The organism is Halorientalis persicus (assembly GCF_900110215.1).
Lineage (GTDB): Archaea > Halobacteriota > Halobacteria > Halobacteriales > Haloarculaceae > Halorientalis > Halorientalis persica.
In genome coordinates, this window is sequence record NZ_FOCX01000010.1 from 55,927 (window position 1) to 109,467 (window position 53,541).

At 67.4% G+C, this 53,541-nt stretch carries 64 protein-coding genes and 1 tRNA gene (2 of these 65 cut by a window edge); 40 read left to right on the forward strand and 25 right to left on the reverse strand.

Annotated features, from left to right (window positions below; all coding sequences use genetic code 11):
- From BMX17_RS11985 to BMX17_RS11995, 3 genes are all read left to right on the forward strand, one after another.
- Positions 1-64 carry the 3' portion of an acyl-CoA dehydrogenase family protein gene (locus BMX17_RS11985; protein WP_092660326.1) on the forward strand. The gene continues 1,091 nt to the left of window position 1, outside the view, so only the last 64 of its 1,155 coding nucleotides appear in the window; its start codon lies beyond the left edge, outside the window; it ends in the stop codon at positions 62-64.
- A 231-nt stretch (positions 65-295) separates the two neighbouring features.
- Complete coding sequence (cysE, locus tag BMX17_RS11990; RefSeq protein WP_092660328.1) at positions 296-898, forward strand: serine O-acetyltransferase; 603 nt, start codon at positions 296-298, stop codon at positions 896-898.
- 36 nt (positions 899-934) lie between these two features.
- Entirely contained in the window at positions 935-1,546 is a 612-nt protein-coding gene (locus BMX17_RS11995) for a DNA-3-methyladenine glycosylase family protein (RefSeq protein ID WP_092660330.1), read from the forward strand.
- On the opposite strand, the gene BMX17_RS12000 is transcribed toward BMX17_RS11995, so the two are convergent.
- Together BMX17_RS12000 and BMX17_RS12005 are read right to left on the reverse strand one after the other, a co-directional pair.
- Positions 1,543-1,959: a universal stress protein gene (locus BMX17_RS12000; RefSeq protein ID WP_092660332.1), complete on the reverse strand. Its 417-nt coding sequence runs from the start codon at positions 1,957-1,959 to the stop codon at positions 1,543-1,545. The two genes, BMX17_RS11995 and BMX17_RS12000, sit on opposite strands and share 4 nt — an antisense overlap.
- A 130-nt stretch (positions 1,960-2,089) precedes the next feature.
- Positions 2,090-3,445: a RimK family alpha-L-glutamate ligase gene (locus tag BMX17_RS12005; RefSeq protein WP_092660334.1), complete on the reverse strand. Its 1,356-nt coding sequence runs from the start codon at positions 3,443-3,445 to the stop codon at positions 2,090-2,092.
- Positions 3,446-3,556: 111 nt separating this feature from the next.
- On the opposite strand from BMX17_RS12005, the gene BMX17_RS12010 reads away from it, so the two are divergent.
- A complete protein-coding gene (locus BMX17_RS12010) occupies positions 3,557-4,567 on the forward strand; it encodes a succinylglutamate desuccinylase/aspartoacylase family protein (protein WP_092660336.1) in 1,011 nt (336 codons plus the stop codon).
- 24 nt (positions 4,568-4,591) lie between these two features.
- On the opposite strand, the gene BMX17_RS12015 is transcribed toward BMX17_RS12010, so the two are convergent.
- Entirely contained in the window at positions 4,592-5,194 is a 603-nt protein-coding gene (locus BMX17_RS12015; protein WP_244515001.1) for a DUF6517 family protein, read from the reverse strand.
- Positions 5,195-5,475: 281 nt separating this feature from the next.
- Here BMX17_RS12015 and sdhC point away from each other — a divergent pair, with 281 nt between their 5' ends.
- The 4 genes from sdhC to BMX17_RS12035 are packed head-to-tail and all read left to right on the forward strand — an operon-like array spanning position 5,476 to position 8,989.
- Entirely contained in the window at positions 5,476-5,868 is a 393-nt protein-coding gene (sdhC, locus tag BMX17_RS12020; RefSeq protein ID WP_092660340.1) for a succinate dehydrogenase, cytochrome b556 subunit, read from the forward strand.
- A gap of 1 nt (position 5,869) precedes the next feature.
- On the forward strand, positions 5,870-6,238 hold the full coding sequence (locus tag BMX17_RS12025) for a succinate dehydrogenase hydrophobic membrane anchor subunit (RefSeq protein WP_092660342.1): 369 nt from the start codon (positions 5,870-5,872) through the stop codon (positions 6,236-6,238).
- Positions 6,235-7,128 carry a succinate dehydrogenase/fumarate reductase iron-sulfur subunit gene (locus BMX17_RS12030; protein WP_092660344.1) on the forward strand — a complete coding sequence of 298 codons (894 nt, stop codon included), beginning with the start codon at positions 6,235-6,237 and terminating at the stop codon, positions 7,126-7,128. Before BMX17_RS12025 ends, BMX17_RS12030 begins: the two co-directional genes overlap by 4 nt.
- Before the next feature lie 31 nt (positions 7,129-7,159).
- On the forward strand, positions 7,160-8,989 hold the full coding sequence (locus BMX17_RS12035; RefSeq protein ID WP_092660346.1) for an FAD-binding protein: 1,830 nt from the start codon (positions 7,160-7,162) through the stop codon (positions 8,987-8,989).
- Between the two features lie 58 nt (positions 8,990-9,047).
- Here BMX17_RS12035 and BMX17_RS12040 read toward each other — a convergent pair whose 3' ends face one another.
- Complete coding sequence (locus BMX17_RS12040) at positions 9,048-9,725, reverse strand: SOS response-associated peptidase (protein ID WP_092660348.1); 678 nt, start codon at positions 9,723-9,725, stop codon at positions 9,048-9,050.
- Positions 9,726-9,800: 75 nt separating this feature from the next.
- Between BMX17_RS12040 and BMX17_RS12045 the strand changes: the two genes are divergently transcribed.
- The 5 genes from BMX17_RS12045 (at position 9,801) to BMX17_RS12060 (ending at position 14,117) form a co-directional block, all read left to right on the forward strand.
- Positions 9,801-11,105, forward strand: coding sequence for a 5'-deoxyadenosine deaminase (locus BMX17_RS12045; RefSeq protein ID WP_092660350.1), 1,305 nt, complete (start codon positions 9,801-9,803; stop codon positions 11,103-11,105).
- A 67-nt stretch (positions 11,106-11,172) separates the two neighbouring features.
- Positions 11,173-11,277 (forward strand) — tRNA-OTHER (locus BMX17_RS26105).
- Between the two features lie 302 nt (positions 11,278-11,579).
- On the forward strand, positions 11,580-12,761 hold the full coding sequence (gene glmU, locus BMX17_RS12050; protein ID WP_092660352.1) for a bifunctional sugar-1-phosphate nucleotidylyltransferase/acetyltransferase: 1,182 nt from the start codon (positions 11,580-11,582) through the stop codon (positions 12,759-12,761).
- 225 nt (positions 12,762-12,986) lie between these two features.
- Positions 12,987-13,838 (forward strand): SDR family oxidoreductase, encoded by an 852-nt coding sequence (locus tag BMX17_RS12055; RefSeq protein WP_092660354.1) that lies wholly within the window; start codon positions 12,987-12,989, stop codon positions 13,836-13,838.
- 90 nt (positions 13,839-13,928) lie between these two features.
- Positions 13,929-14,117 (forward strand): DUF7576 family protein, encoded by a 189-nt coding sequence (locus BMX17_RS12060; RefSeq protein ID WP_092660356.1) that lies wholly within the window; start codon positions 13,929-13,931, stop codon positions 14,115-14,117.
- Positions 14,118-14,222: 105 nt separating this feature from the next.
- On the opposite strand, the gene BMX17_RS12065 is transcribed toward BMX17_RS12060, so the two are convergent.
- The 7 genes from BMX17_RS12065 to BMX17_RS12095 form a co-directional block, all read right to left on the reverse strand.
- Positions 14,223-15,509: a D-arabinono-1,4-lactone oxidase gene (locus BMX17_RS12065; protein ID WP_092660358.1), complete on the reverse strand. Its 1,287-nt coding sequence runs from the start codon at positions 15,507-15,509 to the stop codon at positions 14,223-14,225.
- A gap of 57 nt (positions 15,510-15,566) precedes the next feature.
- A complete protein-coding gene (locus BMX17_RS12070; protein WP_211611329.1) occupies positions 15,567-16,748 on the reverse strand; it encodes an amino acid deaminase/aldolase in 1,182 nt (393 codons plus the stop codon).
- Between the two features lie 114 nt (positions 16,749-16,862).
- A complete protein-coding gene (locus tag BMX17_RS12075) occupies positions 16,863-17,297 on the reverse strand; it encodes a CBS domain-containing protein (RefSeq protein ID WP_092660362.1) in 435 nt (144 codons plus the stop codon).
- 96 nt (positions 17,298-17,393) lie between these two features.
- A complete protein-coding gene (locus BMX17_RS12080; protein ID WP_092660364.1) occupies positions 17,394-17,957 on the reverse strand; it encodes a hypothetical protein in 564 nt (187 codons plus the stop codon).
- Positions 17,958-18,037: 80 nt separating this feature from the next.
- Positions 18,038-18,622: a hypothetical protein gene (locus BMX17_RS12085; RefSeq protein WP_092660365.1), complete on the reverse strand. Its 585-nt coding sequence runs from the start codon at positions 18,620-18,622 to the stop codon at positions 18,038-18,040.
- Between the two features lie 93 nt (positions 18,623-18,715).
- Positions 18,716-19,843 carry a copper-containing nitrite reductase gene (nirK, locus tag BMX17_RS12090; RefSeq protein ID WP_092660367.1) on the reverse strand — a complete coding sequence of 376 codons (1,128 nt, stop codon included), beginning with the start codon at positions 19,841-19,843 and terminating at the stop codon, positions 18,716-18,718.
- Positions 19,844-20,004: 161 nt separating this feature from the next.
- Positions 20,005-20,409, reverse strand: a complete 405-nt coding sequence (locus BMX17_RS12095) for a ubiquitin family protein (protein WP_092660369.1) — start codon at positions 20,407-20,409, stop codon at positions 20,005-20,007.
- Between the two features lie 130 nt (positions 20,410-20,539).
- Here BMX17_RS12095 and BMX17_RS12100 point away from each other — a divergent pair, with 130 nt between their 5' ends.
- The gene (locus BMX17_RS12100; protein WP_092660554.1) at positions 20,540-20,848 is read left to right on the forward strand and encodes a CGCGG family putative rSAM-modified RiPP protein; all 309 of its coding nucleotides are present in this window, start codon (positions 20,540-20,542) and stop codon (positions 20,846-20,848) included.
- Between the two features lie 61 nt (positions 20,849-20,909).
- Positions 20,910-21,992: a TIGR04053 family radical SAM/SPASM domain-containing protein gene (locus BMX17_RS12105; protein WP_092660371.1), complete on the forward strand. Its 1,083-nt coding sequence runs from the start codon at positions 20,910-20,912 to the stop codon at positions 21,990-21,992.
- Between the two features lie 30 nt (positions 21,993-22,022).
- Here the strand turns inward: BMX17_RS12105 and BMX17_RS12110 are convergent, their stop codons facing one another.
- Together BMX17_RS12110 and BMX17_RS12115 are read right to left on the reverse strand one after the other, a co-directional pair.
- Positions 22,023-22,688, reverse strand: coding sequence for a helix-turn-helix domain-containing protein (locus tag BMX17_RS12110; RefSeq protein WP_092660373.1), 666 nt, complete (start codon positions 22,686-22,688; stop codon positions 22,023-22,025).
- A 74-nt stretch (positions 22,689-22,762) separates the two neighbouring features.
- The gene (locus BMX17_RS12115) at positions 22,763-23,419 is read right to left on the reverse strand and encodes a helix-turn-helix domain-containing protein (RefSeq protein WP_092660375.1); all 657 of its coding nucleotides are present in this window, start codon (positions 23,417-23,419) and stop codon (positions 22,763-22,765) included.
- A gap of 116 nt (positions 23,420-23,535) precedes the next feature.
- Here BMX17_RS12115 and BMX17_RS12120 point away from each other — a divergent pair, with 116 nt between their 5' ends.
- Together BMX17_RS12120 and BMX17_RS12125 are read left to right on the forward strand one after the other, a co-directional pair.
- Positions 23,536-23,814 carry a DUF2249 domain-containing protein gene (locus tag BMX17_RS12120; RefSeq protein ID WP_092660377.1) on the forward strand — a complete coding sequence of 93 codons (279 nt, stop codon included), beginning with the start codon at positions 23,536-23,538 and terminating at the stop codon, positions 23,812-23,814.
- A complete protein-coding gene (locus BMX17_RS12125; protein ID WP_092660379.1) occupies positions 23,811-24,152 on the forward strand; it encodes a hypothetical protein in 342 nt (113 codons plus the stop codon). The genes BMX17_RS12120 and BMX17_RS12125 overlap by 4 nt, the downstream gene beginning before the upstream one ends.
- Here BMX17_RS12125 and BMX17_RS12130 read toward each other — a convergent pair.
- From BMX17_RS12130 to BMX17_RS12140, 3 genes are read right to left on the reverse strand one after another with little or no spacing between them, the layout of a single operon-like run.
- Positions 24,149-24,448 carry a cupin domain-containing protein gene (locus BMX17_RS12130; RefSeq protein ID WP_092660381.1) on the reverse strand — a complete coding sequence of 100 codons (300 nt, stop codon included), beginning with the start codon at positions 24,446-24,448 and terminating at the stop codon, positions 24,149-24,151. The two genes, BMX17_RS12125 and BMX17_RS12130, sit on opposite strands and share 4 nt — an antisense overlap.
- On the reverse strand, positions 24,448-24,675 hold the full coding sequence (locus BMX17_RS12135; RefSeq protein WP_092660383.1) for a DUF2249 domain-containing protein: 228 nt from the start codon (positions 24,673-24,675) through the stop codon (positions 24,448-24,450). Before BMX17_RS12135 ends, BMX17_RS12130 begins: the two co-directional genes overlap by 1 nt.
- Positions 24,676-24,727: 52 nt before the next feature.
- Positions 24,728-25,099, reverse strand: coding sequence for a cupin domain-containing protein (locus tag BMX17_RS12140; RefSeq protein ID WP_092660385.1), 372 nt, complete (start codon positions 25,097-25,099; stop codon positions 24,728-24,730).
- An 88-nt stretch (positions 25,100-25,187) separates the two neighbouring features.
- On the opposite strand from BMX17_RS12140, the gene BMX17_RS12145 reads away from it, so the two are divergent.
- Positions 25,188-26,378, forward strand: coding sequence for a hypothetical protein (locus tag BMX17_RS12145; RefSeq protein ID WP_170845403.1), 1,191 nt, complete (start codon positions 25,188-25,190; stop codon positions 26,376-26,378).
- On the opposite strand, the gene BMX17_RS12150 is transcribed toward BMX17_RS12145, so the two are convergent.
- Entirely contained in the window at positions 26,375-26,971 is a 597-nt protein-coding gene (locus BMX17_RS12150; RefSeq protein WP_092660389.1) for a DUF7998 family protein, read from the reverse strand. The genes BMX17_RS12145 and BMX17_RS12150 overlap by 4 nt on opposite strands.
- A gap of 85 nt (positions 26,972-27,056) precedes the next feature.
- Complete coding sequence (locus BMX17_RS12155) at positions 27,057-27,704, reverse strand: helix-turn-helix domain-containing protein (protein WP_092660391.1); 648 nt, start codon at positions 27,702-27,704, stop codon at positions 27,057-27,059.
- Positions 27,705-27,920: 216 nt separating this feature from the next.
- On the opposite strand from BMX17_RS12155, the gene BMX17_RS12160 reads away from it, so the two are divergent.
- The 11 genes from BMX17_RS12160 to BMX17_RS12205 are packed head-to-tail and all read left to right on the forward strand — an operon-like array spanning position 27,921 to position 39,353.
- Positions 27,921-28,538 carry a hypothetical protein gene (locus BMX17_RS12160; protein WP_092660393.1) on the forward strand — a complete coding sequence of 206 codons (618 nt, stop codon included), beginning with the start codon at positions 27,921-27,923 and terminating at the stop codon, positions 28,536-28,538.
- Positions 28,538-29,263, forward strand: coding sequence for a QcrA and Rieske domain-containing protein (locus BMX17_RS12165; protein WP_092660395.1), 726 nt, complete (start codon positions 28,538-28,540; stop codon positions 29,261-29,263). The genes BMX17_RS12160 and BMX17_RS12165 overlap by 1 nt, the downstream gene beginning before the upstream one ends.
- A gap of 1 nt (position 29,264) precedes the next feature.
- Positions 29,265-30,656, forward strand: coding sequence for a cytochrome b (locus BMX17_RS12170; protein WP_092660397.1), 1,392 nt, complete (start codon positions 29,265-29,267; stop codon positions 30,654-30,656).
- Positions 30,649-30,825 (forward strand): DUF8120 family protein, encoded by a 177-nt coding sequence (locus BMX17_RS26110; RefSeq protein ID WP_170845404.1) that lies wholly within the window; start codon positions 30,649-30,651, stop codon positions 30,823-30,825. The genes BMX17_RS12170 and BMX17_RS26110 overlap by 8 nt, the downstream gene beginning before the upstream one ends.
- The gene (locus BMX17_RS12175) at positions 30,822-33,707 is read left to right on the forward strand and encodes a nitrate reductase subunit alpha (protein WP_092660399.1); all 2,886 of its coding nucleotides are present in this window, start codon (positions 30,822-30,824) and stop codon (positions 33,705-33,707) included. Before BMX17_RS26110 ends, BMX17_RS12175 begins: the two co-directional genes overlap by 4 nt.
- Complete coding sequence (narH, locus tag BMX17_RS12180) at positions 33,704-34,780, forward strand: nitrate reductase subunit beta (RefSeq protein WP_280141389.1); 1,077 nt, start codon at positions 33,704-33,706, stop codon at positions 34,778-34,780. Before BMX17_RS12175 ends, narH begins: the two co-directional genes overlap by 4 nt.
- On the forward strand, positions 34,777-35,601 hold the full coding sequence (locus tag BMX17_RS12185) for an ethylbenzene dehydrogenase-related protein (protein ID WP_092660401.1): 825 nt from the start codon (positions 34,777-34,779) through the stop codon (positions 35,599-35,601). Before narH ends, BMX17_RS12185 begins: the two co-directional genes overlap by 4 nt.
- A complete protein-coding gene (locus BMX17_RS12190) occupies positions 35,601-36,302 on the forward strand; it encodes a molecular chaperone TorD family protein (RefSeq protein ID WP_092660403.1) in 702 nt (233 codons plus the stop codon). Before BMX17_RS12185 ends, BMX17_RS12190 begins: the two co-directional genes overlap by 1 nt.
- The gene (locus BMX17_RS12195) at positions 36,299-37,219 is read left to right on the forward strand and encodes a DUF8068 family protein (RefSeq protein ID WP_092660405.1); all 921 of its coding nucleotides are present in this window, start codon (positions 36,299-36,301) and stop codon (positions 37,217-37,219) included. Before BMX17_RS12190 ends, BMX17_RS12195 begins: the two co-directional genes overlap by 4 nt.
- Complete coding sequence (locus tag BMX17_RS12200) at positions 37,216-38,049, forward strand: HEAT repeat domain-containing protein (RefSeq protein WP_092660407.1); 834 nt, start codon at positions 37,216-37,218, stop codon at positions 38,047-38,049. Before BMX17_RS12195 ends, BMX17_RS12200 begins: the two co-directional genes overlap by 4 nt.
- Entirely contained in the window at positions 38,046-39,353 is a 1,308-nt protein-coding gene (locus BMX17_RS12205) for a P-loop NTPase (protein ID WP_092660409.1), read from the forward strand. Before BMX17_RS12200 ends, BMX17_RS12205 begins: the two co-directional genes overlap by 4 nt.
- Positions 39,354-39,372: 19 nt before the next feature.
- On the opposite strand, the gene BMX17_RS12210 is transcribed toward BMX17_RS12205, so the two are convergent.
- Positions 39,373-40,179 carry a DUF7839 domain-containing protein gene (locus tag BMX17_RS12210; RefSeq protein ID WP_092660411.1) on the reverse strand — a complete coding sequence of 269 codons (807 nt, stop codon included), beginning with the start codon at positions 40,177-40,179 and terminating at the stop codon, positions 39,373-39,375.
- A gap of 148 nt (positions 40,180-40,327) precedes the next feature.
- Between BMX17_RS12210 and cbiT the strand changes: the two genes are divergently transcribed.
- Genes cbiT through BMX17_RS12265 form a run of 11 tightly spaced genes read left to right on the forward strand, consistent with a single transcriptional unit; the run spans position 40,328 to position 49,227 of the window.
- Positions 40,328-40,903: a precorrin-6Y C5,15-methyltransferase (decarboxylating) subunit CbiT gene (gene cbiT / locus BMX17_RS12215; protein ID WP_092660413.1), complete on the forward strand. Its 576-nt coding sequence runs from the start codon at positions 40,328-40,330 to the stop codon at positions 40,901-40,903.
- Complete coding sequence (locus BMX17_RS12220) at positions 40,900-41,673, forward strand: cobalt-factor II C(20)-methyltransferase (RefSeq protein ID WP_092660415.1); 774 nt, start codon at positions 40,900-40,902, stop codon at positions 41,671-41,673. Before cbiT ends, BMX17_RS12220 begins: the two co-directional genes overlap by 4 nt.
- Positions 41,666-42,559, forward strand: coding sequence for a cobalt-precorrin-4/precorrin-4 C(11)-methyltransferase (locus BMX17_RS12225; protein ID WP_092660417.1), 894 nt, complete (start codon positions 41,666-41,668; stop codon positions 42,557-42,559). The genes BMX17_RS12220 and BMX17_RS12225 overlap by 8 nt, the downstream gene beginning before the upstream one ends.
- Positions 42,559-43,560, forward strand: a complete 1,002-nt coding sequence (gene cbiG / locus BMX17_RS12230; RefSeq protein WP_092660419.1) for a cobalt-precorrin 5A hydrolase — start codon at positions 42,559-42,561, stop codon at positions 43,558-43,560. The genes BMX17_RS12225 and cbiG overlap by 1 nt, the downstream gene beginning before the upstream one ends.
- Complete coding sequence (locus BMX17_RS12235) at positions 43,557-44,456, forward strand: precorrin-3B C(17)-methyltransferase (RefSeq protein ID WP_092660421.1); 900 nt, start codon at positions 43,557-43,559, stop codon at positions 44,454-44,456. Before cbiG ends, BMX17_RS12235 begins: the two co-directional genes overlap by 4 nt.
- Before the next feature lie 3 nt (positions 44,457-44,459).
- Positions 44,460-45,479: a precorrin-3B C(17)-methyltransferase gene (gene cobJ, locus BMX17_RS12240; protein ID WP_092660423.1), complete on the forward strand. Its 1,020-nt coding sequence runs from the start codon at positions 44,460-44,462 to the stop codon at positions 45,477-45,479.
- Complete coding sequence (locus BMX17_RS12245) at positions 45,479-45,727, forward strand: ferredoxin (protein ID WP_092660425.1); 249 nt, start codon at positions 45,479-45,481, stop codon at positions 45,725-45,727. The genes cobJ and BMX17_RS12245 overlap by 1 nt, the downstream gene beginning before the upstream one ends.
- A complete protein-coding gene (locus BMX17_RS12250; RefSeq protein WP_092660427.1) occupies positions 45,724-46,398 on the forward strand; it encodes a cobalamin biosynthesis protein in 675 nt (224 codons plus the stop codon). Before BMX17_RS12245 ends, BMX17_RS12250 begins: the two co-directional genes overlap by 4 nt.
- On the forward strand, positions 46,395-47,627 hold the full coding sequence (locus BMX17_RS12255; protein ID WP_092660429.1) for a CbiX/SirB N-terminal domain-containing protein: 1,233 nt from the start codon (positions 46,395-46,397) through the stop codon (positions 47,625-47,627). The genes BMX17_RS12250 and BMX17_RS12255 overlap by 4 nt, the downstream gene beginning before the upstream one ends.
- A 9-nt stretch (positions 47,628-47,636) precedes the next feature.
- The gene (locus BMX17_RS12260; protein ID WP_092660431.1) at positions 47,637-48,008 is read left to right on the forward strand and encodes a DUF3209 family protein; all 372 of its coding nucleotides are present in this window, start codon (positions 47,637-47,639) and stop codon (positions 48,006-48,008) included.
- Positions 48,001-49,227, forward strand: coding sequence for an outer membrane protein assembly factor BamB family protein (locus tag BMX17_RS12265; protein WP_092660433.1), 1,227 nt, complete (start codon positions 48,001-48,003; stop codon positions 49,225-49,227). The genes BMX17_RS12260 and BMX17_RS12265 overlap by 8 nt, the downstream gene beginning before the upstream one ends.
- A 16-nt stretch (positions 49,228-49,243) precedes the next feature.
- Here BMX17_RS12265 and BMX17_RS12270 read toward each other — a convergent pair whose 3' ends face one another.
- From BMX17_RS12270 to BMX17_RS12295, 6 genes are all read right to left on the reverse strand, one after another.
- Positions 49,244-49,507 carry a hypothetical protein gene (locus BMX17_RS12270; RefSeq protein WP_092660435.1) on the reverse strand — a complete coding sequence of 88 codons (264 nt, stop codon included), beginning with the start codon at positions 49,505-49,507 and terminating at the stop codon, positions 49,244-49,246.
- Positions 49,500-50,570, reverse strand: coding sequence for a ribonucleotide-diphosphate reductase subunit beta (locus BMX17_RS12275; RefSeq protein WP_092660437.1), 1,071 nt, complete (start codon positions 50,568-50,570; stop codon positions 49,500-49,502). Before BMX17_RS12275 ends, BMX17_RS12270 begins: the two co-directional genes overlap by 8 nt.
- A gap of 134 nt (positions 50,571-50,704) precedes the next feature.
- On the reverse strand, positions 50,705-51,052 hold the full coding sequence (locus BMX17_RS12280; RefSeq protein ID WP_092660439.1) for a (2Fe-2S) ferredoxin domain-containing protein: 348 nt from the start codon (positions 51,050-51,052) through the stop codon (positions 50,705-50,707).
- A complete protein-coding gene (locus BMX17_RS12285; protein WP_092660441.1) occupies positions 51,052-51,834 on the reverse strand; it encodes a CbtA family protein in 783 nt (260 codons plus the stop codon). Before BMX17_RS12285 ends, BMX17_RS12280 begins: the two co-directional genes overlap by 1 nt.
- 2 nt (positions 51,835-51,836) lie before the next feature.
- Entirely contained in the window at positions 51,837-52,022 is a 186-nt protein-coding gene (locus BMX17_RS12290; RefSeq protein WP_092660443.1) for a CbtB domain-containing protein, read from the reverse strand.
- Positions 52,023-52,081: 59 nt separating this feature from the next.
- On the reverse strand, positions 52,082-53,541 hold the 3' portion of the coding sequence (locus BMX17_RS12295) for a VWA domain-containing protein (RefSeq protein WP_092660445.1). It continues 754 nt past the right edge of the window; the window shows 1,460 of its 2,214 coding nt (coding positions 755-2,214); its start codon lies off the right edge, out of view; its stop codon occupies positions 52,082-52,084.

The following is a 53,541-nucleotide window of genomic DNA, read 5'->3' on the forward strand; positions in this document are numbered from 1 at the left end:
CGAGGGCACCACCGAGATCCAGAAGAACATCATCGCCCGCGAACTGCTCGGCAAGGGGATGTAGGCCCCTGGGAGCGGCCCGTAGCCTGAGTCGGTACGGCCTCGCCCGCGTCCGTTCCGGACAGCATTTATACGACGGCGACGACGAGTTAGCTATATCATGCGCGTCCAGCGTTCGCGTGCGACAGCCTCGCTCCCGACCAGCCTCGCCGACCGGCAGGGCTGTTGCCGGTGCTGACTTCCTTCTCGACCCGCTGGACGCACCGACAGTCCCCACCTCACATCACCCAACACAATGTTCGACCGACTCGACAACATCAGGAAACACGTCACGGAAGACGTCCGCACCGCACTGGCGAAAGACCCCGCGGCAAAGAGCGCGCTGGAGGTCGCCCTGCTGTATCCGGGCCTCCACGCCGTCTGGCTCTATCGCATCGCTCACTTCCTCTGGACCGGCGACCACCAGCTGGCCGCCCGCGCGCTCTCGGAGATCGCCCGGTTTCTCACCGGCGTGGAGATCCACCCGGCCGCGACCATCGGCCGCCGGCTGTTCATCGACCACGGCCACGGGGTCGTAATCGGCGAGACCGCCGATATCGGTGACGACGTGCTCATGTACCACGGCGTGACGCTGGGCGGAAACTCCATGCGCCAGTCGAAACGCCACCCGACGGTCGAGGACTGTGCGACGCTGGGCGCGAAGGCCACACTGCTGGGCGACATCGCGATCGGCGAGGGTGCGACCGTCGGTGCCGGCTCCGTCGTCACCGAGTCGATTCCGCCGGGCGCGACGGCGAAAGGCGTCCCCGCGGAGATCACGGCGCGGGCCGGTCCGTCCGAGGAAGCGACGAACCCGACGACGGCCGGGTCCGAGCCCCACTGGCTGGCCGACTGCTGACGGAACGCATTTTGCCGTCCGCCCCGAGATTGAGACGTGACAGGTCCACACGAGGAGCTGGCGACCGACGCGTATCTCGGGCCGGTGATCGAGGCCCACGGTCGGCTGACGATCGAGCCGGCCGCGGACTTCTTCCAGCGGTTCGTCACCTCGATTCTCCGCCAGCAGGTGTCGATGGCCTCGGCCGCCGCCACCCGAGAGCGACTGTTCGACGCCGTCGAGGTGACGCCCGGTGGCATCCGCGAGGCCGACGACGACGTGCTTCAGGACGCCGGCCTCTCCCGACAGAAGACCCGCTACGTCAACAACGTCGCTTGGGCCTTCGAGCAGCGGGGCTGGAGCAAGGCCCACTTCGAGGGGATGGACGACGACGCGGTACGGGCCGAGTTGACCGACGTGACCGGCGTCGGGACGTGGACCGCGAATATGCAACTGCTGTTCTCACTGGCCCGTGCGGACGTGTTCCCCGTCGGCGACCTCGGGGTCCGCAAGGGGATGGACACCCTCTTCGACGCCGATCTGACGCGGGCCGAGATGGTCGAAGAAGCCGAGCGCTGGCGACCCTACCGGAGCTACGCGAGCCTCTACCTGTGGCGCGTCGAGGAGGACATCGCCGAGAGCGTGGCGGAAGTCGTCGGCGAGGACTAGACCGCGAAGACGGGGCGGCTGGCGTCCCGGAGCACGCGCTCGACGACGCTCCCGATGTTCCCCTCCGAGTGGGTCTTGCCCTGAAAGCCCATCACGATGGCGTCGGCATCGATCTCGTCGGCGTAGTCGATGATCTGACGGTGTGGCACGCCGTGACAGTTCCGCGTCTCGGCCTCGACTCCCTCGTTCTCGGCGCGTTCGGTCAGGGTCTTGAGGTAGCCGTGGCCGGTGTCCTCGATTTCGTCGATCACCAGTTCCGTGCTGCTCAGTCCGGGTTCCCCGTACAGGCGTGTGTCGACGACGAAGATCGAGTACAGCGTCGCGTCGAACCGCTCGGCGAGTTCGAGGCCGTGTTCGATGGCCCGGTTTGCCCCGTCGCTCCCGTCGATAGGGACCAGAATCGTGTCGTACATATCGGCCCTGGGGCCGCCATCGGCATAGTTAGAAAGTGGCTGTCCGAGCGGCGGTCGGACTCCGGCACGATCCGCCCCGGACTGGCGCGCTCGTCTCCGAGTCGCTGGTCGGTAGGAACGACTTACCGAGTCACTCTTCGGTGTCTTCCTCTTCTTCGGTGTCGACCTCGGTCGCGGAACGGTCGGCGCGGCGCGTCACGTCGACGTGGTAGTGTTCGAGGATGTCCCGACCGAGCAGGAGGGGGTAATCCATGTGCCCCCGATCTTCGACGCTGGCGGTGACGGTGTGCTGGCTGCCACCGATACCGACCACGAGGTCGACGACGGGTCGCGAGCGACCCTCCTTGACGCTCCCCGACCGGATCTTCACGATGTCCTTGATCGGGCCGGTCCCGATGTCGGCGGCCAGCGACGCGTCGATACTGGTCCGGGTCGCGCCCGTGTCGGATTTCGCGTAGACGGTCTCGGCCCCGCGGGTGCCCCGGACGACGACTTCCTCGGTGTAGCCGATCACGACCGGATCGGTCGAGTCGGTGGTCTCGGGTTCGGGCATACAGTCCGGCCGGGAGTCGTCCAGCGTCGTCGCCAGGTCCGCGGCGGCCTCGTCGTCGACGCTCCCGCCCGCTCGTTCGATGGCGAGTCTGGCGATGTAGGGCGCGGGGCTGATCCCGGTCGCGCCGAACAGCCCCTTGAACCCGGCGGTGGGGTTGACCTCCAGCACGTACCAGCCGTCCGCGCCCTCGATCACGTCGACGCCGGCGTAGTCGAGACCGACAGCCTCGGTGGCCCGCCGTGCGATCTCGCCGACCTCGGCGGGCAACTCGTCGGTCACGTCGGCAGTTTTACCGCCCAGCGCGACGTTGGCCCGCCACTCCTCGCCCTGGGCGGTACGGGACATCGCGGCGATTACCTCGTCGTCGACGACGTAGACCCGGAGGTCGCTGTGGCGGTCGTCCGTTTTGAGAAACTCCTGGAGGAACGCCTGTCGCGGGCCGACCTGTGCGTTGACGGTGTTGCCGGCGTCGACCTTCCAGGCCCCGCCGCCGTGGGTGCCGATGGCGGTCTTGTAGACGGCGGTGTCGCCGAAGCGTTCCCGGTCGGCGTCGAGTCGGTCGTTCGACAGCGCCAGCAGGGCGTCGGGAACCGGGACGCCGGCCTCGGCGAGCGCGGTGGCTGTGGCGAACTTGTAGGTCGCGGTCAGCGTCGGTCCGGGTGGGTTGAGCATCGGCCGCAGGTTGGCGATGGTAGCCGCCAGGCCGAGCCCCTCCGCGGGCTGTTCCTGTTTCGAGAGCAGGAGGCGGTTGACGATCACGTCGGCGTCCGGTTCGAGGACCGCACGGCCCTCGCGAACGTCGATCGCGGTGTTCTCGGCACGGAGCCACTCGGCCTCGTAGCCCAGCGCTGAAACGGCGTTACAAATCGCCTTCGACTCCTTGCTGGTGTGGAGGCTGAGGACGCCGATGGTGGGGTCCGTCGCGTCGGTCATGCTTGAGGGTACACCTGGCCGACCGTATGTGTGCTGATCGGTTGGGCGCGGCGAGTTTCCGGACTCGAACCGTGTGAACGGTTTTTGTACCTGCCCGCCTCACAGGAGGCTATGGCCGAGGGGGTCTTCACGTACAGCGGCGGCCGGGTCGAGCCCGGCGAGACAGACGACATCCGCTACCCGGTCAGCGAGACGTATCTCGGTGACCCGATCCGCATCCCGGTGACGATCATCAACGGCGAGAAGCCGGGCCCGACCGTCTTCCTCAGCGCGGCCGTCCACGGTGACGAGCTCAACGGGATCGAGGTGGTCCGCGAAGTGGCCCAGGAGTGGAGTCACGAGGGCCTCGAAGGCACGCTCGTCTGTCTGCCCGTCCTGAACGTCCCGGGATTCATGGCTCAGGAGCGCTACCTGCCGATCTACGACCGCGATCTCAACCGCTCCTTTCCGGGCGCGGAAGACAGCACCAGCGCCCGCCGGATGGCCGCCCGGATATTCTCGGAGTTCGTCGAACCCTGCGACCTCGGGATCGACTTCCACACCTCCACCCGGGGTCGCACCAATATGCTCCACGTCCGTGCCGACACCGACGACCCGCAGGTCGGCCGTCTCGCCAAGGCATTCGCATCGCACGTCATCATCTCCAGTCAGGGGCCTGGCGGGTCGCTCCGCCGGGAGGCGACCGACGCTGGCGTGCCGACGATCACCGTCGAGATGGGCGAAGCCCACCGCTTCCAGCGTGACCTGATCGACTGCGCGCTCGACGGTGTGGTGAGCGTCCTCGCCGAGTACGGCCTCCGCCCGATCGACGCCGTCCGCTGGCCCGGCTGGCGGACCATCGTCCGCGATCAGGACGAGAAGACGTGGCTTCGCGCCAACGCCGGCGGCGTCGTCGAGATGCACCACACACAGGGCGCGCTGGTCCACGAAGGCGACCGCATCTGCACGATCACGAACCCATTCAAGGCCGAATCCGATACCGTGCGTGCCCCGTTCGACGGCGTCATCGTCGGCGTCCTGGAAAATCCCCTGGTGTACCCGGGGAACCCGCTCTGTCACCTCGTCCGCCTCGACGCCGACACGCTCCGGGCAGTCGAACAGGAACAACCCAACGCGGAGTAGGAGGCGTGGTGGCGTCGAGCGCGATCAGCTTCCGGTCTCGTGTTCGAGTCCGTTCAGTAGCGTCACGACGCGGTCTTCCTCGCTGTCGACCCGCTCGGGATAGATGGCGACGACACCGATGTAGTCGCTCCCGTGTTTGAACTTGCCGGCGTGGATGACCACGTCGACTTCCTGTCCGGCCAGCGTCGCGGTGCCGTCGAACTGTGAGATCGAACGCTCGGAGCCCAGCACCGAGACGTTCCGATTGCCGGTCTGGTTGCCGACGGAGATACCCTCGTAGCCGGTGTTGAATCGGGTGAGAATGTCTTTCTCCGACATCTCCGAGAGCGGATTGAGCGTCTGCCCGGCGATCTCGATCTGCGGGCTAGAGAAGGCGACGAACACCGCGGCACGCTGTTCGCCGACCGGTTCCAGCCCGACCTGTCGTTCGTACTGTGCGAGCCAGTTGGTCACGACGACTTCGCGTGTCTGGCCCGCGGCGGAGAACTCCCGTGACGCGTTCTTGTCGGTGACGTTGGTCTCTTCGTAGCCGGTGTCTTCGAGTGAGGCGTCGGAGACGGTCGCTTTCGAGGCGGTAAAGGAGAGCGCCTCCGTTCCGAGGAGGAAGCCACACCCCGCCAAGGTCATCAGTCCCGCGACGGCCACTGCTGCCAATATTCGCCTGCGCATGGTGTACCAGTCAGTTTATGGAGATGAGCGCCACCAATATACGTTTCGGCCGGGAGAGTCGCCTGTGGTTTGTGGGAGCGTCACGGTCGCATCCGGGGAGAGGTGGACGAACGGGACCGAACACGTCGTCGAACCGGACAGTTGGAACCGAACGTGAGCGGGCCGTCGGGGGCTGAAAAGTGGGATCCGGAAGCGAGGTAGAAACTACTATACACCCCCAGTACCTGCCCACGAACGTTATGAGTCAGTCGTACGACCGGGGCACCATCGAGGACTTCGGCCGGTGGAAGGAGTTCTCGGCCGGCATGTGGGCCTGGATCTTCCACAAGTTCTCCGGCTGGGTGCTGATCGGGTACTTATTCACACACATCGCGGTGTTGAGCACTGCGACCCAGAGTGGGACGATGTACACGCAGACGATCCGTGGGTTGGAATCGCTCGCCGTCGTCCGCGTCCTCGAGGTCGGCCTGCTCGCGGTCGCCGTGTTCCACATCCTCAACGGCGTCCGCTTGCTGTTCGTCGACCTCGGCGTCGGACTGGAGGCACAGGACAAGAGTTTCTACGCATCGCTCGTCGTCTCGGCGGCCATCGTCGTCGCGAGCGTGCCGACCTTCCTCGCGGGGGCGTTCTAACATGGCCGAACACTACTCCTCCTTCGAGTACAAGGGGACGCGGTGGTTCCTCCAGCGGATCACCGCCGTGTTCCTGATCGGCGTCCTCGCGTTCCACTTCATGCTGTTGCACTTCGTCAACCACGCCGCCGAAGTTACATTCCTGGGGACCCAAGCCCGGATGCAACAGGTCGGCTACTTCGGCACGATGATCGCGTTCCTCGTGACCGCGACCTTCCACGGCGTCAACGGCGTCTACAACGCCCTGATCAACCAGGGCCTCACCGGCACGCGAAAGCAGGTCGTCAAGTGGGTTCTGGTCGTCGCGAGCGGCGTGTTGATCGCCCAGGGCGTCCGGACCGCACTCTACATGGCAGGGATCATTGCATGAGCACTGAAGTCAAAGAACAAGAGACCGAGACCGAGGCAGAGACCGAACCGGCGGAGTCGCCCCACCAGACCCGCCGAATGGAACAGAAACGGCAGCGTGCGGCCCAGCGGGACCTCGAAGAGGAAGCACGCGAGGAGATCGACGACGCCGAGGAGACCGTCGAGATCAAGGTCTTCCGTTTCGACCCCGAGGTCGCCGGCAAGGAAGAACCCCGCTTCGACACCTTCCACGTCCCCTTCTTCAAGGGGATGACGGTGCTGGACGCGCTGATCTACGCGCGGGACCACTACGACTCGTCGCTCACCTTCCGGCACTCCTGCCGGCAGGCGATCTGTGGCTCGGACGCGCTGTTCGTCAACGGGACCCAGCGGCTGGGCTGTAAGACCCAGATCGCGGACCTCGAAGATCACCTGAACTCGACCATCCGGATCGAACCGCTGCCACACGCGGAGGTCGTCAAGGATCTGGTCGTGGATATGGAGCACTTCTACGACCAGATGGAGGCGGTCGAACCGTTCTTCGACGCCGACGAACTCCCGGACGGCGACCTCGAAGAACAGCGCCAGGACCGGGAGAACCGCGAGAAGATCAAGATGTCCACGCGCTGTATCTGGTGTGGCGCGTGTATGTCTTCCTGTAACATCGCGGCGGGCGACAACGAGTATCTCGGCCCGGCGGCCATCAACAAGGCCTACCGGTTCGCGATGGACGAACGGGAAGGCGAGAACCGCAAGCAACAGCGGCTCAACATCATCGAACAGGAACACGGCGTCTGGCGCTGTCAGACCCAGTTCTCCTGTACCGAGGTGTGTCCGAAAGACATCCCGCTGACCGATCACATCCAGGAGCTGAAGCGTGAAGCGGTGAAGAACAACTTGAAGTTCTGGTAATCCCTAGCGAACACAACGGCATTTAAAAACTATGTACGAACACGACGTTCTGGTCATCGGCGGCGGCGGAGCCGGATTGCGCGCGGCGATCGCGGCTCACGAGGAAGGTGCCGACGTGGCCATCGTGACGAAGCTCCACCCCGTCCGGAGTCACACGGGCGCGGCGGAGGGCGGCATCAACGCCGCGCTCCGGGACGCCGACTCCTGGGAAGACCACGCCTACGACACGATGAAGGGGTCGGACTTCCTCGGTGACGCGCCGGCCATCGAAACCTTCGCGAAGAACGCCCCCGACGAGGTCATCAACCTCGAACACTGGGGGATGCCGTTCTCCCGCGAGGACGACGGCCGCGTCTCCCAGCGCCCCTTCGGGGGTCTGTCCTTCCCCCGGACGACCTACGCGGGTGCAGAAACCGGCCACCATATGCTCCACACGATGTACGAGCAGGTGGTCAAGCGAGGCATCGAGGTCTACGACGAGTGGTACGTGAGCCGGCTGGCGGTCACGGATCACGACGACCCCGAGGACCGGGTCTGTCACGGCTGTGTCGCCTACGACATCAAGACCGGCGAGATCGCCGGCTTCAAGGCCGACGGCGGTGTGATTCTGGCGACCGGCGGTCTCGGGCAGGCCTTCGACCACACCACCAACGCGGTGGCCAACACCGGCGACGGCCCGGCGATGGCGTATCGGGCCGGCGTCCCGGTCGAGGACATGGAGATGATCCAGTTCCACCCGACCACGCTCCCCTCGACGGGCGTCCTCATCTCGGAGGGTGTCCGTGGCGAGGGTGGTATCCTCTACAACGACGAGGGCGAGCGCCTGATGTTCGAGTACGGCTACGCCAACAACGAGGGCGAACTGGCCTCCCGTGACGTGGTCGCCCGCGCGGAGCTCACGGAGGTCAACGAGGGCCGCGGGATCGACGACGAGTACGTCCACCTCGATATGCGCCACCTCGGTGAAGAGCGCATCCTCGACCGACTGGAGAACATCCTGCACCTGGCCGAGGACTTCGAGGGCGTCGACGGCCTCGAAGAGCCGATGCCGGTCAAGCCCGGCCAGCACTACGCGATGGGCGGCATCGAGGTCGACGAGAACGGCGAGACCTGTATCAACGGCCTCTACGCGGCCGGGGAGTGTGCCTGTGTCAGTATGCACGGCGCGAACCGCCTGGGCGGCAACGCCCTGCCGGAACTGCTCGTCTTCGGCGCCCGCGCCGGCTACCACGCCGGCGGCCGCGACCTTGGCGAAGCCCAGATCGACACGGGCCCATCCGCCATGAGCGAGGAAGAAGACGTCGACACGCCGGTCTCGCCCGGTGCCGTCGGCGTGGGCGACGAGGACGTGGCCGCGGACGGCGCACTCGTCGAACCGTCGGAGGTCATCGACCACCACGTCAGTGCCGAAGAGCAGCGCGTCACGGACCTGCTCGAAAAGGACGACGGCGTCAACCACGCCGAGGTCCGGGCCGACGTCCAGGAGACGATGACCGAGAACGTCAACGTGTTCCGGGAGGAGGGCAACCTCAAGGAGGCCCTCGAGGACATCCGCGTCGCCCGCGAGCGCTACCAGGACGTGTACGTCCGTGACCCCTCGCGCACGTTCAACACCGACCTGATCCACACCATCGAGACCCGCAACGTCATCGACGTGGCCGAGGCTATCACCCTCGGCGCGCTCGCTCGCGAGGAGTTCCGCGGTGCCCACTGGCGGAAGGAGCACCAGGAGCGCAAGGACGACGAGTGGATCAAGCACACGATGCTCGCCTGGAACGACGGCAACCCCAAGCTCTACTACAAGCCCGTCGTCCTCGAAGGCGAGGACAAGACCTACGAGCCGAAAGAACGCTCTTACTAGCCCCCACTTTTTACACGAGAGTGGGCTCTGCGCACTCCCCGTGAAAAACGTGGATGGTTCAGACGAACTCGCCCAGTCCCGACTGTTCGGACTCGGCGGGTTCGACGATCGACGGCGAGTCGTTGCTGGGGTCGTTGACCGCCGTCGAGATGGGATACGCGTCGAGGTCGTCGCCGGGATACGGGCGACACAGTGACTCGCGCTCGTCGGGCCCGGCAGTCAGCCAGGTCGCTTCCTCCTCGCGGGGCAGGATGACGGGCATCCGGTGGTGGATCGGCTCGACCACGTCGTTCGGTTCGGTGGTGAGGACGGTCACGGTGTCCAGCGGTCCGGTATCGGTCTCGCGGCGCTCCCAGAGGCCGGCCATCGCGAAGGCCACGTTGTCCTCCCGGTGGAACCGATAGGGCTGTTTCGGGCCACGCTCGACCGGTTTCCAGTCGTAGAAGCCCGAGGAGAGGACGAGACAGGGCCGCGATTCCCAGGCGTCCCGGAAGGCCGGTTTCTCGGCGGCCGTCTCCGAGCGGGCGTTGATGAACCCCGCGTCGTCGGCGTCGGCCCACTCCGGCAGGAGGCCCCAGCGAGCGCGGTCGATGCGGTCAAGTTTCTCGTTCGTCACGACTTCGACGGGTTCGGAGGGCGCGATGTTGTACCGCGGTCGGTAGTCCTCGGGGACGGCCGCGTCGAAGCGGTCGCGGAGGTCAGCCGCCGGCGCGAACAGGGAGGTGCGGCCACACATGAATCGACCGTGGGCCGGCAAGCGGTTGGATCTGTCGGGAGGTTTTTGCCCTGGACAGGCGAATCTGTACGTAAGATGCTACTGTCGGGGACGGTCGTCGCGGACGCCGAGACGGTCGTGGCGGACGGCGCGGTCGTCGTCGAGGGCGACCGGATCGCGGCCGTAGGGTCGGCCGCCGACCTCCGGGAGCGGTACCCCGACCACGAGCGCCGGGAGTTCGACATCCTCGCGCCGGGACTCGTGGGCGGGCACGTCCACTCCGTCCAGTCGCTCGGCCGCGGGATCGCCGACGACACGTCCTTGCTGGAGTGGCTCACCGACCACGTCCTCCCGATGGAGGCGGCACTGGACGCCGAGGGCATGGAACTCGCGGCCGAGTTGGGCTACCTGGAGGCCATCGAGTCCGGGACGACGACCGTGGTCGACCACCTGTCGGTTCACCACGCCGACCGAGCCTTCGAGGCGGCCGCCGACCTGGGCATCCGCGCCCGGATGGGGAAGGTACTGATGGACCGGGATGCACCGGCTGGGCTGTCCGAGTCCGCCGAGGACGCACTGGACGAGAGCGAGCGACTGATCGAGCGGTACCACGACACCTGCGGCGGGCGCATCCAGTACGCCGTCACGCCGCGGTTCGCGATCAGTTGTACCGAAGCCTGCCTCCGGGGAGCGCGCGAACTGGCCGACGCACACGAGAGGGTCCGGCTCCACACCCACGCCAGCGAGAACCGAAGCGAGACCGAACAGATCGAACGGGAAAGGGGGATGCGAAACGTCGAGTGGCTCCACGAAGTGGGGCTAACCGGCGAAGACGTGGTGCTGGCACACTGCGTCTGGACCGACGAGCGCGAACGCGAAATCCTGGCCGAGACCGGGACCCACGTCACTCACTGCCCGTCGGCGAACATGAAACTCGCCTCCGGGGTCGCGCCGGTCGCGGACTACCTCGACCGCGGGATCACCGTCGCACTGGGCAACGACGGCCCACCCTGTAACAACACGCTTGACCCCTTCACGGAGATGCGTCAGGCCAGCCTGCTGGGGAAGGTGGACGAACTCGACCCCACGACCCTCCCCGCCCGGACGGTGTTCGAGATGGCGACCGAAAACGGCGCGAACGCGGCCGGCTTCGACCGCGTCGGCCGCCTCCGCGAAGGATGGCGGGCCGACGTGATCGGCCTCCGGACCGACCGGATGCGGACGGTTCCGATCCACGACGTGTTCTCGCATCTGGTCTACTCGGCACACGGCGACGACGTGGCGTTCACGATGGTCGACGGAAACGTGCTGTACGACGACGGCGAGCACGTCGGCGTCGACGCGGCGGCGGTCCGGGAGCGGGCCCGCGAGTACGAGATCGATGGCTCGGTCGGCGAGTGAGAACACCCGGCCGATTTCGGGGGCACCGTAGGGTTCATACCGTTCGGAAACCAATTAATCAGCGCCTGGAAGGGTGGCTCAGTGGTAGAGCGCCGATGGTTGGACATGCCAGAAATCCAGCTGTCGGTCACCCCGCAATGGGCTTCGCGTGGTTCAAATCCCGCCCCTTCCGCTTCACCCGAACTTCTCCCGCGAGACGTGTCGACGTCGAGCGGTACGTTCGGGTGGAGCGGAGCACGGGATTTGAACCCTGGAAGTCACAGCCCGCGCAGGGCCGGAGGCCCGAGCAGGAATGTCTTCCTCTGGTTCAAATCCCGCCCCTTCCGTCCACGCGCAGACTCTTCCCGTGAGACGTGTCAACGTCGATCGGTACGTCCGACCCGCACCGGAAGCGAGCGCCTGTACTGTGGAAGACACCCCCTACGCTGACGAACAGCCGGTAGGGCTATGTGGGAGCCAGCGGCAGGCCCGAATATGCAGGCTGTGATCCTCGCCGCGGGAGAGGGGACGCGGATGCGTCCGCTGACGGCGTCGCTGCCGAAACCGATGCTGCCAGTGGCCGACCGGCCGCTGTGCGCTCACACCGCCGACGCGGCAGTGGAGGCCGGCGTCGACGAACTGATCTTCGTCGTCGGCTACGAACGGGCGACCGTCCGCGACCATTTCGGCGAGCGCTACCGGGGCGTGCCGGTGTCCTACGCCGTCCAGGAGGAACAGCTCGGGACGGCCCACGCCGTGAAGGCCGCCGAGGACCACATCGACGGGGCGTTCGCGGTACTGAACGGCGACGACCTCTACGACCCGGCGGCACTCTCGGCGCTGTTCTCGGGCGGGCCGGCCGTCGGTACGTACGCCGTCGAGGACCCGACACCGTACGGCGTCTTCGACGTGCAGGACGGCACCGTCACGGACATCGTCGAGAAACCGACGGATCCGCCCTCGAACCGGGTCAACGTCGGTGCGTACGTCTTCCCCGCCGAGGCACGGAACTGGCTGGACGTGCCGATGAGCGAGCGCGGCGAACACGAGATCACGGACGTGCTGGAGCGGGTGATCGGCGAGTTCGACGTGCGGACGGTCGACGTGGACAGATGGCTCGGCGTCGGCCGCCCCTGGGAACTGCTGGAAGCCAACGAGTGGAAACTCGACGCCCTCGAACCCACAGTCCGGGGTGACGTGAGCCAGGACGCCGACCTCCGTGGCCCTGTCGTCGTCGAGGCGGGCGCGACCGTCGAACCGGGCGTCGTGATCGAGGGACCGGCGCTGATTCGGAGCGGTGCGGATGTAGGGCCCAACGCGTACGTTCGGGGCTCGACCCTGCTCTGTGAAGACGCCCACGTCGGCAACGGGGTCGAGATCAAAAACAGCGTGATAATGCAGGGGACGAACGTCCCCCACCTGTCCTACGTCGGCGACAGCGTCCTCGGGCGAGACGTGAACTTCGGTGCGGGAACCCAGGTGGCGAACCTTCGGCACGACGACGAGCCGGTGAAACTGACGGTCAAAGGCGAGCGGGTCTCGACCGGCCGGCGGAAGTTCGGCGTCGTGGCCGGCGACGGGGCCAAGACGGGCATCAACACGAGTCTGAACCCCGGTGTGACCCTCTCGCCGGGTGCGACGACCGAACCGGGCGAATCGGTCACGCGGGATCGCTGACTCAGGGCACGATCCCCGCCGCCACCGCGACGGCGACGGCGGCGACCGCGAGACTCACGAGCCAGACGACGAGGCGTTTGGTGTTGGCGACGACAGCTGAGGGCATGAATGGGCCTTCGAGTGGCCGGGACTTAATTTCACGCCGTTCGGTCGCGGTCCACCGTTTCCCGTAGGGACTGCCGTTGCAGGAGATATATGAGGTATGCCAGAGTGGGACACTCACGGATGATCGAGACACCAGACCTGAGCGGTCAGACCGCGTTCATCACCGGAACCACCCGTGGCATCGGCAAGGCGCTCGCGCTCGAACTCGCCGAAGCCGGCTGTAACATCGTCTCGACGGGCAAGACCGTCGACGACTCGGATTCCGACCTGGAGGGGACGATCCACAAGACGGCAGAAGAGTGCGCCGAGAAAGGCGTCGACACCCACGCGATCCAGCTGAACGTCCGGGACGAGGACGCAGTCGAAGCCGCCGTCGAGGAGGCCATCGACGAGATGGGCGAGATCAACATCGTCATCAACAACGCCAGCGCGATCCAGATGGCCAACGTCGAGCAGATGCCGGCCAACCGTTACGACCTCATGAACGAGGTCAACGTCCGCGGTACCTATCTGGTCTCCCGCGCGTTCATCGACCACCTGAAAGACACCGAGGAGGACGCCTGGCTCCTGACGAACGCGCCGCCGGTCGAGATCGACCGCTCGCCCGGGAAGGCCGCCTACTCGTGGTCGAAGATGGGGATGTCCTTTATCACCCTCTCGCTGGCTCAGGAACTGGGCGGCTACGACATCGGCTGTAACTCCTTCTGGCCGGTGACCGCCATCGACACCCGGGCGACACGGTACTTCGGCATGGGGACCGAGGACGACTGGCGGACGCCCCAGATCGTCGCCGACACGGTCATGGAGATCCTCTCCCGGGACCCCGCCGAGTTCACCGGCAACGCAGTCTACGACGAGGAACTGCTCTCCCAGGCCGGCGTCACCGACTTCAGCGAGTACAATCTCACCGAGGGCGACCCCGCACCGATGTCGGCCCAGATGTTCGACCCCGAGTACGAGCGCTCGATCTGAGAGCCCACCGGCGACAGTCCGGCGCTGTCGGGCCTCGCCGCTCGGCGGCGATATGTGGGATTAAGTACGTCGGTTGCACAGGTACACTCAATGGTCGATCCGACATCGGATATCGGCGAGGACGTATCGGAGGACGACGCGCCAGTCTGTGAGACGTGTGGGGACGTGGTCGTCAACGAACCGGACCACCGCGTGATCACGTGGATCGAGGACGAAACGGTGCAGTCGGCGCACTTCTGTGACGAGACGTGCCGGATGGACTGGGACGGCGGCCGATAAACTCTATCTCTCGGGGAACGACCGATTTCGGCGGTTTTCTCTCGATACCGGACGATCAGCGGCGTCGATAGCACGACGGCGACTGGATCGACCGGCCGGCCGCCGTCACTGCCCGAACAACCGGTCGAGGTGGTCGTTCAGGAAGAGGCCGTCTGGATCGCACGTCTCGCGGACGCGCCGGAAGGTGTCCCACTCCGGGTACAGCTCCGGGCCGTCCGTGCCGTCGAGAGAGTGGAGTTTCCCCCAGTGTGGACGGCCGTCGAGGCCTCGAAAGATCGACGCGGCGGCGTCGAAGTACCGGTCGTGGGGTTTGCGGTGATACTTGTGGACGGCGACGAAACCCGACTCGCGGCCGTAGGCAGGGCTGAGCGGGATGTCGTCGCCGGCCGTGTATCGAACTTCGACCGGGAACGTGACCGGTTCGTCGTGGCGCTCGATCCAGGCTTCGAGGTCCCGGATCGCTGGCGCGATCTCGTCGGCCGGGATGCTCCACTCGCTTTCGACGAAGCGGACCGTCCGGTCGTGGGCGAACAGTTCGTGACTCGGGCCGACGGACCGGTCCGGCGAGAACGACCACGCGGCCGCTCTGGTCGCGTAGGGTGCCGTCGACGGGAACCGCGTCGAGAGCCGGCACAGCCCCTCCCACGCGAGGTTCTCGACCGTGCTATCGAAGTCACCGCCGGTTCCCGTGCGCTCGGCGTCGGTCCGGTTCATCGTCTTGACGAAGGCCGTCTCCGTGTGGGGAAACCAGAAGAACTCGAAGTGACGGTTCTCCGAACGGAGTTCGGGGAGCCTATCGAGACACGCTTCGAGCGGCATGGGTCGCGTCCGGAGTTCGAGGTCGTACGCGGGGACCACGTCCAGCGTGACCGTCGAGATGACGCCGAGCGCGCCGAGGGAAACCTGTGCGGCCCGGAACAGGTCCGGGCGCTCCTCGGGCGAACACTCGACGACGGACCCGTCGGCGGTGACGAGTTCCAGCCGAGCGACCTGTGTGGACAGGATCCCCAGATCGCTCCCGGTCCCGTGGGTGCCGGTACTGATCGCCCCGGCGACGGTCTGGTCGTCGATATCGCCGAGGTTCTCCATCGCCAGCCCGTAGTCGGCCAGTTCGTCAGTGAGGTGGGACAGCGGCGTCCCGGCGCGGACGGTCACCTGCTGGGCCGCTTCGTCGACCTCGACGATGCCGGTGTAGTTCTCCAGGGTGACCAGCACGTCGTTGCTGGGCACGACCGGCGGAAACGAGTGGGCCGAGCCCGCGACGCGGAGCGTCCCGGCACGGGAACCGACGCCGGCGACCAGTTCGCGCAGTTCCGCCTCGGACGCGGGCCGTTCCCACTGCTGTGGGTGACACGAGGCCGTCCCGGCCCAGTTGCGCCACTCACTGCTCATCGTGCCCCTCCGGGTCGATCCGACGCTGTTCGTCGATCTCGGCTGTCGATGTGAGTGTTACATGAAACATTTCCCGTCACCTCGGTACGTGGGTGCCGTCTCGACGACCGCGCCGTCGGCGACGACTGCCAGCGACGCGAAGTTGCGACACAGTTCGCCGGCCTTGGCGTGGCGGCAGACGACCGGATCGCCCAGTGCGAGCGACCCGTCGTACTCGATCGGCGTCTGGACCTCACCTGCGCCTTCGGTGTCGGTCAACTGGGCGTCCCGGGGTCGCGCGACCGTCGGCGTCTTGTCGGGGCCGGCCGGTCCGGACGCGACGTACCCGCCGCCGCGACAGGTGTAGACCCCGCCCGTGGGTCGACGGGTGACCTCGATTGCATAGCCCGCCGCCGGCGTGTGCTGGAACCCGTCGTAGTGATCGAACAGCGTCGGCGCGTAAAAACCCGAGCCGACGGTGACTTCCGTGACCGCGGGATCGTCGGTCGTGAACGCCAGACTCCCGGTTCCGCCGCCGTTGACGAACCGGAGGTCGTGTCCGTGGTCGGCCAGCGCGTCGACGACGGCCCCACGCCGGTCGGCGATGGCCCGTTTCGACCGTTCTTTCAGCAGGCGGACGACCGCGTCGACCGCCGCGTTGTTCGCGGGGCTCCGGTCCGGGAGGCCGGCGATCTGGCCCTCGTATCCCATCACCCCGTCGAGTCTGACGCCATCGGTCCGCTCGATGGCGTCGGCCACTGCCAGTGCGTCCGCGGGCGTCCGAACGTCCGAGCGCCGCGTGCCGAAGAACACGCCCAGGTGTTCGCTCGACATATCCACGTCGAGACAGAGCGGGACCTCGACGCCGACTTCGGCGGCGATTTCGCCCGCCCGTTCCACGTGGGCCGCGCTGTCGACCATGAGCGTGATCGTCGACCCCGAGTCGACCGCCCCACAGACCGTCCGGAGTTCCGACGGCTGATAGACCGGGTAAGCCACGAGCAGGTCGTCGAACCCGTGTGCGGCCAGGTGTGCGGCCTCCGCGCCGTGATAGCACATGACGCCACGGAATCCGTCGTGGCCGAGAACGTACTCCATCACCGACCGACACCGTAGCGACTTCGAGGCGATCCGAACCGGCAGTGACTCGGCACGCGACCGCACCTGCTCGATATTTCCGTCGAGGGCGTCACGGTCGACGAACGCCAGCGGTAACTCCCGGTCGGAGAACACCTGTCGATAGTAGTCGTACTCTCGCATTTCGGCACCCATACCCTTGTGGATAGATCACAACCCACTCGGTATCGGGTATACTTTCGGGGTTACTGATGAGGGTAGTTAAAACACGGCGACGGTCAGCGTCGAGACGGGTGACTAGTCGAACTCGCCGTCGGACACGTCTTCCTCGGTCTGGCCGGCCATCTCCAGGCGGTGGTGGGGCAGGAAGTGTGCCAGGTCCGTCGTGGTGACGATGCCGACGGGCTCGCCGCCCTCGGTGACGGGTAACTTCTTGACGCCGTTGTTGCCCATGCGGTCGCCGGCGTTCTCGACGGTGTCGTCGGGCCGGATGGTCACGACCGGTTCGGACATCAACTGGCCGACGGTCGTGTCCGCCGGGTCCTTGCCCTGCCCGATGGACTTGACCACGTCGTACTCGGTGATGATGCCGTCGATGGGGTCCTCGCCGACGATGAGTGAGCCGACGCCTTCCTCCGCGAACACGCGCGCCACCTCTTCGACGGTCGCGTCCTTCCCGACCGTCTTGACCGGCGAGCTCATGATCTCGCTGACTGGCGTTTCGTCTGCCATAGCTGTACGTGGGCGGTCGTACGCCGCACTCTTAAGCGTAGCCCTCCACCGAGCGAATCGATCGACGGTGGCCCGATCCCCACTCGCGTGCCGACCTCACTGACTGAGCCGTTCGCGCAGCTCTTCCATCTGGGTCTGGAGCTGTTCGAAGCCCTCGAACGGCGTCCCCTCGGCCTCCTGCTGGAGTTTCTCGAGTTGCGCCTCGGTCTGTTCGAGGAAGGATAGCGTCTGTTCTTCCAGGTCTTCGTGGGCCTGCCGTAGCTGGTCGACCTGCTGGTCGACCGACTCGACGTAGGACTCGGCGGCCGATTCGGCGTTCTCGAAGCCGGCTTCGGTGAATTCCAGTGCCTGCTCGTTGGCCTCCTGGGTCGCCTCCTCTGCGGCGTCGAACTGCTGGTCGATGGCCTCCCGGATCTGGTCGAAGTCCGCCTCGTCTTCGGGAACCATCCCCTCGATGGCGTCGAGGGTGCTGTGGATCGCCTCGCGCGTCATCTCCGAGCCCCGCTCTGACGCCTCGGCACTGCCCTCTACGCCACTCAACATCGCCTCGTTGAGCCGCTGCTGGAACTCGATCCCCTGCTGCATGGCCTTCTGGCTCCGTTCGAGCGCCTGTCGCTGGAGTTCGAAGGCCTGGCTGACCGGATTATTGTCGTTTGCCATATCCCGACTGTCGGTAGCCAGCCGTTTGAAGGCTAGTGATACGAAACTGGCAGTTCAGCGTCGGCTGGCCACCCCTGGAGTCAGTCTGCCGTCACGGCCTCGTAGCTGGCCAACCGGGCGTGCATCGTTTCGAGGTCCGTCCGGAGCGTCGACAGCTGGCGGCGGAACTCGGCCACCTGCTCAGTCCGTTCGTCCTCGTCGAGAGACTCGACGTACTCGCGCAACCGCGCTTCGAGCGCCTCGTGTTTGGCCAGCAAGACGTCGAGGCGTCGGTTGAGCGCGATCAACACTGATCGGAGCCCACGTTCGTAGCGGGCCAGGCCCGCGTCGGCAGCGCCGACGAGCCTGTCGCTGGCGGTCGCGTTCGCGCCGACGATGGCGTCGAGGGGTCGGTCGACCAGTCCTCGGAATGGGCCCGAATCGGCGGCGCTCCCCTCGCCAGGGAGGGCGTCGGCGAGCCAGTGGGCACCGCCACGAACGGCGTCGGCGCAGAATTCGACGACCGCCTCGCGTGTGGCCGCTTCCGCCTTCATGCCGGCCAGCACGGTGTCGTCGACCTGTCGCTGGAAAACGAGTCCGTTCCACACAGCCATGCGGCCCTCACGGACGGCCGTCCGCTGGAGACCGAAAACCCGACCGAGCGCATCGGCCTCGTGGTGTGCCATATCACACCACAGTGTTTGGGGATGGATTAATACTGGTGTCGAACACACCGACCGATATCGAGCGCCGAAACCGACGGTCGGTCCCGGAGCGAGTCACTCGTAGGCCGGGCCCTCGTGGCTGGTCCCCTTCGCGTCGGGGTCGTAGATGCGGTCGTTCTCGGACCCCTGCACGTCGACTTCGGCCAGCAGGCCCTTCCGGGCGACCCGGGAGAGGGCGTGGTCGACGAGCTTGATCCGCTCGGGCACCGGCGTCTCCATCTCGCCGATCATACAGCTTCCCGGTGGGACCTTCATCGTCTGGATGTTCCTGTCCGCGTAGCCGGCGAAGTCCCCGTCCTCGGGGAGGCCGCCGTCGCGATAGGCCTCGCTCCAGACGTTGCCGATGGGGTGGAAGTTACTGGAGAGGTTCGGGCCGCCGTCGACCAGGAACACCCGCACGCGGTCGCCCTGATCGACTTCGAGGGGACCGCGCCGCGCGGCCGCCCAGGCGTACTTCTCACCGTTCAGGAGGACGTAGGTGGGGTTCTCGTCGGCCATCGCGTCGTAGTCGAACCCGTGGTGGCCTTCTTCGCCGGTGTCTTTGTCGGTGTACAGTTCGTGCTGGCCGAGGTACAGTTCCGTGTCGACTTCGGGGAGTCCCTGCTTCGGTTCGACCAGGATCATCCCGAACATCCCGGCGCTGATGTGGTAGTCCAGGTTCGGGACGGCACAGTGGTAGATGAAGGCACCGGGGTACTCCGCGCGGAACCGCATCGAGTTCTCGCTGCCCGGAGTAGCCGTCGTCGCCACCGCACCGCCGCCGGTCCCGTAGACGGCGTGAAAGTCCACGTTGTGGACCATCGCGCTATCGGGAGCGTTCTCCATCGTGAACTCGACTGTGTCACCCTGCCGGACCCGGATCATCGGGCCGGGAATCTGCCCGTCGAAGGTCATGTAGTCGAACGTGACGCCGGGTTCGATCTCGGCGGTCACCTCCTCGGCGGTCAGGGTCACCTCGTGCGTCTTCGGGGACGACCAGTCGACGGGGTCGGGGAGGTCGGTCGGATCCGCGGCCACCTGGTCCGCGTCGGTCTCGGCCGGCCCGTCGGACTGGGCGGGGGTAGAGTTAGTCGTCGTCTCGGTCACCGCTGGGGCCTCGTTCCCGGAACAGCCGGCGATGGTCGCCGCCGCGCCGCTGATCCCGAGGGCCTGCAGCCACTTCCGCCGCGTGGAGTCGAACATTATAAGTCACCGTACAGGTACTTCTTTCGACCGGAGAGGGATAAAGCGCGAAGCGCGTTCCTGGCCCGTGAGAAGCCTTCTCAGGCCGTAAGAACGGACCTGGGAAAACGCGAATCGGTTCGGACAACTTATACCGGAGCTGGGGGAGTCGACCGGACCACTCAGAGACAGAACAGGAACGGATAGACCAGCGCAACCCGATCACCGTCGTCGAGGCCGGTGTCGAGTCCGTCCAGTGACTCGTTGAATCGGCCGTTGACGAGGACTCGTGCGTACGCACGTGTCTGTTCACCTTCGGGGTTCGCGTTCCAGGTCCCGGGCACGTCCTCGTCGACGGGTGCCCACCCGCGGGTGGTCGCCTCCGCCTCGGTCTCGGCGATGAGCATATCGGCCACGTCGTACTCGTCGAAGAAGGCGTCGAGGAACGCCCGGAGTGTCGTTCCAGTGAACGTGAACTCCAGTCGCGGCTGGCCCACGGCCGACCGGACGTGGCCAGTACAGTTCACCGTCACCGTCGTCCGTCGCTCGTCGCTCCCGGTCTCCGACCCGACGGCTGTCCCTGACATGGGCCCCACTATCCCCGCCTCCCCTCAAAGCCCGTTGCCGAACACGTTCGGCCAGCCGACGAGGCCGCTCGGCACCCCGAATATGTTCGCCAGAGGTGGTTCGGTGGGGCAGGACGAACGACGAGACGAGATGACCGCCTCACACGATTCGGTCGAGCCGGTGACGGAGTCGACCCACGACAACTCCTGGTCGGCGAATCTGGAGAAGCCCCACCACGCCGAGGATCGGGAACTGGTGGTCGCACAGGCCCGCGACGCCGTCGCTCACACGGTTGCGGGAAACCACGTCAACCTCGTGACTCACGGTGACCACGGCCACCCCGGGACGTACCTCTACGACGAACTCGACGCGGCCTACGGTGACCGCGTCGACTACGAGTACGTCGAACAGTGCGGCTGTGGCGGTCACGTCACCCGCGTCCACGTCCGCGAGGGGTGACCGTTCCCGCCCGGTGGGAATCCTACCCGCAGTTACGACGATCAGACGACCACGCCAATCCATGAACCGAGACCTCGACACGAGCCGGCGGCCCCTGGTGTTGATCTGGGAAGTCACGCAGGCCTGTGAACTCGCCTGCGAACACTGCCGGGCCGACGCACAGTCGATGCGCCACCCCGACGAACTCACCACGGCCCAGGGAAAAGCCCTGCTCGACTCGGCCCGCGAGTTCGCCGAGAACCAGTTGGTCGTCCTCTCCGGCGGGGACCCGTGCAAGCGCCCCGACCTCACCGAACTCGTCCGGTACGGGTCAAACCGGGGACTGAGTATGTCGCTGACGCCGAGTGGCACCGACGAGTTGACCGCCGAGGTGCTGGACGACCTGTCCGATGCCGGCCTCCGCCGGATCGCCCTCAGCCTCGACGGCGGCGACGCCGACAGCCACGACGCCTTCCGCGGCGAGACCGGAAGTTTCGCGGCGACGGTGGACGCCGCCGCGGCCGCGCGCGATGCGGGCCTCCCGCTCCAGATCAACACGACGGTCTGTGCGGAGACGGTCGAGCAACTGCCGGCGATTCGCGACCGCGTGCGCGAACTTGGTGCGGTGCTGTGGAGCGTCTTCTTCCTCGTCCCCGTCGGCCGCGGCCGCTTGCTCGATCCCATCGCACCCGAGCGCGCCGACCGCGTGATGGCCTGGCTCGCCGAGACCGCCGACGAGGAACCGTTCGGCGTCAAGACGACCGAGGCACCCCACTACCGGCGCGTCAAACTCCAGCGACGGGCGGACGGGGCGGACGGCGACGCCGACGCCGGGCTCCAGCGACGGGGCGGTATCGTCGCCGGCGACGGCTTCGCGTTCGTGAGCCACACCGGCGACGTGTACCCCTCGGGCTTCCTGCCCGAGTCGGTCGGCAACGTCCGCGATGACGACCTCGTGGACCTCTACCGGAACTCGGACCTGTTCACCGCCCTCCGGAACCGGGACGCCCTCGGCGGGAAGTGCGGTGCCTGTGAGTTCAGACACGTCTGTGGCGGAAGTCGGTCCCGGGCGTACGCGACGACGGGCGATCCGCTGGCGAGCGACCCGCTCTGCCCCCACGTCCCCGAGGGGTACGATACGAGTGAGGGCACGGCGAGCGACTAGCCGGCCCGGCAGGCGGGAAGCGGCGGGCGACTAGATCGACTCACGTGCGACCGGTCCGAGCACCTTCTGCTGGGCGGCGGCGAGGTGTTCCGCGAGCGTCGACGGGGAGATGTCGAGGTCTGCGGCCACTTCCTCGGCGTTGGCTCCTTTCGGGTAGTCGAAATAGCCCATCTCGAAGGCCGTCGCCAGGACTTCACGCTGGCGCTCGGTCAGCCGCCCGGTGTCGACGGAGACGAAGCCGTCCCCGACCAGTTCGCCCGACTGGCTGAGGTTGCGGACGGCCACGTCGTCGAACCGCTCGCGGGCCGCGGCGACGATGTCGCGCACGCGGTCGGGATCGGGCGCGTAGAACACCAGATAGAGCGTCCCGTCGACGGCGTGAACGTCGCTGACCGGACAGCCGTAGCTCTCGACCAGATCCGCCAGGCAGGTCTCGGCCTCGCACTGACAGCGGTACCGGACGCCCTCGTCGGTCCGGAACACCGGATCGCCGTCCACGCCGTCGGTCGCCGAGTCGCTCTGGACCGTGAACTCCGTGCTGGTACTGGTCTGTGACCCGCAACTGGTCCGGGCGACGGAGTCGACCCGGGCCCCGGAATCGCTCGACGCTTCCGCGAGCGGACACTCTCCGGGCCGCGTGATGGCGAGGGTCACCCTGACACCGTCCTGAACGGGGTCGGGTTCGGTCGTGGTCATGTTTGACGATTCACACTCCGACCTCAAAACCGGGGGGCAGCGTTCTCACGCTGTAGGAACGACGAGGGACGCGATCACTGTGCCTCGGCGATCAGCCCCTCGTCGAGTTCCGCGACGAACTCCTTGACGATGGTCTCCTCGGCGCGGTGTAACGTCTCGCTGACGGTCGATTTCGCCATCCCGAGGTGATCGGCCAGCTCCGTTAGCGACGACTCCCGCGGCGTGTCGTAGTAGCCCTGCTGAACCGCCGCGACGATCAGGTCGCGCTGGCGGTCGGTCAGCAACTGGTCCGTCGAGTCGACCGTCCGCCGGACGTACTCCACGTCGAAGCTCATGCCGAACTGTTCGAGCTGGGAGCCGAACGTCGACAGTCGGTCCTGGGAGGCCGTCACCTCCACGGTCGCGCGGCCGTCGCGAATCTCGACCGGCGGTTCCAGCGGGATACCCGACTCCTTGACCGAAAACAGCAAGAGCGGTTCGGTCGTCTCGAACTGGATTAGCGTCCGGTCGTCGGACTCACCCAGCAGATCCAGCGACACGATGGTCTCTCGCTCTTGGATGCGCCGGATCACCTCCGGGAGATTCGGGCCGCTGAGTTCGACCAGTCCGACGCCGGTCTCCCCGGTCGGGAGCGCCGCCAGCACCCGGAACTCCACGTCCGGATACTCCGTCGAGAGGTCGCCGATCCAGGCCGCCTGGGGCAGTCGGACGCTCAGTTTGGCTCGTGGCATGAGATGGTAGAGAGGTTACCCACACTCCTCCCAGTACGTGTCTCCGAACATATTCGGGAGTCAGTCCGAACTGGTTCGGCATAAGGATTGGGTCCGGTGTCAGCCTACGTTCGAGTATGGGAGTCGAAACCACCGAGATTGCTCGCAGAGCCGTCGACGAGACGGGTGCGCCGGCGTCGGCACCGCGGGAGCGGCTGGACGCGCGCGACCTCGGGCCGCCCGAACCCCTGAAGCAGACTCTGGAGCGGCTCACCGAGTTGGGCGACGAGACGGTGCTGGTCCAGCTCAACGACCGCGCGCCACAGCACCTCTACCCCAAACTCGACGACCGGGGCTACGCGTACGGCACCGTCGAACTGGACGAAGCCGTCGTAACCGTCGTCTGGACGCCGTGACCGGGACTGCCGAGCCCGACGCGGTCGGCGATGTCCGCGGCGACGAGCCCAGGGATGTCGCACGCGCCATCGAACGCATCGACGACCGCGCGGCCGCCGTCCGGGAGCGACAGGTCGAGCGTGCGCTGACCGAACTGGAGGCAGTGGGCGATCCCGATCCGGAGACACGCGCCGCAGTCCGGCGGCTTGGCGACCGACTCACCGAACGGCTGGTCGCGACGCCGAAAGCGGCGCTTCGCGGGGTCCCTGATCGAAGCAGTGGCGATGCCGAGACCGCGGGTGACCGAACGGCCGACGACGAGGCCGTCCGGGTCGCTCTCGACCTGTTCGGCGACTAATCCTCGACCCGCTTCGAGAGGACCAGCAACGCCTCGCTGTCTTCGACGGCCTTCGGCGACACTTCACGGCGGCCGTCGAACCGGATCACGTCGTCCGGCTGGAGTTCGTGAGTCTCGTCGTCGAGGTCGAGCGCGACCGCCCCCGAGAGCAGGTGCAAGACGACCGTTCGCTCGGGGTGGCGGTGCGGATCGACCCGCTCGCCGGCCGCCAGATCGAGCCGGATCACCAGCGGTTCGTCGAACAGTTTCGCGTGGGGCGAGCCAGCTAGGGCCTCCAGTGCGACGGTCTCGGCCATCACTGCTTGGGGAACTCCGCGACGAATTTCTCGGTGTCCTCCCGACGCACTTCGTAGTTGTCGGCGTCGAAGGCCTCGACCTCGGCGTCCATCTCGTAGTACAGCGGCTTGGGATCGTGATCGTTGATCAGTCGCAGAGTCTCACCGGACTCCATCTCCGCGAAGGTGTCCATGATCTTGGGGTGGCGCTCCTTGGGCGGAATCTCGCGTACGTCGATTTCTGGCATACACCGACAGTTCCCACCGAGTCACCCTCCGGATTGTCCCGAACCTGTTCGGCTACGGTTCGAACTCGCCGTCCCGCAGGCCCCGGCGGACGGGGTCGTGTTCGGCGTCGGTCGGTGGGGGTGCGGTCACCAGCACGGCTTCCAGACGCTCGCCCGCGGTGGCTCTGACGCCGCGGTCGGTGCCGGCGGGAACGCTCACGACCGAGCCCGGTTCGACCTCGTGGTCGGTGTCGCCGTCCCTGACGATGCCCTGGCCGGACTGGACGACGACCGTCACGTCGCTGTCGGGCGCGTGGACCGGGATGAACTGTCCGGGCTCGAAGTACGCACAGACGGCCTTCGAACGCTCGGTCCGGAAGACGCCCTGCGCGCTGAACTGGGCGTCGGCGTAGTCCCGCTCGCTGTCGAGGTCCGTGGCTGGCATACCCGGGGCTACCGGCCGCCGCGGCCTGCCGGTTGTCCCGAACTGGTTCGGGACCGGGGCTTTTCACCCCGGCGTGTGAGTGACCGCCATGTCGACGGCGAGTGCCACCGTCTCGACGTGGACCCGGCGGTTCGTCGCGGCCGGGGCTCTCTGGCTGGTGCTGTGGAGCCTCACCGCCGTGCTCGCCCTCCCGCGCCGGACCGAGGTGACACTGGCGCTCTTCGGCTTCGTCTTCCACACGCTCTTCGGGAAGGCCTACGCGCTGGTCCCCGCGTACTTCGACCGCGAACTCGCCGTCCCCCGCGCCCCGACGGCGCAGTTGCCGCTCTCGGTTCTCGGAACCCTCGGGCTGGCGGCCGCGGGCCTGCCGTGGGTCCCCGGAGTCGTCGGTGCGGCCGGCGCAGTCCTGTGGGCCGCCGGCGTCGCGGTCTTTCTCGGGACGCTCGCCTGGACGGTCAGGGACAACCTCGCCGGCGCCGAGACGGGGACGGGCGACCACGACGCGTCCCGTCGGACGGTCGATCGAATGGCCAACGCCGCGATGCCCGTCGCGTTCGCGTATCTGGTCGTCGGAACCGCAGTTCTCGTCGCCGCCAACATCCCGGTCGACGCACCGTTCGCGTACGCACCCCAGCGCACGCACCTGTTCGCGGCGGGAACCGCTGCCTTGCTCGTCTTTTCGGTCGGCTTCCGGCTCCTCCCCCGATTGTTCGTCGCCGATCCACCGGAACCGTTGGTCGCGGTGGTACTCTCCCTCGGTGCGGGCGCGCCTGCGATCCTCGCGCTCACCCTGCCCGCGGGCCCGATCTTCCGGTTGGGAGCGGTGCTCGAAGCCCTCGCGGTCGTCGCGTTCGCCCTGGCCGTGCTGTGGCTCGTGATCGAGAGCGACCGCGAGCGCGTCGGCCGGTACGGCGTCGTCCTCGGGGCGCTCTCGGGGGTCGCCGTGGTGGTGCTGGGCCTCTGGTTCGCGCTCGGCGGACTCGACGACGCGCTCGTGGTGACCCACTACCGCGTGGCACTGATCGGGTTTCTCGGGCTGACTATCGTCGGCGTCGCCACGCAGTTCTACCCGCCGGCCGTCGGCGAGTTCCCGATCGAGGGTGACCGGCTGGCGCTGGGCGTGATGGCGACACTGGCCGGCGGCCTCGTCGTCGACGGCGCGGGGCGACTCGGCGAGCTGCCGGCGGTCGCCACCAGTGGGCTGGCGCTCGCGGCGCTCGGAGCGGTCGGGTACGCGTGGCTCCTGCTCGGTATCTTCCGGGGGCGAGTGCGGCGCTAGAACGGCGTCTCCGGTCCCTCCGCGTACCCCGCCTCGTCGGGCACGCCAGCCTCTCCGCCGGCCGCGCCGCCGCGCTGGTCCGGCAACGTTCCGGACTCCAGATACCGCGCCTCGTGGTCACGTAGTTGCTCGTTGATCACGGCGCTTTTGTGGTGGATCTCGTCGACCCGCACCCGGACGAGGTCGTACTCGTGGCGGTCGGCCAGCCCGTTCCAGGCCCGGAAGGACCCTTTCGCGAGCGTCGTGCTCTGGGGGCAGAACTCGGTCGTCGGCGTGAACTCGGCGATCAGTACGCGTCGATCGCCGGCGTCGGGGCCGTCGGTCGTGCCGTGTTCGCGCGCGTACCGGTAGCCCGCATCGGGGTGGCGCACGTCGAGGTTCAGGCGCGCGAGATTGTAGCCGAAGGTCATGTCGTAGACGCCGCGCTCGTCGAACAGTTCGCGGGTCAGTCGGTGGAAGGCAAGGTGCTCCCGCCCGGTCAGCACGTCGTGATCGGCGATGTACCTGCCGGGTTCGGGGATGCTCTCGGGACCGAACGCGTCGTAGTCGTCGAAGGTCGCGTCGTCGCCGGAGAACGGCGAGGGGATGTTCATACGACACGATACGGCTAGCCGCGCCGTGGGTGCAGTCCCGAACCTGTTCGGGGTGGTCCGGCCCGACGCCGGCGACGAGCCAGGGTCAAGCCTCGTCGGCGGTCGCGCCGAACAGCGCGGCCATGAGCTTCGTCTGGGCGGCCGCGAGGTGTTCCGCGAACGTCGACGGAGCGACACCCAGTTCGGTCGCGACCTGCTCGGCGTTGGCCCCTTTCGGCCGCTCGAAATAGCCCAGTCGGTGGGCCGTCCGCAACACTTCGCGTTGCCGGGCGGTGAACTTCGCCTTGTCGACGAAGACGGGTTCCGAGTGGCTGCCGTCCCCGTCCGAGCGCCGGAGGGACCGAACGGTGACGCCGGCCTCGTGGTTGCGCAGGTCAGTAACGACCGCCCGGAGGACGTCCAGATCCTCGGAGATGAACGACAGTTCGATGGTCCCGTTCTCGGCCGACACGTCCCGGACCGGACAGCCGTACTCCTCGACGCGCTCGCAGGCACAGTTCTGGTCGGCCCGGCGCTCGACACGGTGGACCGCCTCCGAGTCGTAGCTGAAGACCTCTTTCCCGGGAACCTCGTCCCCGGTCACCGACTCGTCGGTCGTCACTTCGACGGTGACGCTCCCGTCGACCGGCTGACCCTGCGAGACTGACCGAACACGACCCCCGGTACTCATCGGTGCGACCGGACAGCAGTTCGGTTCCCTGACGGCCACAGTCGCGAGAATCCCCTCGACCATGACATTCTATTGGACGCTTCGGGAGTAAAACCGTTCCCCTGCTTAAAGGCCCCCTATTCAGTGGGCTGTCCTCTAACAGCAGGGCCGGGCCAGTCACACGTATCCGCGCATCGATACCGACCCGAGCGGGGCGGCGACCGACTGACGGCGAGACGGCGTAGGTGTGTCTCGTCTCGGTCGGCCGGACGGGTCGCGAACTGACTGCACGATACCACTATGCAAGGGAAAACGATCGTCATTCTGCTCGTGTTGTTGGCAGTGTTACTTCCGACGTGGTACGTGGCGGCACAGGGTGAGCCGCCGTCGGAAGAGATCGAGATCGACCAGAGCGTCAACGAGATACGCCCGCTGGGCAGCTTCGTCGATACGCCCACGAAGCTCTCGCCGAGTCAGGTCGGCGTGATCGTCTGGGTCGCGCTGTTCGGACTGGTGGGAATCCTCGCCTTCTTCCACCGGTTCATGAACCGCGCAGCCCGACCGGACGACGACGCGGAAGCGACCGTGGCGGAGACGGCCGCCGACGGCGGTGAACGAAGCGAAGCTTCGCGATCCGACGGGGGCGTCTCGCTCCCCTGGATCGAGACCGATGACCGCTGGCTCGTGGAGTATCACCCCGCCAGCGACGCCATCGAGGGGCTGATCGCCATGGGCGGGCTGACCGCCCTGACCATCGTGTTCGCCGCGCTGTTCACCGGCGAGTACCTCACGCTGGCCCGGACCCAGTACTTCGGCGTCTACGCCTTCGGGATGTTCATGTCCCTCACAGGGTTGACCGTCTCGTACTACGCCTGGTTCATGCCACACCTCAAGGTGGCCGAACGGAGGGGACACTGATGGGCCGCGAGCCACCATCGGCGGACCTCGGCCGATCCTACCCCAAACCAGGCGAGGACGACGGAAACACGGGGGACGGCGATGCGAGCGAGTCCGGCTGCCCCTGTTCGAGTGACGACACCGGAGCCGACGGGAGTCCGAGCCTCTATCAGGACTTCTACGGCGACGCCCGGGCCGAGATGGAGCGCAGAGACTACGCGAAGGCGCTGGCGACCATCGGCGGCTTGACCGCCATCGGGAGCCTCACCGCACCGCTGGTGGGCCTCTCGCGGGTCTTCGAGCGCGAGTACACCGGCCCGATCTACTCCGACGGGGTCGCCCTGATCGACGACGCCGGCGAGCGAATCGCCGAGGACCGCCTCGGCGAGGGCGAACAGCTCACCGTGTTCCCGAAACCGCGTCCGGGGCTGGCCGACGCACCGACCCTGCTCGTCCGGTTCCCGGAGGACGCCTACGGGGGCGACACCAACTCGGCCTTTACCGTCTCGGGGTACGCGGCCTACTCGAAGGTGTGTACCCACGCGGGCTGTATGGTCGCCGACCGGGACGGGCAGACGCTGGTCTGTCCCTGCCACTCCGGGCGGTTCGACCCGCTCTCGGGCGCGGCGGTCACCGGCGGCCCGCCGCCGCGGTCGCTCCCACAGCTCCCGATCACGCTGTCGAGCGAGGGCTATCTCGTCGCCACCGGCGACTTCGAGGGCCCCGTCGGCACGGGGGGTGAGTGAGATGGGACGACTCGATCGCATCTACGGCTTCTTCGACGACCGGCTGGACCTCGAAGCGGGCCAGTCGTTCCTCGGGAAGGCCTTCCCCGCCGAGGACTCGTTCCTGCTGGGCGAGGTGGCGCTGTTTTGCTTCCTGATCCTCGTGTTGACGGGGATGTTCCTGGGGTTCTTCTTCGAGCCCAGCACCTCCGATGTCGAGTACGAGGGCAGTGTCGCCCAGTACCAGGGTGAAGAGCTTCCGGAGGCGTTCGTGAGCGTCCTCAACATCACCTACGACGTGCCCTTCGGGATGCTCCTGCGGCGGATGCACCACTGGGCGGCCCACCTGTTCATCGCCTCCATGGCCCTGCATATGCTCAGGGTGTTCTTCACGGGGGCGTACCGCAACCCGCGGGAACTCAACTGGCTCGTCGGGACGGGGCTGGCCGGATCGTCGATGTTCGCGGCCTACACGGGCTACGCGCTTCCCTTCGACGAGTTCGCCAGCACCGCGGTCGGCATCGGCTACAACGTCGCCAAATCGGTTCCGCTGATCGGCGAGACCCTGGGACAGGTCGTCTTCGGCGGGAGTTTCCCCTCCAGTGCGACCATCCCCAGACTGTTCTTCCTGCACGTGCTTGTCTTCCCGCTGATAATCGGTGCGTTGCTGGCCGCGCATATGCTGATACTGATGCGGCAGAAACACACCGAGGCCGAGCGGGACGGCGACGTGCCGGGCCGGGAGCCAGTCGACCGGAACGACGACAGCGTCGTGATCGGCCTGCCGGCGGTGCCCAATCAGGTGGCGGTCAGCGCCGTCGTCTTCTTCCTGACGCTGGCGTTGCTGTCGCTACTGGCCGGGTTCCTGCCGGTCCACAACATCGCCCAGTACGGCCCCAACGACCCCGCGTCGACCCCATCGCTGATCATGCCCGACTGGTTTTTGATGTGGGGCTACGGGTTCCTGAAGCTCGTCCCCGCGTGGATGAGCTTCGACCTGTTCGGGGTCCACGTCAGCGCGGAGTTCGTCGGCGGCCTCATGCTGCCCGGACTCGTGTTCCTGGCGGTCGCGGTCTGGCCCTTCATCGACTACAGCGAGGAGCAGACCCACTTCACGACGAGCCCACTCGAGCGGCCCTGGCAGACCGCGGTCGGCGTCGCCGGGGTGACCTTCATCATGGTCGCCTCCATCGCGGGGATGGACGTGATCGTCGCGGACATCGTGGGCTCGTCGACGGCCGCGATCAAGCCGTACCTGCTGGCCGCGCTGTTTGCCGTCCCCATCGCGTCGGGAGGCATCACGTACGCCGTGTTGCGCGGGGATAGCGAGGAACCGCCCGCGAGCGGCGAGAGTGCGGCCGCGGACGGCGGCGTACCGGCAGACGACAGCTTTCCGGAGGACACCGATGACTGAGATCGCGTTGAGTCCACGGCGGTATCGCTGGCTGGATCGGGCGAGCAAACTCTGTGGGGTCGCGCTGATCGCCGCCGGCCTGGAAGTCGGCGGCGACACGGCGGCGGGCCTCGCACTGGCGGCGCTCGGAGTGACGTGCGGACTGGCAACCGTGGTGATCGACCGATGAGCGAACACAATACACACGACGAATCCGACGGCATCGACGCCGCCCGCCGGGACTTCCTGAAGGGGCTCGGCGCGGCGACCGCGGTCGGCGTCACCGGCTTCGGCCTCGGGCAACAGAGCGAGATGCAGAGTCTAGAAATCGTGGACGATCCGATCGGGTCCTACCCCTACCGGGACTGGGAGGACCTCTACCGCGAGGAGTGGGACTGGGACTCGAAGGCCCGGTCGACCCACTCGGTCAACTGCACCGGCAGTTGCTCGTGGCAGGTGTACGTCCGGAACGGCCAGGTCTGGCGGGAGGAACAGGCCGGCGACTACCCGCGCTTCGACGAGAGCCTCCCGGACCCGAACCCGCGGGGCTGTCAGAAGGGGGCCTGTTACTCGGACTACGTCAACGCCGACCAGCGTATCCTGCACCCGCTGAAACGCGTCGGGGAGCGCGGCGAGGGCCAGTGGCAACGAATCTCCTGGGACGAAGCCCTCACCGAGATCGCCGAGGAGGTGATCGACACGGTACGGGCCGAGGAGTACGACGCCATCTCCGGGTTCACGCCCATCCCGGCGATGAGTCCGGTCTCGTTCGCGTCGGGGTCGCGGCTGGTCAACCTGCTGGGCGGCGTCTCCCACAGCTTCTACGACTGGTACTCGGACCTGCCGCCGGGCCAGCCGATCACCTGGGGCACCCAGACGGACAACGCCGAGAGCGCCGACTGGTACAACAGCGACTACATCATCGCGTGGGGCTCGAACATCAACGTCACGCGTATCCCCGACGCGAAGTACTTCCTCGAAGCTGCCTACAACGGCACCAAGCGAGTTGGGATCTTCACCGACTACTCCCAGACGGCGATCCACACCGACGAGTGGATCAGTCCGGAGCCGGGGACCGACACCGCTCTCGCACTGGGCATGGCCCGGGTCATCGTCGACGAAGGACTGTACGACGAGGCTCACCTGAAAGAGCAGACCGATATGCCACTGCTGGTCCGGGAGGACACCGGGAAGTTCCTCCGGGTCAGCGACGTGCCCGGCCTCTCGACGAGCGCCGACCGACCCGACCAGATGTTCGTGATGCAGGATCAGCAGGGGAGCCTCCGGGTCGCGCCCGGATCGCTGGGCGAACGCGACGGGCAGTACGACCCCAGCGAGAGTATCTCGCTGGATTTCGATCCCCAGTTGTCCGTCGAGGGCACGGTGCAGACGACCGACGGGAGCGCACAGGTCCGGACGGTCTGGAACAACCTCAACGACGAACTGGCGAACTACACGCCGGAGTACATCTACGAGGAGACGGGCGTCGGCGAGCAGACCCACCAGGAGATCGCCCGCGAGTTCGCCGAGGCCGAGAAGGCCAAGATCATCCACGGCAAGGGCGTCAACGACTGGTACCACAACGACCTGGGGAACCGGGCCATCCAGTTGCTCGTGACGTTGACGGGCAACCTCGGCGAGCAGGGCACGGGGTTAGACCACTACGTCGGCCAGGAGAAGATCTGGACGTTCAAGGGGTGGAAGAGCCTCTCGTTCCCGACCGGCTCGGTCCGGGGCGTGCCGACGACGCTGTGGACCTACTTCCACGCGGGCATCCTCGACAACACCGACCCCGACACCGCGGCGAAGATCCGGGAGTCCATCGAGAAGGGGTGGATGCCGCTGTACCCGTCCGAGCGTGATGACGGGACCAGACCCGACCCCTCCGTGCTGTTCGTCTGGCGTGGCAACTACTTCAACCAGGCCAAGGGCAACGTCGCCCTCGAGGAGGAACTCTGGCCGAAACTCGATCTCGTCGTGGACATCAACTTCCGGATGGACTCGACGGCGATGAACGCCGACATCGTCCTGCCGGCCGCCAGTCACTACGAGAAACACGACCTCTCGATGACGGATATGCACACGTACGTGCATCCGTTTACCCCGGCGGTCGATCCGCTGGGCGAGTCCAAGACCGACTGGGCAATCTTCCGGGAACTCGCCGCGAAGATCCAGGAACTCGCCACCGAGCGCGAGATCGAGCCCGTCCCCGACCGGAAGTTCGACCGTGAGATCGACCTCACGAGCGTCTACGACGACTACGTGCGCGACTGGCAGACCGGCGAGGACGGTGCGCTGGCCGAGGACAAGGCCGCCGCGGAGTACATCCTCGAACACTCCGAGGAATCCAATCCGTCGGACACCGACGAGCAGTTGACCTTCGACGAGATCGACGAGGAGCCAAAGCGGTTGCTCGCGACGGGCGACCACTGGACCTCCGACATCGAGGACGGCGAGGCCTACACGCCATGGAAACGCTACGTGCACGACAAGGAGCCGTGGCCGACCTTCACGGGTCGCCAGCAGTACTACATCGACCACGACTGGTTCCTCGAACTCGACGAGGCGTTGCCGACCCACAAGCAGGCACCCGTCTTGCAGGAGAAGTCGGAGTATCCCCTGGGGTACAACACGCCCCACGGCCGGTGGTCGATCCACTCGACGTGGCGTGACAACACGAAGATGCTCCGCCTCCAGCGGGGCGAACCCATCGTCTACCTCAACCCCGAGGACGCCGCAAAGCGGGGCATCGAGGACGGCGACACGGTGAAAGTCTACAACGACCTCGCGGAGGTCGAGGTCCAGGCCAAGATCTACCCCAGCAGCGAACCCGGCACGGTCCGGCACTTCTTCGCCTGGGAGCGGTTCCAGTACCCCGACCGGCAGAACTTCAACAGCCTCGTGCCCATGTACATGAAACCCACCCAGCTCGTCCAGTACCCCGAAGACACCGGCGAACACCTGCACTTCTTCCCCAACTACTGGGGCCCGACCGGCGTCAACAGCGACGTGCGCGTCGAGGTCGAGAAAGTCGACGGCGGTGGCGGGAATCAGGGAGGTGATGGCCAGTGAGTTCACAGAGCGACGGCGGCGGAAGCGACACCCCCGAGGGCGTCGACCTCGCCGAGGGGATCGACCACCAGGTCGCGATGGTGATGGACCTGAACAAGTGCATCGGCTGTCAGACCTGCACCATCGCCTGCAAGACCAACTGGACCGAGGGCGGCGGCCGCGACTATATGTACTGGAACAACGTCGAGACCCGCCCCGGGTCGGGCTACCCGAAAGACTGGGAGGAGATGGGTGGCGGCTGGAAATCCGAGGAACACGCCGAGCGCCAGCCCGGCCAGCTCCCCGAGAAAGAGGAGTACGGCCGTGCCTGGGAGTTCAACCACGAACAGATCTTCTACGAGGGCAGTGACGAACCGCTCCGCCCGATGGACGGCGCGGAGTGGGGCCCAAACTGGGACGAGGATCAGGGGGCCGGCGAGTACCCCAACTCCTATTATTTCTACCTGCCCCGGATCTGCAACCACTGCACCCACCCCTCCTGTGTGGAGGCCTGCCCGCGGTCGGCGCTGTACAAGCGCGAAGAGGACGGCATCGTCCTCGTCGACCAGGACCGCTGTCGGGGCTACCGCTACTGCGTCGAGGGGTGTCCGTACAAGAAGGTGTACTACAACTCGGTGACGAAAAACTCGGAGAAGTGCATCTTCTGTTACCCCCGCATCGAGGGGGAGGGCCCAGAGGGTGAAGTCCGGGCTCCCTCCTGTGCCGAGGACTGTCCGCCCCAGCTTCGGCTGGTCGGCTTCCTCGACGACGAAGACGGTCCCATCTACAAGCTCGTGAACGAATACGAGGTCGCGGTCCGGCTCCACCCCGAGTACCGCACCGAACCGAACGTCTACTACATCCCTCCGTTCGCCCCGCCACAGCACTCCGAACGCGGGGAGAGCCTCGATTCCGAGCGCATCCCCCGGAACTACCTCGAAGAGCTGTTCGGCCCCGAGGTCAACGAGGCACTGAACACCATCGAACGGGAGCGGGCCAAGGTCGAACGCGGGGAGGAGAGCGAAGTGATGGACCTGCTCACGACGGAGAACCCGGCGAAACAGTACCGGCTCGAAGTCTTCGACGAGGAATGACCATGAAGCCCAAAGAACTCACGCTTGCGGCCGCGCTCGCGGTAGCGCTGGTCGCCACGACGGTCGCGGTGCCGGCGCTGGTCGAGGCGCGACCGGCCTACGCGGTGCCGGTCCACGAGGGCGGCGAGGACGCGTCGTTCGCCAGTCCCGGAAGCCAGGACTGGGACGCTGCCCCCGCGGCGACCCTGCACATGAGCAGCGCGGAGAGTGGCCTCCCCAACGCCAGTTCGACCAGCGTCGAGCAGGTCGACCTGCAGGCCGTGACCACGGACGAACGGCTCTACCTCAAACTCTCCTGGGCGGACGCGACCCGTGACACCTCGACGAGCGACGTGCGGGAGTTCGCGGACGCCGTCGCGGTCCAGTTGCCCGTCAACGAGAGCGCGCGGCCGCCCATCGCCATGGGCGGTGCGAGCAACCGGGTAAACGTCTGGTTCTGGCGCGCCGACGGTACCAGTCAGGAACTGCTGGCGGGTGGAGCTGGCTCGACGACGCCGCTGGACGACACCGTCAGCAACGCCAGTCGGTACGAGAACGGTACCTGGGAGGTCGTCCTCTCGCGCGATTTGGAGAGCAGCGCCACCAACCGCACGGCGATCCCCGACGACCGGGACCTCGACGTGGCCGTGGCGGTCTGGAACGGCTCGAACGGCGAGCGCTCGGGCGTCAAAGCCGCCAGTAGCTGGCACTACCTCGCGCTTGGCGGTGGGCCGCAGGGCCCGCCGTACGAACTGTTGCTGTGGGCGGTCGCTGGCGCGGCCATCGTCGTCACGACGCTGGTGACCGTCGAGGGCGTGCGCCGAACGCGAGGTGAGTCCTGATGGCGGCCAACGACGCACCGGGCGGACCGGGCCAGTTAGCCGGCGAGATCGACACCGACGCCGGCGCTCGCGGCGCGATCTACGCCCTGCTGGCGGCCGCGTTCGACCAGCCCGACGACGAACTGTACCGCGCTATCGACACCGGAGCCTTCCGCGAGGAGATCGCCGCGCTGGTCGACCGCACGGATCTGGACGTGGAAGTGCCCGCCTTCGAGACCGACGACGACTACGAGACACTCTGTGCGCGGTACAACGACCTGTTCGTCATCGGATTCTCCGAGGTGGTCGACGCCACCGACGGGACGATGGCCCACGAGGAACCGCCGGTCTCGCTGTACGAATCCTCGCATCGACCGGAGGTGTCCTGGAACGACGTGAACCTCGATCTGGCCCGAGCCTACGAGTACTTCGGCTGTCAGGTCGATCAGGACCGGCGCGACAACCACGACCACCTCCAGTTGCAACTGGAGTTCATGGGCTATCTCTGCCGGCGGGAGGCCGCGGTCGATCCGGACGTGGTGGCCGCGCGGCTGGACTTCCACGACCGGCACCTCCGGGTGATCGGCGAGGCCGTCGCCGACGCGCTGGCCGCCGAAGCCGGGACGGAGTTCTACGGCGACCTCGGTGCATTCCTCGACGACTTCACCGCTGCCGACGTCGAGGACCTAGCCGCCCGCCGCGAGGGAGGTGGATCGGCGTGAGCGGCGAATCACCTACCGCTGGACCCAGCGCCGAGGCCGCCGAACCCGACGGGAGCCCGGATTCGGCCGTACTGGCCGCACTCGCCAGGATCGACGGAGACGGCGACCGAACCGCGCTGTGGGCCGGCGGTGTAGCGCTCGCGGTCGTCGTGGTCGGACTCGCGGCCAGAATCGCGCACAACGCGCCGTTCGACCCGCTGGCGGTCCCGGCGGTCGTCTTCGACGCGCTCGCCGTCGGGACGCCGCTGGTACTGGGCGCGACGCTGTTCGTCGTCGCACTCACCGAGGGCGAGCCGACGCGGCGCGTCGGCCTGCTGTTCGCCGGCGTGTTCGGGCCGCTGGCCACGATCTCGTCGGCGGCGACGCTCCCGGCCGTCGCGGGCGTGATCGGTGGCGGCGGACTCGCACTCGTCGGGTCGCTGGAGCGACCGACGACGTACCGGGACGGGCGACGCGCGGCCGTCGTCGTGGCGTTCGTCGCGGCTGTCGCGCTCTCATTGGCTCGCGCCGTCGGCCTACTCGATGCCGGCATGACCGTCGGCGCGGGGCTGGCACTCGTGGCAACTGCCGCCCTCGCCCTGCTCGTGCGGATCGACTGGGTGGCCGCGCTGGCCGGTCTCGTCGCGGCCGCCGGTCTCGTCGCGGCGGCGATCACCGCCCCCTACCTCGTGGGGAGCGTCCTGCTCGTCGGATTCGGCGTCGTGAGCGTGCCGCAACTGCTCGTCGCACTGGCGCTTGGTGGCGGCGTCGCCGCGGCCGTCGCGGGCCTGCGTCACGGGATGCCGCTGTTCGCAGTCGGCGCACTGCTGGTCGTGCTGGCGGGCGTGCCCGCCGCGCTCCCGCGAGCGATGGCCGTCGTGCTGGGCGTCGCACTGGTGACGCGTGTGACCGCGGAACACGCGGAGGTGACCGCATGAGAGACCCCGACGAAGCGACCGACGGGCCGCCCGATCCGCGGACACACCCCGAGCAGAGTCCGGGCTTCGGCGAGAGTCCCGAGGGCCTGGAGGACATCGAGGTGAGCCGGGACATCACCATCGGCGAGGCGACGCCGCGGGAACTCCAGGCGACCGACCTCGCGCCGGTAGCGGGCGCTTCGGCCGCCGAGAAGATCGACGACCTGCTGGACGGCGATCACGTCGAGCGCCGTCGGGCCGCGCTGGCGCTCGGGGAGGAGCGACCGGAGAAAGCAGTACTGGACGCGGTGATCGCGGCGACCAACGACCCCGACGACGACGTGCGCCAGTTCGCGGTGGAGTCGCTGGCGGAACTGGGCGGCGAGCGGGCGGCCGCCGCCGTCGTCGAGCGACTGGACGACGACGATCCCTGGGTGCGAGCAGAGGCCGTCGTCGCCCTGGACAACCTCGACCGGCTCGAGTTCGAGGACCACATCGAGACGGCGCTTTCCGACGACCACCACGCAGTCCGCCGGAACGCCGCCATCTCGCTGTTCAAACACCGCGGTGAGGAACTCCTACCCGTCCTGCTGGAGCAGTCCCGGGCCGACAGCGAGCGCCTGCGCGAGTGGGCTGCCCACCTCATGGCCGGGATCGAGGACGAGCAGGCGACCGAGCGGCTGACCGAACTGGCCGACGACGAGGACGAGCCCCAGGTCGTCAGGAGCACGGCGGCACGGGCCGTCGAGGCCGATCCCGGAAAGTTCCGCCGGCAGTTCACCGGCGGGATCGAGGGCGAGAGTACGGCGTTGCCGGGCGAAGACCGGCTCAACCGGAGACCCGATCTATGAGTTCAGAGGACACCACCACGACCGAACCGCTCTCCGACCGCGTCGAGGCCGCACTCCGCAAGGTACGGGATCCCGACGCCGACGTGAACGTCTTCGAGGCCGGCCTGATCGACGACGTGCGGATCGACGGCGGCGACGTGACGGTCCAGGCCGACCTCTCGGAGTTCCCACCGAGCGAGGGGCAGGCCGTCACCTCGACGATGATGCGCGCCGTCTCCGACGTGGACGGCGTCGAGCGCGCCCACGTCGAGCAGGCACCCCGCTCTGTCGACACCCAGGGTCGCGAGGTGGGCGTCGAACGGGCCGACCGCGTGATCGCCGTCGCCAGCGCGAAAGGCGGCGTCGGGAAGACGACGGTCGCGACGACACTGGCCTGCGCGCTCGCGGCCGACGGCGACGACGTGGCGCTGTTCGACGCCGACATCCACGGCCCGAACGTGCCCGAACTGCTCTCGGTCTCGGGACCAGTCCAGAGCGACGAGGACGGCCATCCCGTTCCCGTCGACGCGAGCGCCAGCGACGCGGCCGACGGGAAGACTTCCGGCGACGGGCCGGGCGACCTGGAAGTGATGAGCGTCGGACTGATGAACGACAGCCAGCCCCTGGCCTGGCGGGGTGCGATGGCTCACGACGCCCTGACCGAACTGTTCGAGGAGACGGCGTGGGCTGGCCCCGACACGCTGGTGATCGACCTCCCGCCTGGCACCGGGGACGTAGCGCTGACGACCCTGCAGGAAGTGCGAGTGGACGGCGTCGTTTTCGTGACCACACCGTTCCACGCCGCGGTGTCGGACACGCACCGCTCGCTCCAGCTGTTCGAGGAGAACGAGGTGCCAGTGCTGGGCGTGGTCTCGAACATGGGCGAGTTCGTCTGTGACGCCTGTGGCGAACACCACGACCTGTTCGACGGCGACGACCCCATCGACGCGCTCGACGCACCTGTCCTCGCCGAAGTCCCGTTCACCGGCGAGATGCAGTCCCACCCCCGGCCGACTCCCGACGGCGTACCGGACGTGGCGCTAGAACTCGGCGCGGCCGTCGGCGGCCGGATCGAGGACATCTGGACCGTCGAGGTTCCCGAGCACGCGGTCGATCTGCGGGGTGTGCCGCCCGAGAAACGACGGGATCGGGTGCGGGAAGCCTTCGAAGGAATCGGCTCCGGCGAGCGGTTCGAGGTCGTCAGCGACCGTAATCCGGGGCCTGTCCGGGAGTTCCTCGAAGACCTGATCGACGGCAAACTGAAGGGCTTCCGGGTCAAGCGGCAGAATCCCGACACCTGGCGGTGTCGGACGGAAAAGCCCTGAGCGGACGGCCCGCACGCCCTCACTCCGCGGCGTCGACGATCTCGTAACTCACGTTGTCCTCTCGCAGGCGGTCGGTGTGGCCCGCGAGGTCGGTCTCGACGACCAGCAAGAGCACGTCCTGCCCACGGGTCGCGGCCTCGCGGACGGCCTCGGCGGTGCCGAACCGCAGGTCGGGCTCACAGTCGGCGGCGCGGGCGGCGGCCAGCGCCTCGGTCCCGGCGACCGCGAGCAGGTCCGCGTCGGCGGCCAGATCGGCCACGCGGTCGGTGTCGGCGGCGCGGCTCCCGCCGTTGTCGACGCGGGGCAGGGAGACGATGGTCACGTCGCCGAGTTCGTAGTCGAGGACGCCCTCGAAGTCGGTGACGCCCACGTCCGTGCCGGCGGTGGCGTCGGTGACCGCAACGGCAGTCGCGGAGCCGGTGGTCCCCGGCGTCGCCTGGAGCGTGCCGTCGTGCATCGACAGCGAGACGGCCTGTCCCTCCTCGATATCGCTCGTCGCCAGCGCCGTCTCGATCTCGACCTGGCCGATGACCTCTTCGGAGACGTGCGTGACGTACTCTTCGAGGCGACTGGTGTGAGAGATGAGCCAGTCGACGCCCTCCTTGGTGACCTCGTAACGGCCCCGTCCGTGTTTCCGAACGAAACCCTGTTTGATGAGATCCTGCAAATAGTCGCTAACCGCCTGCGAGGTGATCCCGATGGCATCGGCGACCTCCTGCTGGCTGACCGCCGGTTGGCGCTCGGCGATCTGGACGAGGATCTGGTAGCGCGTCGCATCCCGCTTGCTCCGGAGCACGTTCGCATCGCCGGACTCGTCCGCTGTCATGACTGCCCGTGTGGCCCGGAAACGCAAGTACTTTTGCCATACTTCCGACGAACTTTCCCGAGAGCGGCACTCTCGGCGCAGTTTGAAAATTGAGGTTTCGTTAGTACAACCAAAATTGTTTTATTCGAGACTCCGGTTGTATTCGGTGATGTCCCGCGTAGCGCTCCCACACGACGCGAAGGCGGGGCCGACAAAGTCGGAGGTCCGGGCCGTGTTGCTCTCGAAGCTGGGGCTCACGGACGCGGATCACTTCGTCGAGGTCGGCTCCTGTACCGGTGCGGTCACCATCGAGGCGGCCCGGCGGGCCGGACGCGTCACCGCCGTCGAACGCAAGGAATCGCGACTGGAGACGACCGAGAAGAACCTCCACGTCAACGAGACCAGTGCTGAGGTCGACCTGCGGGCCGCGGAGGCCCCCGACGGCCTCCCCGAGGACGCCGACGCGCTCTTTCTCGGTGGCTCCCGCAACTACGAGGCCGTCCTCGACCACGCCGTCGAGACCGGCGTCGACCGCGTGATCATGAACGTCTCGCGGCTGGAAGTCGCCGGCGCGGCGACCGACGCCTTTCGCGAGCGGGACCTGCTGGAGGAGGTCCTCCAGTTCCAGGTCAGCCACGGCTACGAACTCGCCGGTGCGACGAGTTTCGACTCGGACAACCCGGTCTATATGCTGATCGGCAGCGCGAGTGATACGGAAGTTGCGGCGGACGGAGGGAAGACGTGACCCTCTACGGCGTCGGACTCGGGCCGGGCGAGCCCGATCTCGTGAGCGTTCGCGGCAAGCGGATTCTGGAGGATGTCGACGTGGTGTACTCGCCGGGCAGACTCTCACGGACTGTCGCGACCGAACACGTCCCCGAGGAACGGATCGGCGACCTCGATTTCCCGATGACACGCGACGAGGAGAAGCTTCGGCGGGCCTGGAAGGACGCGGCGGCCGAGATCGCGCCCCGCGCTCGCGAAGGCGACGCCGCCTTCGTCACGCTCGGGGACCCCAACGTCTACTCGACGTTCGGCCACCTCCGCCGGACGCTCGACGCCTTCCATCCCGACGTGGATCTGGAAGTCGTTCCGGGCGTCAGCGCCATGACCGCGTTCGCGACGGCGCTGGGCGTCGAGATCCCGGCCGGGTCTGGGCTCGCGCTCCGGGAGGCCGACCAGGGGCGCTCGCCGACCGGGCCGGATCGGATGATCCTGTTCAAGGTGACCGATGCGCCCGCGACCCACGAGGGACTGGTCGACGCCGGCTACGACGTGACCTACGGTCGCCGGCTGTTCATGGCGCAAGGCGAGACCGTCGTGACCGACGATCCCGACGAGATCGACGAGCGTGACTACTACACGCTAGCCTACGCGACGCGGAGCAACGCGGCGGAAGAACTGGCGACGGCGAAATTCGAGACGGCCGACGACCGCAGTGGGCCCGTCACGGAGGAACGCGCCGAAGGTGTCGCCTGCGGCGACGAGTCGCCGGAGGTGCGTTCGGATGACTGACACCGACCCGCAGGCCGCCATCGACGCCACCGCCGGCCGGGCCGAGCGCGATCAGCGCGTCTACGAACACAGCGCCGGCGACGAGCAGGAGGGGATCCCCTTCATCGGTGCTGGCCCCGGCGACCCGAAACTGCTGACGGTGGCCGGCCGCGAACTCGTCGAGGCCGCCGATCTGGTGGTTCACGCGGGCTCGCTGGTCAACAGCGAACTGCTGGCGGAGTACTGCGCGGAGGCAGAGACGGTCTCTTCGATCGGGAAGGACCTCGAAGAGTTGATTCCGCTGATGCGGGACGCCTACGAGGACGGCGAGAACGTCGTCCGACTCCACAGCGGCGACCCCGCGATCTACGGCGCGGCGCTGGAGCAGATGGACGCGCTGGAACACGAGGGCGTCCCGACGTACTTCGTCCCGGGCGTGACCGCGGCCTTCGCCGCCAGCGCCACCCTGCGCACCCAGTTGACGCTCAACGAAGTCTCGAACCACGTCGCGTTCACCCGACCACAGGGCAAGACGCTGGACGCCGACGAGGACCACATCGCCGAGTTCGTCGAGATGGGCGACGTGACGACCTGTATCTACCTCGGCACCCACGCGGTCGCCGATACGATGGACCGCCTGCTGGAGCAGGGTCACGATCCCGAGACGCCCGTGGCGGTCGTCTACCACGCGTCCTGGCCCGACGAGGACGTGATCGAGGGCACCATCGCGACCATTGGCGATCGCGTCGAAGACGCGGGCTATCGCGCCTCCGCGCTGGTCATCATCGGCGAGGCGGTCGCGGGCGACGGCTACGAGCGGTCCTATCTCTACGACGGCTGGGCGTCGCGAGGGAGCGACGACGACGCGGAGACGGACGCGACCACCGGAACGGAGGCAGACGACTGATGAGTACGGACACGGACGACACGGCGGACGGGAGTACCGACGCGGACACCGACGACTCGGGCGGCCACTGTTCGACGCCGGACAGCGACGGTGAGGTCGCCGAGGAGATCGCGGTCATTTCCTTCGAGCGCAAGTGGGAGACTGCGGAGGAGATACGCGACGAGATCGGCGACCGCTACGAGACGATCGACCTGATCGAGTACCACGGTGAGGTGTTCGCCGAGCACTGGGGCGAGTACAACTGCTTCGTGGGCCTGATGGCCAGCGGGATCGCGATGCGCAAGACTGCGCCGCTACTGGACGACAAGTGGGACGACCCTGCCATCGTCGTGGTCGACGAGGAACTGACGTGGGCCATCCCGATCACGGGCGGCCACCACGGCGCGAACCAGGTGGCCGACGACCTGGCCACGATGGGCGCGGTGCCGGCGATGACCACGGCCTCGGAAGCCGCGGACAAGCAGGGCGTCGAGAAGCAGGCCAAGGCACTGGACGCCCACGTCGTCAACGGCGATTCCACCGTGGCGACGAACCTCGCCGTGCTGGACGACGAACTCGGCCCCGTCGAACGGCTGGACGGCCCGAAGGCCGTGATGGTCGACGACGACGTGACCGTGCTGAAACGGAACGGCGAGGACGGCGTGGTACTTGGCACCGGCAGCGTCTCCGGCGCGAAAGCCGAGCAGTTCGAGACCGCCTGGAGAAGTGCCCTCGAAGGCACCGACTACGACCTCGCCGACGTGGACTTCGTGGCGACCGGGACCCGGAAGGAAGACGAGGATGGGTTGCTGGAAGCCGCGGCCGAGTTGGACCTGGGGGTCGTCTCCTTCGAGAAGGAGACCCTGGAGGAGTTCGAGGGGCCGACCCCCTCGCGGTCGAAGGAGTTGATCGGCTGGCCCGGGATCTCGGAGGCCAGCGCCATCGCGGGCGGGCGCGACCACGAACTGCTCCGCGAGAAAGAACGCTACGACGAGGCGGTGACGGTGGCGGTCGGACGATGAGCGGAGCCGAGAGCGGCGACGATGAGTACGGCACCCTCTACGTCGTCGGCATCGGCCCGGGCCTGCCGGGTGGCATGACCCAGCGGGCCAAAGACGTCATCCGGACCGCCGACTGTGTGGTCGCCTCGAACCTCTACCAGGAGTTCCTCCGGAAAGACGGGACCCTGCCGCCCGAGAGCGCCGCGGTCGAGGCCGCGGCGGACGGAGGGAGTGTCGCCGAAGACGCTGGCGGGACCGTCCTCGAACGCCCGAACGGGCGACGCCAGGAACTGGTCCGGTCGACGATGGGGCGGCAGGTCGAACTCGCCCGGGAAGCCTTCGAGCGGGTTCGCGCTGGCGAGGACGTGGCTCACGTCTCGGGCGGCGACCCGAACGTCTACGGCAAGAGCGACCTCGTGTTCACGATGGCCGAGGAGGAAGGGGCGACGGACGTGCCCATCGAGATCGTCCCCGGCGTCACGGCGGCGCTGGGTGGGGCGGCCAACCTCGGCGCGCCGCTCTCGAACGACTTCTGTACGGTCTCGCTGTCGGACAAGTGGCGCGGCTGGGACGAGATCGCCGAGAAACTGCGGGCAGCCGCCATCTCGGGGTTCGTGATCGTCCTCTACAACTGCTGGCGCGACTACGAGCGGGCCATCGAGGTCGTTCGGGAGGAGCGGGCCGACGACGTGCCCGTCGCGATCATCAACGACGCCGGCCGCGACGACGCCGGCCGCAACGTCGACGGCGAGACCCACACGATCACCACCCTCGCCGACGTGACCGACCACGACGAGAAGGTCGGCGGGATGGGCTCGTCCATCCTGATCGGCACCCACGAGACCGAGGTCTGGGAAAACGACCACCGCGAGTTCCTGGTCACGCCCCGCGGCGGGCGTGACGTGGAGGATTTCTAAACTATGAGTACCGACGACACCACCACCAACGACGCGAGTACAGAGACGGAATCGAAGTGTGGAGCCTCGACCAGCGAATCCGAGGCCAGTACCGAATCGAAATGCGGTGGAACGACCACGGAGACGGCGGAAACCACCAGCGATTCGAAGTGTGGCGGGTCTTCGTCGTCGAGTTCCTCGAACGGGTGCGGTGGGAGTTCCGGCGATGACGAGGAGGAGGTCGGCGCGACCGTCGACGACTTCGACGCCGACCCCGGCCAGCTGGTCGCGGTCGGGCTCGGTCCCGGCCAGCCCGAGGGGATGACTGACCGTGCCAAGACCGCCCTCGCGGAGGCCGAACACATCGTGGGCTACACCACCTACGTCGACCTCCTGCCCGACGAGATCACCGAGGCCGCCGAGGACATCTACGACACGCCGATGTGCGGCGAGGTCTCCCGGACCGAGGAGGCCATCGACCGGGCCCTCGCGGGCAACGACGTGGCGATCATCGGCAGCGGCGATCCCAACGTCTACGCACTGGCCGGCCTCGCCCTGGAGATCGTCGAGTCCAAGGGCGCGACCGCCTCGATGCTCGATTTCGACGTGGTGCCCGGCGTTCCGGCGGCTCAGTCCTGTGCGGCACGAGTCGGCGCACCCCTCGTGAACGACACCGTCTCGATCTCGCTGTCGGACCACCTCACCGACATGCCGACAATCGAGTCGCGACTCCACGCGGTCGCCAAAGAGGGATTCACCATCTCGATCTACAACCCCTGGAGCCGCAAGCGCCGCGAGAACTTCGAGAAGTGCTGTGAGATCCTGCTGGAACACCGCGATCCCGAGACGCCCGTTGGCGTCGTCCACGCGGCCGGCCGCGAGGACGAGGAAGTCGAGATCGTCGACCTCGAAGACCTGCCGGAACTGGGCGAGACCGACCTGATCGACATGACGACGACGATCCTCGTGGGCAACGAGGACACCTACGTCTGGGACGACCGGATGGTGACTCCCCGGGGCTACGAGACAAAGTACGACTACTGATGACCTACACCATCACGCTCGACCGGGCGGCCTGTGACGGCATCTTCGCCTGTCTCGTCCGGGACGACCGGTTCACCGAACGCGAGGACGGACTGGCCGGGATCGAGGGCGAGGCAGCCGACGGCCCCGTGTCGGAAACTGCGACGGTGACCGTCTCCTTCGACGACGACCGACTCGCCGATGCCGAGCAGGCCGCCGCGGCGTGTCCCGTCGACGCGATCAGCGTCACCGAGGAGGGCGAGTCATGAGCGTCGAGACCGGCGTCCCCTCTGACTTGCTGGCCAGCCACCCCGAAACGGCCTACTTCTGGGGTCGCGTCGTCGGCGACGGCGACCTCGGTGAGAACTCGATCACCGTCCGAACGAGCGACGAGACAGCCGCTCGCCGGCTCGCGGCCATCGCCGGCTCCGAGCAGGTCGATAAGCGCATCCGCGAACGGGAGTACGCTCACGACACGTCGATCACACGGACTGAGGAGGAGTTCACGGTCCAGGTGTTCGGCGACCTGCCGGGCCGCGCCTCGGCAGCCTTCGGCCTGCCACGGAACGGTCAGCCCGGCGGTTACCGCTTCGACACCTTCGCCGACCACGACCGCGAACTCCTGCGCGGCCTGCTGGAAGGCTGTGGCACCATCTGTTTCAAGAGTTCCGCGGGAACGGTCGGCCTCTCGTTCGTTGCCGACGACCGCCGACTGCTGGAGACGATCCAGGGTCTGCTCGACGGACTGCCCGTCGACGCACCCAGTGGGGAAATCGCCGAGACCTCCTCGGGTGGCTACTGGTTCGGCGTCGACGACGCGGCCGTCCCGACCGTCGGCCCGTGGCTCTACGAAGGAAGTGAGGAGACCGGACTGTTCGCGCCGTCGCGGCGGCGGAAACTCCAGCGGAGCCTCGAACAGGCCGCGGAGGTCGACCCGTGAGTCGCAGTACGACCGGTTCGGAGGGGGGACGGCCCTTCGACGACGAGGCGGTCCTGCTGGTCGGCCACGGCTCCCGCCGCGAGAAGTCCAACGAGCAGGTCCGCGAGCTGGCGGTCGCACTCGAAGACCGACTGGGCGTGCCGGTGGACGCGGGCTTTCTCGAACTCGCAGAGCCAGCGATCCCCGAGGCGATCGCCGGGCTCGCGAGCACTGTCTCGGAAGTCACCGTCGTCCCGCTCTCGCTGTTCGCCGCGAGTCACGTGAAAAACGACGTGCCGCTGGCCGTCCAGCAGGCCCGGGCCGAACACGACGGCCTGACCGTCAACAACGGCGCACACCTCGGGATTCACCCCGCCATCGTGGATCTGCTGGACGACCGCGCGGCGGCCGTCGAGGCTGAACTGGGCGTCGACCGCGCGGACGACGACGTAATCGCCGTCGTCTGTGCCCGTGGGTCGAGCGACCCCGACGCCAACGGCGACGTCCACAAACTCGCCCGCCTGCTCGACGAGGGGCGGGCGTTCTCGCGGGTCGAGGCCTCGTTCATCGGCGTGACCGAACCGGTACTCGAAGATAGCCTGCACGGGATCGCCAAGCGTCGGCCCGACGCTGTGGTCGTGATCCCGTATATGCTGGGCGACGGCGTCCTCACCCAGCGGATACGTGACCACACCGACGAGTTCGACGAGGAATATCCCTACGTCGATGCGGCGGCGGGCGACCCGCTGGGCACGGATTCTCGATTGCTGGACGTGCTGGGCGACCGCTGGCAGGAGGCCCGCAGCGGGAGCGTGGAGATGTCCTGTGACACCTGCAAGTACAAGGTCGAACTCGACGGCTACGAGGAAGACGTGGGCGGCGCGCGGGCGATGCTCCGGGCGCTGACCCACCAGGAGACCCACGCCGACCGCGAGGACGTGGCCGACGACCCGCACGTCCACGACGCGCCCGAGAAACACGTCGCGGTCTGTACGAACCAGACCTGCGCCGCCGACGGCGCGCCCGCCGTCCTCGAACGCCTCCGCCAGGCCGTCCGGGACTCGGATCAGGCGGACGCCCGTATCACCCGCTCGTCCTGTCTCGGCCGCTGTGGCGAGGGGCCCATGGTCGCCGTGTATCCGGACGGCGTCTGGTACGGCGACACCGACGAGGACGCCGCCGACCGCATCGTCTCGTCCCACCTCGATCGGGACCGCATCGTCTCCGACCTCGTGGATCAGACACTGTGATCGACACCAATGAGCTGTGACGAACTCGAAGCCCTGCGACTGGGCGTCATGACGGCACTCGGCATCGGCGACGAAAGCACGCGCGAACACGCGAGAAAAGAACTGGAGGGAAGCATGGAGGGCCCCATCGAAGCCCTCGCAAACGCGGAGACGTTACCGGAGATCGAACGCCACCTCGACGCCGCCCTCGTCGACCTCGAAGCGGAGGTCGCGGCGATGGACCCCGACGATCCCGAGTACGACTACACCCGCGGCCGCCTCGTGGCCGTTCGGGACGCCGAGCGGGCGATCCACCGGCTGACCGAACAGGCCGAGAGCGTCCTTGAGGGCTTCGGCGAGGCCCACCACCACCTCCACGAGGCGTTCCCGGTCGATGAGTAGTCGCGGCCGACAGACTGCTTCGCTCGGGGAGATCGACCCTGCCGGATCGCGCCACCTCGGCAAGCGGTCGGCCGTCGCACTGACCGACGGCGCAGTGCTGGTCGGAACGGCCGACGGCGACCTCCGTGCGTTCGACCGCAATCTGACGCCACGCTGGACCGCAACCGAGAACGGGCCCGGCGATGGAAGCCTCGTGTCCATCGACACCGTCGAGGGCATAGCGGTCGTCGGCGAACGTGGTCCCTCGGGCACAGTCCGGTGTCACGATCTGGATTCCGGAGAACTGGTCTGGCGCTACGAGACCGCCGACGACGTGGGTGACCCCCAGAACGAGACGCGGTTCCTGTTGCCGTTCGTCGCGGACGTGGTCGCGGGCGAGGAGCGAATCTACGTCGCGGCGCGGCGGTACGAACGCGGCGACGACGGCCGAACGTTCGACAGCGTCGTCTACGCCTTCGACCTTGACGGGACCGTCGAGTGGCGCTACCGGGCGGACGCCTCGCCGATCAGCCTCGCCGTTCGGGACAGTCGCGTGGCCGTGGCGTACAATCGCTGTCCGGGCGACCACCAGTGTGGCCTGGTCGTGCTGGACAGCGCGGACGGAACGGAGCGCATGACCTGGGATCCCGGAACCGACGGGGGCCGACGGGTCGGTGACGTGTCACTGCTCGCCGACGGCATCGCCGTCGCGAGCCACGGCGACTACTGCGGGTACCGCCTGAACGAGGACGGGAGTCACCGCTGGCGGGCTCCCCTGGCGACGCCCGCGACGGTCGAGGGCGAGCGCGTCTACGCCTACCCGAACCACGTCCACGCCACGTCGGCGGGCGCGGTGTTCGTGACCGGCAACACCTACCCCGAGGAAGGGCGCGAGACCGAGGCACGACACCCCAACGAACACACTGTGGTCGGGGTCACGCTGGACGGTGAGCACGCCTGGCGCGACCCTATCGGGGGGTTCGCGACCGGCATCGGAACCGCGGGCGACCGGCTCGCCGTGCCGAGCGCACAGCACTTCCGGGACCGCGACGCCACGGGGCACGGCCTGGGAGTGTTCGGCGTAGCCGACGGCCCGATGTCGGCCCTCGACGCCGACGGCGTACTCACGGCCGCGGCGCTCGACGACGAGAGCGTGGTCGCGGTCGAGGAACCGGTCGCGTATCACGACGAAAGCGACGAGCGTGGCGCGTATCGCGTGCTGCGAGGCGCCCGTGAGTGAACCGAGCCGGTTCCGCTCAGATCCGGTTGTTCAACTTGTACAGTTCCAGCGCTTCCAGCCGCGGATCTGACGCGGCCGTCGCGTTCGCCCCGACGGAGGTTCCGGCGACACCCTCGTTGGTCGCGCTCCCGGTGCCCGAATCGAGGATGTAGGCGACCTCCTCCGCGATCGTCTCGACCGGTTCGCCGAGTTCGTCGCTGGCCGCTTCCAGCGCCCGTTCGATCTCGTCGTCCGAGGCGGTGAACTCACCGCCGCCGCCGATCTCGGTGAGGTCAGTCATCCGCGACACCTCCCCTGACGACGTTGCTCTCGTCGAGGTCGAGTTTCTTCGCGTAGGTCTCGGCGTGGTGTTCGATGCGGCCGTCGTAATCCGCCTCGTCGGCCTCGGTGGCGGCCTGCTGGGCCACCTGCGAGAACGTGTTCGGTGCGTAGTGGTCGAGGTCGAGCGCCTCCTTGAACTGGGCGTGCCACAGCTCCATGCCGCGCTGGATGAGACCGTCGAAATCCGCGCCCAGCGGGTCGTCCATCGCCGCCGAGACGAAGTAGGCGGTGTCGATGACGTGGGGGAGACACTCCAGTGACTCCTCCCAGATCGCCTCGTCGACGCCCTGGTACTCGGGGATCCCAGCCCGTTCTTTCTCCAGGAGTTCCGAGAGCAGTTCCAGCCCGTGGGTGACGTGGCGGCCCTCGTCGGTGCTGACGAACTGGAAGCCCTTGTTTAGCAGGGGGAGCGGCGACTCCTGCATCATGTTGTTCTTCAGGAAGTAGCCGCCCCGAGCGGCGATACCTTCGACCATCATGTGGTAGGTCGTCGCGGCGCGGGCGATCTCGACGGGATCGCCGTTGTTGGCCGCCAGCGCCATGTGTGCACCCTGGCGTTCGCCGAGTTTGGACATCCCGCAGGCCGAGGTCCGGGGCAGGGGCTGGCCGCCCCGGCGGATGTCCAGATGCGTCTCCGGGAACACGTCGTCCATGACGGTGTTGATGTACATATCGAAAAACTGCGTGTGCTTGGCCTCCGTCATGGCGAACACCGTCGCGTACATCTCCTTCTCGATGGAGTCGTCGAGGTACGGCGACGCCATCTGCTCGATGATCCGCCGGCCGTCCTCCGCGACGGCGTGTTCCAGATCGACGAAGGCCGCGATGAGGCGCGCCCACTGCTCTTTCTGTTCGGGTTCCAGCGAGTTCCAGACCTCGATGTCTTCCTCGACCCCGATGGCGTCGACGAGTTTCGACACGTCCCAGGTGCCGAGTTCGATCCCCTTCTGGTACAGCTCGAACCACTTGCTGTCCATGTCCACACGACCCGTCTCCACCACTGGCATGTCTTGCAACGACATACCCCAGATGAGAGAGCGTACTGCGTAGGTATTTTTGCCGGAAAATAGTGGTAGTTTATACCACACATAGAGTAATCGAACATATTAGGCCCTGAGCGGCGCGTTTTACCAATATTTGAGAACAGGCGGTTCTCTTATTCGTCGTCGGTGTCGGAGCGACCGAGCCGTGTGGCGTCCGGCCCGAACTCGGTTTCGAGCAGCGTCGGCACGTCGTCGGGACACACGTCGGAGTACCAGCGGCCGCGGGGATGGATGGCGATTGCAGTGCCGTCGGCGCTACAGAGGCCGAGACAGCTCGTCTCGGCGACGTGGACCTGCGACCAGAACACGCCTCGTTCACGAAGCCACGTCTTCACTGCCGCGTACACCTCGTCACCGTCGGCCTCGGCACAGGCGGCGTGTTCCGAATCGCGGGCGTTCGTACAGACCAGTACGTGGTCGGTGAACCCACTCTCTCGAATCCGCTCGGTTTGCTCGTGCATCAGTCCGCGGTGGTCACCTCGTCAGCGGGCGACGACGGAACACCGATCTCCGACCCGTCGTTTGCGTGATCGGTGAACTGGGCGTGTCCGACCGCGAGGAGCAACCACAACAGCGCCTGGCCGAAGACGAACAGTCCGGTCAGCCCGTGTCGGAGGGCGGGCGAGAGCCCACCGCTGACGGCGTTCGTCGGGGCGAGCAGGGCTGGAATAGCGAGCAGTCCGAACGGGAGCATCGCGGCGGCGACACCCGCTGCGTGGCCCTTCGATTCGCAGGTCCGGTTGTACGCATACCCGGCCAGCAGACAGGTGAGCGCGCCGACGATCATCATCCCGGCGTACAGTGGGAGCCGTGTCGAGACTGCCAGCGACTGCTGGGCCCCCGGCGAGACCGGCGGCAGAACCAGCCAGGGCGCACCGGAGACGGTGACGAACCCGGCAGCGCCCAGCACGTAGCTCTTGGTCGCGCCGGTCCCCGGGATCGCCGGTTCGAGGAAGTAGTAGACGACCCCGAAGAAGACACCGCCGAGCAACACTGCCCACAGCCCGCCAGCCAGGACGCTCGCGCCGCGATTGACTGCAGTCGGGACTGCGCCACCGCCGTGAGCCTCGCCCTCGCCGCCAGTGGCGTGGCTGTGACCGTGGTGGCCGTCACCGCCGCCGTCGTGATTCAGCGCGTCGGCGTGGGCGACGAGCGGGTTGGCCACGCCCGCCATGAGCAGTCCGAAGACCACGCCGGCGAGGAGTCCAGCTTTCACACCGCGTGTCAGATAGTCGAACAGCATACTCAGTGGCAGGTTATCCCGGCCGCGTGGCGGAAGTTGTGCATGGAGTCGTGAACCAGCGGCTCCTGGACGAACAGGAGCGTGAACCCAAGAGCCAGGACCAACAGCGCGCCCGCAGCCACCTGCGTCGGCGTCAGTTCGACCCGTGCGCGTTCGATACGTCCGTGAACGGTGTTCGCTGTCGACATAGTAAACTACGGTTGTACAACAGCAAGCCCAGTTGTAAAGCTTTCGAGTGCGCCAAACCTCAGTTGCGGTCGACGGCGGCGGTCACGCGGTCGGCCGACAGCGCCGACAGCGGCACGCGTTCGGCGTCGAGAGTGTCACAGACGAGGTCCGTCACTTCCGCACGACTCCCATCACCGGCGTCGACGACGACGGTTTCGGCGTTCAGTGTCGCCAGTTCGCGAGCGGCCGCGCGGGTTTCTGCGGTCGGACTTCCCTCGGCGACGTTGGCTCGCCCGTCGGTGACCAGCACGACGACCGCGGCGTCGGGGTCGGCGCGTTCCAGGACCGTCCGTGCGGTTCGGAGGCCGTCGGGCAGTGGCGTCCGGTCGCCCGTCGGGAGGTCCTTGAGGTGACGGGCCGCTCGCGTCACGCTGTCGGTCGGCGGAAGGACTACGTCCGCCTCGTCGCCGGCCACCGCGACGAACCCCACCTCGTCGCGGGCCTCGTAGGCGTCCTGTAACAGTTCCAGTACCGTTCCTTTCGCCGTCCGCATCGCGCCCCGCATCGACGCGCTCGCGTCGACGACGAACAACACGAGCACCCCCGTCTCGCCCGCCCTGACGGATTGACGGAGGTCACGCGTCTGTACCGCGGAGCCGCCCCGCCGCGCCGCCGCACGGATCGAGGCCGCCGCGTCGACCGAATCGCCCGCTTCAGCCCGCTCCGTCCGCACACGTGCCCCCTCGGCGTCGGAACTCGGTGTCGACCGGGCGCGCGAGCCACCGTCGCTCCCCACGGCGCGCCCGAGGGAATCGGGGGCCGACAGGTCCGGAGCAGCGGCATCACCGACTGCCGCGCGTTGCTGACCGGGGAGCAGCGGCGTGGCCGGCTGGGCGTCTTCCTCGTCCGCTCCGTCGGAGTCGGGTGAACTCTCCGTACTGTCGTCGCTCGGCTCGTGGCCACCGTCCGCGCCGCTGTCGGCAGTCGGTGACGGTCGAGTGTCCGGGCCGCCCTGATCGTCCGGGTCGTCGGATCGGTCGCCATCCTCGCGCTCGTCTGACCGGGACCCGTCGTCGCGGTCGGTCGGTTCGGACCCGTCGGAGTCCGGGCCAGCGTCACCACCGTCGTCTCTGTCGTCGGCCGTACCCGCGTCCTCGGTCTCACCGTCACCACGCTCGTCGGGAGCCGGCTCGGCGTCCCCCGACTCGTCCCGATCATCGTCGGACCCGTCACCGCCGGCCTCGTCCTCGAAGTGATCGTCGAGTACGTCCTCCGGGTCCGGCGCGTCCTCGAACGGACGGGACTGGAGCCGGTGGGGCAGTGCCAGTTCGGCGGCCCGGCGCACGTCGGACTCGATCACGCGCGCCCGGCCCGCAAGCGCCGCGAGCGCGCGAGCGGCCCGCGCCGTGGCGATGTCCCCACGATGGCCGTCGACGCCGGCGTCCCGGCACAGCTGGGCGATCTCCGTGGCGAACTCGTCGGGAAGCACCACGTCCGCAAGACCGTCCCGCGCCCGTCGGAGTCGGGCCGCAGGGTCGG

Coding starts and splice junctions, on each gene's coding strand:
- cysE (WP_092660328.1), top strand. CDS start 296: ATGTTCGACCGACTCGACAACATCAGGAAACACGTCACGGAAGACGTC.
- BMX17_RS12000 (WP_092660332.1), bottom strand. CDS start 1,959: ATGTACGACACGATTCTGGTCCCTATCGACGGGAGCGACGGGGCAAAC.
- BMX17_RS12005 (WP_092660334.1), bottom strand. CDS start 3,445: ATGACCGACGCGACGGACCCCACCATCGGCGTCCTCAGCCTCCACACC.
- BMX17_RS12010 (WP_092660336.1), top strand. CDS start 3,557: ATGGCCGAGGGGGTCTTCACGTACAGCGGCGGCCGGGTCGAGCCCGGC.
- BMX17_RS12015 (WP_244515001.1), bottom strand. CDS start 5,194: ATGACCTTGGCGGGGTGTGGCTTCCTCCTCGGAACGGAGGCGCTCTCC.
- sdhC (WP_092660340.1), top strand. CDS start 5,476: ATGAGTCAGTCGTACGACCGGGGCACCATCGAGGACTTCGGCCGGTGG.
- BMX17_RS12025 (WP_092660342.1), top strand. CDS start 5,870: ATGGCCGAACACTACTCCTCCTTCGAGTACAAGGGGACGCGGTGGTTC.
- BMX17_RS12030 (WP_092660344.1), top strand. CDS start 6,235: ATGAGCACTGAAGTCAAAGAACAAGAGACCGAGACCGAGGCAGAGACC.
- BMX17_RS12035 (WP_092660346.1), top strand. CDS start 7,160: ATGTACGAACACGACGTTCTGGTCATCGGCGGCGGCGGAGCCGGATTG.
- BMX17_RS12040 (WP_092660348.1), bottom strand. CDS start 9,725: ATGTGTGGCCGCACCTCCCTGTTCGCGCCGGCGGCTGACCTCCGCGAC.
- BMX17_RS12045 (WP_092660350.1), top strand. CDS start 9,801: ATGCTACTGTCGGGGACGGTCGTCGCGGACGCCGAGACGGTCGTGGCG.
- glmU (WP_092660352.1), top strand. CDS start 11,580: ATGCAGGCTGTGATCCTCGCCGCGGGAGAGGGGACGCGGATGCGTCCG.
- BMX17_RS12055 (WP_092660354.1), top strand. CDS start 12,987: ATGATCGAGACACCAGACCTGAGCGGTCAGACCGCGTTCATCACCGGA.
- BMX17_RS12060 (WP_092660356.1), top strand. CDS start 13,929: ATGGTCGATCCGACATCGGATATCGGCGAGGACGTATCGGAGGACGAC.
- BMX17_RS12065 (WP_092660358.1), bottom strand. CDS start 15,509: ATGAGCAGTGAGTGGCGCAACTGGGCCGGGACGGCCTCGTGTCACCCA.
- BMX17_RS12070 (WP_211611329.1), bottom strand. CDS start 16,748: ATGCGAGAGTACGACTACTATCGACAGGTGTTCTCCGACCGGGAGTTA.
- BMX17_RS12075 (WP_092660362.1), bottom strand. CDS start 17,297: ATGGCAGACGAAACGCCAGTCAGCGAGATCATGAGCTCGCCGGTCAAG.
- BMX17_RS12080 (WP_092660364.1), bottom strand. CDS start 17,957: ATGGCAAACGACAATAATCCGGTCAGCCAGGCCTTCGAACTCCAGCGA.
- BMX17_RS12085 (WP_092660365.1), bottom strand. CDS start 18,622: ATGGCACACCACGAGGCCGATGCGCTCGGTCGGGTTTTCGGTCTCCAG.
- nirK (WP_092660367.1), bottom strand. CDS start 19,843: ATGTTCGACTCCACGCGGCGGAAGTGGCTGCAGGCCCTCGGGATCAGC.
- BMX17_RS12095 (WP_092660369.1), bottom strand. CDS start 20,409: ATGTCAGGGACAGCCGTCGGGTCGGAGACCGGGAGCGACGAGCGACGG.
- BMX17_RS12100 (WP_092660554.1), top strand. CDS start 20,540: ATGACCGCCTCACACGATTCGGTCGAGCCGGTGACGGAGTCGACCCAC.
- BMX17_RS12105 (WP_092660371.1), top strand. CDS start 20,910: ATGAACCGAGACCTCGACACGAGCCGGCGGCCCCTGGTGTTGATCTGG.
- BMX17_RS12110 (WP_092660373.1), bottom strand. CDS start 22,688: ATGACCACGACCGAACCCGACCCCGTTCAGGACGGTGTCAGGGTGACC.
- BMX17_RS12115 (WP_092660375.1), bottom strand. CDS start 23,419: ATGCCACGAGCCAAACTGAGCGTCCGACTGCCCCAGGCGGCCTGGATC.
- BMX17_RS12120 (WP_092660377.1), top strand. CDS start 23,536: ATGGGAGTCGAAACCACCGAGATTGCTCGCAGAGCCGTCGACGAGACG.
- BMX17_RS12130 (WP_092660381.1), bottom strand. CDS start 24,448: ATGGCCGAGACCGTCGCACTGGAGGCCCTAGCTGGCTCGCCCCACGCG.
- BMX17_RS12135 (WP_092660383.1), bottom strand. CDS start 24,675: ATGCCAGAAATCGACGTACGCGAGATTCCGCCCAAGGAGCGCCACCCC.
- BMX17_RS12140 (WP_092660385.1), bottom strand. CDS start 25,099: ATGCCAGCCACGGACCTCGACAGCGAGCGGGACTACGCCGACGCCCAG.
- BMX17_RS12145 (WP_170845403.1), top strand. CDS start 25,188: ATGTCGACGGCGAGTGCCACCGTCTCGACGTGGACCCGGCGGTTCGTC.
- BMX17_RS12150 (WP_092660389.1), bottom strand. CDS start 26,971: ATGAACATCCCCTCGCCGTTCTCCGGCGACGACGCGACCTTCGACGAC.
- BMX17_RS12155 (WP_092660391.1), bottom strand. CDS start 27,704: ATGGTCGAGGGGATTCTCGCGACTGTGGCCGTCAGGGAACCGAACTGC.
- BMX17_RS12160 (WP_092660393.1), top strand. CDS start 27,921: ATGCAAGGGAAAACGATCGTCATTCTGCTCGTGTTGTTGGCAGTGTTA.
- BMX17_RS12165 (WP_092660395.1), top strand. CDS start 28,538: ATGGGCCGCGAGCCACCATCGGCGGACCTCGGCCGATCCTACCCCAAA.
- BMX17_RS12170 (WP_092660397.1), top strand. CDS start 29,265: ATGGGACGACTCGATCGCATCTACGGCTTCTTCGACGACCGGCTGGAC.
- BMX17_RS26110 (WP_170845404.1), top strand. CDS start 30,649: ATGACTGAGATCGCGTTGAGTCCACGGCGGTATCGCTGGCTGGATCGG.
- BMX17_RS12175 (WP_092660399.1), top strand. CDS start 30,822: ATGAGCGAACACAATACACACGACGAATCCGACGGCATCGACGCCGCC.
- BMX17_RS12185 (WP_092660401.1), top strand. CDS start 34,777: ATGACCATGAAGCCCAAAGAACTCACGCTTGCGGCCGCGCTCGCGGTA.
- BMX17_RS12190 (WP_092660403.1), top strand. CDS start 35,601: ATGGCGGCCAACGACGCACCGGGCGGACCGGGCCAGTTAGCCGGCGAG.
- BMX17_RS12200 (WP_092660407.1), top strand. CDS start 37,216: ATGAGAGACCCCGACGAAGCGACCGACGGGCCGCCCGATCCGCGGACA.
- BMX17_RS12205 (WP_092660409.1), top strand. CDS start 38,046: ATGAGTTCAGAGGACACCACCACGACCGAACCGCTCTCCGACCGCGTC.
- BMX17_RS12210 (WP_092660411.1), bottom strand. CDS start 40,179: ATGACAGCGGACGAGTCCGGCGATGCGAACGTGCTCCGGAGCAAGCGG.
- cbiT (WP_092660413.1), top strand. CDS start 40,328: ATGTCCCGCGTAGCGCTCCCACACGACGCGAAGGCGGGGCCGACAAAG.
- BMX17_RS12225 (WP_092660417.1), top strand. CDS start 41,666: ATGACTGACACCGACCCGCAGGCCGCCATCGACGCCACCGCCGGCCGG.
- cbiG (WP_092660419.1), top strand. CDS start 42,559: ATGAGTACGGACACGGACGACACGGCGGACGGGAGTACCGACGCGGAC.
- BMX17_RS12235 (WP_092660421.1), top strand. CDS start 43,557: ATGAGCGGAGCCGAGAGCGGCGACGATGAGTACGGCACCCTCTACGTC.
- cobJ (WP_092660423.1), top strand. CDS start 44,460: ATGAGTACCGACGACACCACCACCAACGACGCGAGTACAGAGACGGAA.
- BMX17_RS12245 (WP_092660425.1), top strand. CDS start 45,479: ATGACCTACACCATCACGCTCGACCGGGCGGCCTGTGACGGCATCTTC.
- BMX17_RS12250 (WP_092660427.1), top strand. CDS start 45,724: ATGAGCGTCGAGACCGGCGTCCCCTCTGACTTGCTGGCCAGCCACCCC.
- BMX17_RS12260 (WP_092660431.1), top strand. CDS start 47,637: ATGAGCTGTGACGAACTCGAAGCCCTGCGACTGGGCGTCATGACGGCA.
- BMX17_RS12265 (WP_092660433.1), top strand. CDS start 48,001: ATGAGTAGTCGCGGCCGACAGACTGCTTCGCTCGGGGAGATCGACCCT.
- BMX17_RS12270 (WP_092660435.1), bottom strand. CDS start 49,507: ATGACTGACCTCACCGAGATCGGCGGCGGCGGTGAGTTCACCGCCTCG.
- BMX17_RS12275 (WP_092660437.1), bottom strand. CDS start 50,570: ATGTCGTTGCAAGACATGCCAGTGGTGGAGACGGGTCGTGTGGACATG.
- BMX17_RS12280 (WP_092660439.1), bottom strand. CDS start 51,052: ATGCACGAGCAAACCGAGCGGATTCGAGAGAGTGGGTTCACCGACCAC.
- BMX17_RS12285 (WP_092660441.1), bottom strand. CDS start 51,834: ATGCTGTTCGACTATCTGACACGCGGTGTGAAAGCTGGACTCCTCGCC.
- BMX17_RS12290 (WP_092660443.1), bottom strand. CDS start 52,022: ATGTCGACAGCGAACACCGTTCACGGACGTATCGAACGCGCACGGGTC.